The 57,671-nt window shown below is 66.3% G+C and carries 50 protein-coding genes and 1 tRNA gene (2 of these 51 only partly in view); 27 read left to right on the forward strand and 24 right to left on the reverse strand.

Annotation, left to right across the window (positions count from 1 at the left end):
• Together ACE37B_RS08245 and rpmE are read right to left on the reverse strand one after the other, a co-directional pair.
• On the reverse strand, positions 1–911 hold the 5' portion of the coding sequence (locus ACE37B_RS08245; RefSeq protein WP_409922797.1) for a DUF1800 family protein. 643 nt of this gene lie to the left of the window's left edge; 911 of the gene's 1,554 nt are visible here — the first part of the coding sequence; the start codon lies at positions 909–911; its stop codon lies beyond the left edge, outside the window.
• Between the two features lie 263 nt (positions 912–1,174).
• Entirely contained in the window at positions 1,175–1,405 is a 231-nt protein-coding gene (rpmE, locus tag ACE37B_RS08250) for a 50S ribosomal protein L31 (protein WP_409922798.1), read from the reverse strand.
• A 225-nt stretch (positions 1,406–1,630) separates the two neighbouring features.
• Here rpmE and ACE37B_RS08255 point away from each other — a divergent pair, with 225 nt between their 5' ends.
• The gene (locus ACE37B_RS08255) at positions 1,631–4,093 is read left to right on the forward strand and encodes a hypothetical protein (RefSeq protein ID WP_409922799.1); all 2,463 of its coding nucleotides are present in this window, start codon (positions 1,631–1,633) and stop codon (positions 4,091–4,093) included.
• Positions 4,094–4,294: 201 nt separating this feature from the next.
• Here ACE37B_RS08255 and rho read toward each other — a convergent pair whose 3' ends face one another.
• The 6 genes from rho to argS all read right to left on the reverse strand — a co-directional run bounded on the left by rho (position 4,295) and on the right by argS (position 13,409).
• Complete coding sequence (gene rho, locus ACE37B_RS08260; RefSeq protein ID WP_409922800.1) at positions 4,295–6,286, reverse strand: transcription termination factor Rho; 1,992 nt, start codon at positions 6,284–6,286, stop codon at positions 4,295–4,297.
• A gap of 306 nt (positions 6,287–6,592) precedes the next feature.
• Positions 6,593–7,969, reverse strand: a complete 1,377-nt coding sequence (gene thrC, locus ACE37B_RS08265; RefSeq protein WP_409922801.1) for a threonine synthase — start codon at positions 7,967–7,969, stop codon at positions 6,593–6,595.
• A 13-nt stretch (positions 7,970–7,982) separates the two neighbouring features.
• Entirely contained in the window at positions 7,983–9,311 is a 1,329-nt protein-coding gene (locus ACE37B_RS08270; protein WP_409922802.1) for a homoserine dehydrogenase, read from the reverse strand.
• Between the two features lie 153 nt (positions 9,312–9,464).
• A complete protein-coding gene (locus ACE37B_RS08275) occupies positions 9,465–9,968 on the reverse strand; it encodes a type II toxin-antitoxin system PemK/MazF family toxin (RefSeq protein WP_409922803.1) in 504 nt (167 codons plus the stop codon).
• A 182-nt stretch (positions 9,969–10,150) separates the two neighbouring features.
• Positions 10,151–11,434 carry a diaminopimelate decarboxylase gene (lysA, locus tag ACE37B_RS08280; RefSeq protein WP_409922804.1) on the reverse strand — a complete coding sequence of 428 codons (1,284 nt, stop codon included), beginning with the start codon at positions 11,432–11,434 and terminating at the stop codon, positions 10,151–10,153.
• A 244-nt stretch (positions 11,435–11,678) separates the two neighbouring features.
• Positions 11,679–13,409 carry an arginine--tRNA ligase gene (gene argS, locus ACE37B_RS08285; protein WP_409922805.1) on the reverse strand — a complete coding sequence of 577 codons (1,731 nt, stop codon included), beginning with the start codon at positions 13,407–13,409 and terminating at the stop codon, positions 11,679–11,681.
• Positions 13,410–13,528: 119 nt separating this feature from the next.
• On the opposite strand from argS, the gene ACE37B_RS08290 reads away from it, so the two are divergent.
• The 8 genes from ACE37B_RS08290 (at position 13,529) to ACE37B_RS08325 (ending at position 22,676) form a co-directional block, all read left to right on the forward strand.
• Positions 13,529–13,604: transfer RNA gene (locus tag ACE37B_RS08290), tRNA-Arg, on the forward strand.
• 247 nt (positions 13,605–13,851) lie between these two features.
• Entirely contained in the window at positions 13,852–14,985 is a 1,134-nt protein-coding gene (locus tag ACE37B_RS08295) for a LacI family DNA-binding transcriptional regulator (protein ID WP_409922806.1), read from the forward strand.
• Positions 14,986–15,178: 193 nt separating this feature from the next.
• On the forward strand, positions 15,179–16,567 hold the full coding sequence (locus ACE37B_RS08300; protein WP_409922807.1) for an ABC transporter substrate-binding protein: 1,389 nt from the start codon (positions 15,179–15,181) through the stop codon (positions 16,565–16,567).
• Positions 16,568–16,701: 134 nt separating this feature from the next.
• Complete coding sequence (locus ACE37B_RS08305) at positions 16,702–18,774, forward strand: ABC transporter permease subunit (RefSeq protein WP_409922808.1); 2,073 nt, start codon at positions 16,702–16,704, stop codon at positions 18,772–18,774.
• 3 nt (positions 18,775–18,777) lie between these two features.
• Complete coding sequence (locus tag ACE37B_RS08310; RefSeq protein WP_409922809.1) at positions 18,778–19,755, forward strand: carbohydrate ABC transporter permease; 978 nt, start codon at positions 18,778–18,780, stop codon at positions 19,753–19,755.
• 57 nt (positions 19,756–19,812) lie between these two features.
• A complete protein-coding gene (locus tag ACE37B_RS08315) occupies positions 19,813–20,712 on the forward strand; it encodes an aldo/keto reductase family oxidoreductase (protein WP_409922810.1) in 900 nt (299 codons plus the stop codon).
• Complete coding sequence (locus ACE37B_RS08320; RefSeq protein ID WP_409922811.1) at positions 20,709–21,809, forward strand: LLM class flavin-dependent oxidoreductase; 1,101 nt, start codon at positions 20,709–20,711, stop codon at positions 21,807–21,809. The genes ACE37B_RS08315 and ACE37B_RS08320 overlap by 4 nt, the downstream gene beginning before the upstream one ends.
• A 75-nt stretch (positions 21,810–21,884) precedes the next feature.
• Positions 21,885–22,676, forward strand: a complete 792-nt coding sequence (locus tag ACE37B_RS08325; RefSeq protein ID WP_409922812.1) for a hypothetical protein — start codon at positions 21,885–21,887, stop codon at positions 22,674–22,676.
• A gap of 116 nt (positions 22,677–22,792) precedes the next feature.
• Here ACE37B_RS08325 and ACE37B_RS08330 read toward each other — a convergent pair whose 3' ends face one another.
• Positions 22,793–23,956 (reverse strand): ABC transporter ATP-binding protein, encoded by a 1,164-nt coding sequence (locus ACE37B_RS08330; RefSeq protein WP_409922813.1) that lies wholly within the window; start codon positions 23,954–23,956, stop codon positions 22,793–22,795.
• A 250-nt stretch (positions 23,957–24,206) separates the two neighbouring features.
• Between ACE37B_RS08330 and ACE37B_RS08335 the strand changes: the two genes are divergently transcribed.
• A complete protein-coding gene (locus ACE37B_RS08335) occupies positions 24,207–24,803 on the forward strand; it encodes a hypothetical protein (RefSeq protein WP_409922814.1) in 597 nt (198 codons plus the stop codon).
• A gap of 17 nt (positions 24,804–24,820) precedes the next feature.
• Here ACE37B_RS08335 and ACE37B_RS08340 read toward each other — a convergent pair whose 3' ends face one another.
• Together ACE37B_RS08340 and ACE37B_RS08345 are read right to left on the reverse strand one after the other, a co-directional pair.
• Positions 24,821–25,702, reverse strand: coding sequence for an alpha/beta fold hydrolase (locus ACE37B_RS08340; protein WP_409922815.1), 882 nt, complete (start codon positions 25,700–25,702; stop codon positions 24,821–24,823).
• Between the two features lie 142 nt (positions 25,703–25,844).
• Positions 25,845–26,816: a haloalkane dehalogenase gene (locus ACE37B_RS08345; RefSeq protein WP_409922908.1), complete on the reverse strand. Its 972-nt coding sequence runs from the start codon at positions 26,814–26,816 to the stop codon at positions 25,845–25,847.
• A gap of 94 nt (positions 26,817–26,910) precedes the next feature.
• Between ACE37B_RS08345 and ACE37B_RS08350 the strand changes: the two genes are divergently transcribed.
• Positions 26,911–27,447, forward strand: a complete 537-nt coding sequence (locus ACE37B_RS08350; protein ID WP_409922816.1) for a TetR/AcrR family transcriptional regulator — start codon at positions 26,911–26,913, stop codon at positions 27,445–27,447.
• 31 nt (positions 27,448–27,478) lie between these two features.
• On the opposite strand, the gene ACE37B_RS08355 is transcribed toward ACE37B_RS08350, so the two are convergent.
• The 3 genes from ACE37B_RS08355 to ACE37B_RS08365 all read right to left on the reverse strand — a co-directional run bounded on the left by ACE37B_RS08355 (position 27,479) and on the right by ACE37B_RS08365 (position 31,031).
• Entirely contained in the window at positions 27,479–28,093 is a 615-nt protein-coding gene (locus ACE37B_RS08355; RefSeq protein WP_409922817.1) for a methylated-DNA--[protein]-cysteine S-methyltransferase, read from the reverse strand.
• On the reverse strand, positions 28,090–29,646 hold the full coding sequence (locus ACE37B_RS08360; protein WP_409922818.1) for an AlkA N-terminal domain-containing protein: 1,557 nt from the start codon (positions 29,644–29,646) through the stop codon (positions 28,090–28,092). The genes ACE37B_RS08355 and ACE37B_RS08360 overlap by 4 nt, the downstream gene beginning before the upstream one ends.
• Before the next feature lie 116 nt (positions 29,647–29,762).
• The gene (locus ACE37B_RS08365) at positions 29,763–31,031 is read right to left on the reverse strand and encodes an MFS transporter (protein WP_409922819.1); all 1,269 of its coding nucleotides are present in this window, start codon (positions 31,029–31,031) and stop codon (positions 29,763–29,765) included.
• Between the two features lie 193 nt (positions 31,032–31,224).
• Between ACE37B_RS08365 and ACE37B_RS08370 the strand changes: the two genes are divergently transcribed.
• Positions 31,225–31,872: a hypothetical protein gene (locus ACE37B_RS08370; protein ID WP_409922820.1), complete on the forward strand. Its 648-nt coding sequence runs from the start codon at positions 31,225–31,227 to the stop codon at positions 31,870–31,872.
• Positions 31,873–31,882: 10 nt separating this feature from the next.
• Here the strand turns inward: ACE37B_RS08370 and ACE37B_RS08375 are convergent, their stop codons facing one another.
• Positions 31,883–33,112, reverse strand: coding sequence for an acyl-CoA dehydrogenase family protein (locus ACE37B_RS08375; protein ID WP_409922821.1), 1,230 nt, complete (start codon positions 33,110–33,112; stop codon positions 31,883–31,885).
• A gap of 810 nt (positions 33,113–33,922) precedes the next feature.
• Between ACE37B_RS08375 and ACE37B_RS08380 the strand changes: the two genes are divergently transcribed.
• From ACE37B_RS08380 to ACE37B_RS08400, 5 genes are all read left to right on the forward strand, one after another.
• Complete coding sequence (locus ACE37B_RS08380; RefSeq protein ID WP_409922909.1) at positions 33,923–35,209, forward strand: ammonium transporter; 1,287 nt, start codon at positions 33,923–33,925, stop codon at positions 35,207–35,209.
• 56 nt (positions 35,210–35,265) lie between these two features.
• Entirely contained in the window at positions 35,266–35,604 is a 339-nt protein-coding gene (locus ACE37B_RS08385) for a P-II family nitrogen regulator (protein ID WP_409922822.1), read from the forward strand.
• Positions 35,605–35,883: 279 nt separating this feature from the next.
• Positions 35,884–36,222: a P-II family nitrogen regulator gene (locus tag ACE37B_RS08390; RefSeq protein ID WP_409922823.1), complete on the forward strand. Its 339-nt coding sequence runs from the start codon at positions 35,884–35,886 to the stop codon at positions 36,220–36,222.
• Between the two features lie 73 nt (positions 36,223–36,295).
• Positions 36,296–39,433: a glycosyltransferase gene (locus tag ACE37B_RS08395; RefSeq protein WP_409922824.1), complete on the forward strand. Its 3,138-nt coding sequence runs from the start codon at positions 36,296–36,298 to the stop codon at positions 39,431–39,433.
• A 20-nt stretch (positions 39,434–39,453) separates the two neighbouring features.
• Positions 39,454–40,758, forward strand: a complete 1,305-nt coding sequence (locus ACE37B_RS08400; RefSeq protein WP_409922825.1) for a Coenzyme F420 hydrogenase/dehydrogenase, beta subunit C-terminal domain — start codon at positions 39,454–39,456, stop codon at positions 40,756–40,758.
• An 80-nt stretch (positions 40,759–40,838) separates the two neighbouring features.
• Here ACE37B_RS08400 and ACE37B_RS08405 read toward each other — a convergent pair whose 3' ends face one another.
• Positions 40,839–41,162, reverse strand: a complete 324-nt coding sequence (locus tag ACE37B_RS08405) for a hypothetical protein (RefSeq protein WP_409922826.1) — start codon at positions 41,160–41,162, stop codon at positions 40,839–40,841.
• A 31-nt stretch (positions 41,163–41,193) separates the two neighbouring features.
• Here ACE37B_RS08405 and ACE37B_RS08410 point away from each other — a divergent pair, with 31 nt between their 5' ends.
• Positions 41,194–42,114 (forward strand): alpha/beta hydrolase, encoded by a 921-nt coding sequence (locus tag ACE37B_RS08410; RefSeq protein WP_409922827.1) that lies wholly within the window; start codon positions 41,194–41,196, stop codon positions 42,112–42,114.
• Between the two features lie 58 nt (positions 42,115–42,172).
• Here the strand turns inward: ACE37B_RS08410 and ACE37B_RS08415 are convergent, their stop codons facing one another.
• Complete coding sequence (locus ACE37B_RS08415; RefSeq protein ID WP_409922828.1) at positions 42,173–42,913, reverse strand: uracil-DNA glycosylase; 741 nt, start codon at positions 42,911–42,913, stop codon at positions 42,173–42,175.
• On the opposite strand from ACE37B_RS08415, the gene ACE37B_RS08420 reads away from it, so the two are divergent.
• From ACE37B_RS08420 to ACE37B_RS08440, 5 genes are all read left to right on the forward strand, one after another.
• Complete coding sequence (locus ACE37B_RS08420) at positions 42,892–43,620, forward strand: MSMEG_4193 family putative phosphomutase (RefSeq protein WP_409922829.1); 729 nt, start codon at positions 42,892–42,894, stop codon at positions 43,618–43,620. The two genes, ACE37B_RS08415 and ACE37B_RS08420, sit on opposite strands and share 22 nt — an antisense overlap.
• Positions 43,621–43,630: 10 nt before the next feature.
• Positions 43,631–44,137 carry a DUF3090 family protein gene (locus ACE37B_RS08425; protein ID WP_409922830.1) on the forward strand — a complete coding sequence of 169 codons (507 nt, stop codon included), beginning with the start codon at positions 43,631–43,633 and terminating at the stop codon, positions 44,135–44,137.
• A gap of 5 nt (positions 44,138–44,142) precedes the next feature.
• A complete protein-coding gene (locus ACE37B_RS08430) occupies positions 44,143–44,994 on the forward strand; it encodes an SCO1664 family protein (protein WP_409922831.1) in 852 nt (283 codons plus the stop codon).
• Between the two features lie 44 nt (positions 44,995–45,038).
• Positions 45,039–45,938: a 50S ribosomal protein L11 methyltransferase gene (locus tag ACE37B_RS08435; RefSeq protein ID WP_409922832.1), complete on the forward strand. Its 900-nt coding sequence runs from the start codon at positions 45,039–45,041 to the stop codon at positions 45,936–45,938.
• 95 nt (positions 45,939–46,033) lie between these two features.
• A complete protein-coding gene (locus ACE37B_RS08440) occupies positions 46,034–47,035 on the forward strand; it encodes a DUF6183 family protein (protein ID WP_409922833.1) in 1,002 nt (333 codons plus the stop codon).
• A gap of 129 nt (positions 47,036–47,164) precedes the next feature.
• On the opposite strand, the gene ACE37B_RS08445 is transcribed toward ACE37B_RS08440, so the two are convergent.
• Together ACE37B_RS08445 and ACE37B_RS08450 are read right to left on the reverse strand one after the other, a co-directional pair.
• A complete protein-coding gene (locus ACE37B_RS08445; protein ID WP_409922834.1) occupies positions 47,165–48,133 on the reverse strand; it encodes an electron transfer flavoprotein subunit alpha/FixB family protein in 969 nt (322 codons plus the stop codon).
• 15 nt (positions 48,134–48,148) lie between these two features.
• Positions 48,149–48,898: an electron transfer flavoprotein subunit beta/FixA family protein gene (locus tag ACE37B_RS08450; protein ID WP_409922835.1), complete on the reverse strand. Its 750-nt coding sequence runs from the start codon at positions 48,896–48,898 to the stop codon at positions 48,149–48,151.
• A gap of 255 nt (positions 48,899–49,153) precedes the next feature.
• On the opposite strand from ACE37B_RS08450, the gene ACE37B_RS08455 reads away from it, so the two are divergent.
• Positions 49,154–50,155 carry a diacylglycerol/lipid kinase family protein gene (locus tag ACE37B_RS08455; protein WP_409922910.1) on the forward strand — a complete coding sequence of 334 codons (1,002 nt, stop codon included), beginning with the start codon at positions 49,154–49,156 and terminating at the stop codon, positions 50,153–50,155.
• A gap of 95 nt (positions 50,156–50,250) precedes the next feature.
• On the opposite strand, the gene ACE37B_RS08460 is transcribed toward ACE37B_RS08455, so the two are convergent.
• On the reverse strand, positions 50,251–50,964 hold the full coding sequence (locus ACE37B_RS08460; protein WP_409922836.1) for a glycerophosphodiester phosphodiesterase: 714 nt from the start codon (positions 50,962–50,964) through the stop codon (positions 50,251–50,253).
• Between the two features lie 289 nt (positions 50,965–51,253).
• Here ACE37B_RS08460 and ACE37B_RS08465 point away from each other — a divergent pair, with 289 nt between their 5' ends.
• The gene (locus ACE37B_RS08465) at positions 51,254–51,562 is read left to right on the forward strand and encodes a WhiB family transcriptional regulator (protein WP_409922837.1); all 309 of its coding nucleotides are present in this window, start codon (positions 51,254–51,256) and stop codon (positions 51,560–51,562) included.
• A gap of 111 nt (positions 51,563–51,673) precedes the next feature.
• Here ACE37B_RS08465 and ACE37B_RS08470 read toward each other — a convergent pair whose 3' ends face one another.
• From ACE37B_RS08470 to ACE37B_RS08485, 4 genes are read right to left on the reverse strand one after another with little or no spacing between them, the layout of a single operon-like run.
• Positions 51,674–53,188, reverse strand: coding sequence for a sensor histidine kinase (locus ACE37B_RS08470; RefSeq protein ID WP_409922838.1), 1,515 nt, complete (start codon positions 53,186–53,188; stop codon positions 51,674–51,676).
• Positions 53,185–54,417: an ArsA family ATPase gene (locus ACE37B_RS08475; protein WP_409922839.1), complete on the reverse strand. Its 1,233-nt coding sequence runs from the start codon at positions 54,415–54,417 to the stop codon at positions 53,185–53,187. The genes ACE37B_RS08470 and ACE37B_RS08475 overlap by 4 nt, the downstream gene beginning before the upstream one ends.
• A complete protein-coding gene (locus tag ACE37B_RS08480) occupies positions 54,414–55,406 on the reverse strand; it encodes an ArsA family ATPase (RefSeq protein WP_409922840.1) in 993 nt (330 codons plus the stop codon). The genes ACE37B_RS08475 and ACE37B_RS08480 overlap by 4 nt, the downstream gene beginning before the upstream one ends.
• A gap of 34 nt (positions 55,407–55,440) precedes the next feature.
• On the reverse strand, positions 55,441–55,674 hold the full coding sequence (locus ACE37B_RS08485) for a DUF3107 domain-containing protein (protein ID WP_409922841.1): 234 nt from the start codon (positions 55,672–55,674) through the stop codon (positions 55,441–55,443).
• Positions 55,675–55,868: 194 nt separating this feature from the next.
• On the opposite strand from ACE37B_RS08485, the gene ACE37B_RS08490 reads away from it, so the two are divergent.
• Both ACE37B_RS08490 and ACE37B_RS08495 read left to right on the forward strand, forming a co-directional pair.
• Positions 55,869–56,513, forward strand: a complete 645-nt coding sequence (locus ACE37B_RS08490) for a DJ-1/PfpI family protein (RefSeq protein ID WP_409922842.1) — start codon at positions 55,869–55,871, stop codon at positions 56,511–56,513.
• Between the two features lie 114 nt (positions 56,514–56,627).
• Positions 56,628–57,671: the 5' portion of an Mrp/NBP35 family ATP-binding protein gene (locus tag ACE37B_RS08495; protein ID WP_409922843.1), read on the forward strand. Its footprint extends 108 nt past the window's final position; the window shows 1,044 of its 1,152 coding nt (coding positions 1–1,044); the start codon lies at positions 56,628–56,630; the stop codon falls past the right edge of the window.

Below are 57,671 nucleotides of genomic sequence, written 5' to 3' on the forward strand. Positions count from 1 at the left end.
GTCATCGCGCCCAGCACACCGGGCGGGACGGTGCCCGAATTGGCTTCGCCGAACTCCTGCCAGAGCTTCTTCGACAAGAACTCGGCGGCGACCTCCTTGGTCGGCCGCCCGCGGTTGGCGACGTTGTCGGCACCGTTCGGCACGATTCCGCCCTGGCTCGCGTAGCTGGTCGAGCCGCCCGTTCCGCTGGCGTAGGTCGCGTTCAACCACAGCATGACGTCGATGGTCTCGAAGCCGGCGTAGCGAAACTGGATCTGGTTGATCGTCCGCCCGAAGAACGGGAGTGCGCCGCGGGTGTGCTGTTCCTGGTTGAACGTGCGCACGGCATCGGAATTGCCGCCGGGGGCGTTCCAGACCGCGGTGTGTCCGGTCCAGGCCGAGGTCGCCGATTCGACCTCGGTCTCGGTGTAGTTGCCGACACCGATGACGAACAGTTCCATCATCTCGCGGGCGAAGTTCTGATTCGGCGAGGTGGCCACGTTGCGGTCGTTGTCGAGGTAGCGAAGCATCGCGACCTGCAGCGACATGTCCTTCATCAACTGGCCGATGGTGCCGTTCACGCCGTCCTCGCGGAACAGGTCGATCTGTTCGCGCATGAACGGCGCCGAGTTGACCTTGCCGAGTTCGCTGCAGATGTGACCGTGCCAGAAGAACGCCATGCGCTCGCGGAACGGGCTGCCGCCGCTGCGCCCCGCCATCCGGTTCAACCAGTCGCGGGTGATGTTCTGTCCCTGCTGCCAGTTCTCGCCGGAGCCGAGCGACAGACTCGAGTACCCAGCGGACGCCGTGTTCAAGATGTTGTCGACCGCGGCGTCGACATCCATTGCCTGGAGCGCGGCGACTCGATCCGGCTTGTCGACGAACTCGGTTCGTCGGAGGAGATGTCGAGCGTTGGCTTCACCGAGGGGCACGGCGGGTCTTCTCCTGAAGGCGGAACGTCGAGGGGACGGTCGTGGGTCTGATCATGAACATCGGACCACCACCGAGGGAGGTTGAGTGACTTCCCACCGATGTATCGTAACTGAATTGCAATGTCGTGTCGAGGCACTTCCGCGCCCGTTGCGCACCGTCTCGACAACGACGAACGCCGCCTCCCACAGGAGACGGCGTTCGCATCGTAGATCTGAGGTTCAGTATGCGGTGAGTGTTCGGAGCTCGCGCTGCGAGCGACCGATCACTCCTCCATGTTGGTGGGCTTGCCTTCGCGGCGGCCGTAGCGCTTGTTGAAGCGCTCGACGCGGCCACCCGAGTCGACCAGCTTCTGCTTACCGGTGAAGAACGGATGGCACTCGTTGCAGAGTTCGACGGTGAGGTCGCCATCGACCGTCGACTTGGTGGTGAACGTGTTGCCGCACGAGCACTTGACGGTCGTGTCGGAGTACGCGGGATGGATATCGGTCTTCATGGTTCCTCGTTTCGATCCGGTCGGTGACGGCTGAACTGCAGATCTCGTGCTGGATGCACGAGCCGCGATCGTCGTCGAAGATCAACGCCGTTCAACGCTATCGAAGTCCCCCACCAAAACGACAGAGTGGGTCAGACCCACTCTGTCGTTCGGATGCCTCGCCGGTCGGGCCGACCGACACCGTTGTTACCCAGCTGTTGTCAGCGCGAGCGTACTTTCAGACGCATGGACACAACTTCCCCCCGCCGGACCAGACGACTGTTGACGTCGTGCGCGACGGCCCTGGTCACACTCACCTTGACAGCGGGGGCAGCCGATGCCCGGGTCGACACCGAGCCGATCACGGTGATCGACGATCAAGTGAGCCTGCGCCAGTTCTCGATCGCGCACAACTCGGAAAAGAACGAGTACTTCGCCGTCTGGCGAGAGTTCGACGGTTTCGTCGAGACCGACGTCGTCGGGGCGCTCCTCGACGCAGAGGGCAAGATCATCAGTGGTCCCACCATCGTCGCCGAACAGCGCAGCAACGATTCGGGCACGTCGCTGTCGGGCGCAGGCTTCTGGAACACCAAGGTCGTCTACAACGCGGCCAGCAACCAGTACCTCGCGCTCGTGCAGCGATCGGACACCTCGAGCCTCACGCCGGTCGAGAACAGACGATCGTCGGCGATCTTCGGTCGCCTCGTCAACGACACCGGCGCGCCGGTCGGTGCCGAGGTGCGATTGAACCCGACGCACGGCCAGATGTTGTTCTGTCTCGTCCGCAACCCCGATGTGATCACCAACCCGACGACGGGTGGCTACACGCTCGTCTACACCAAGTGGTACGGCACCACGTCGACCGGGGGCATCTGCGATGGCCTCACGGCTTCACAGTCGGTCACGATGGTCCAACCGCTCGACGCATCGCTCGGGCGAGGTGCCGCCGCGCAGTTCCCGATCGTCAACGAAGAAGGTGCGCCCTCGCCACGAGTCGGGTACAACCCGACGAACGGTGAACTGCTGGTGACCCAGCCCTACACCGGGCGTTTCCAGATCGCCGACAACAACGGAGGACTGTCGTTCCCCGTCCAGCGCTACTCGTCCTCGCTGACTCCACTCGGTGGTCCCGTCACTGTCGACGCAAGTCCCAACCTCGGTGGCACCGGCGTCGTGACCGAGTCGGTCCCGGTCGCGGACCCGTCCACGGGCAACTGGTTCATCACCTCGACGGCGAGGTTCGGCGGCGTGGCATGGACCAACCTGCTCAGCCCGAATGGCGCCAACCAGCGCGAGGGCAATCGGATCGTCAAAGGCTTTCCGGTTGCGATCGACGCGGTCGGTGACGGCACGTTCGTGTTCTCCACGCAGTCCGGAACGCTGGTCCACGTGCACTCCGATGGAACAGAAATCCACTCCACGACGCCGTTCGCTGCGTCGATCTACGAGAACACGTCGTCCGTTGCGCTCTCCTCGACAGGTGGCGTGGCGATCGGGGTCGCTCCCGGCAACGCCGGTATCGCCACCGCCGTCGTCGACGTGGTCGCGCCAGGGGCACTTCCGCTCCCGCCGGCCCGATTGTTGGAAACACGTGACGGTCCCGACCTGACGACCATCGACGGCGACTTCGAAGGAGACGGCAAGGTCGCGGCCGGCAGCTTCGTGGCGCTCCAGGTCGCTGGACGTGGCGGTGTGCCCGCCGACGCGGAGGCCGTGCTGTTGAACATCGCTGCGGCCGGCGCGCCGACCGGCGGCTTCGTCACCGCCTACCCCTGCGACGCCGCATCACGACCCACGACCTCCAACCTCAACTACGCCGCAGGAGCCGCCGCGTCCGCTGCCGCCATCGCCAAGGTGGCCGCCAACGGCACCGTCTGCATCTTCACGTCCGCCGAAGCGCACCTCATCGTCGACGTCAACGGCTACGTCCCCGGCGGCGGGTCGGTGTCGCCGGTCGTGCCGGCGCGTCTCCTCGAGACGCGAGCAGGCCAGATCACGACCGATGGCGCTTCGCAAGCCATCGGCCGGGTTGCCGCGAACTCCACCACCACGCTGAAGGTCACCGGGCGTGGCGGCGTCGCCGCCGATGCCGACGCCGTACTCGTCAACGTGACCGCCATCAAGCCCGCCACCTCGGCGTTCCTCACGATCTACCCCTGCGGGGACGATCAACCCACCGCAGCGAACCTCAACGCACCGGCGAACGGCGTCGTCAACAACCTCACCCTCGCGAGGGTCGGCACCAATGGAACGATCTGCATCTTCTCCAACACCGAGACCGACCTCGCGGTCGACGTCGCCGCATTCGTTCCATCTGGCGGCGGCCTTCGCTCGGTCGTACCGGGCCGCTTCTACGAGACACGTGCGGGGCTGACCACCGTCGATGGCCAACAGCAGGCGACCGGTCGGATCGGCGCCGACCGCGTCGTTGCGCTCAATGTCGTCGGACGAGGCAGCGTGCCTGCCGATGCAACGGGTGTGATGCTCAACGTCGCGGTGATCCGGCCCGACGCCGGTGGGTTCATGACGCTGTATCCGTGTGACGCCGAGCGGCCCCAGGCTGCGAACCTCAACTTCGCGGCGAACTCGGTCGTGTCGAACGCGGTGTTCGTCAAACTGGCCGACTTCACCAACGGGACGGCCTGCGTCTACTCCTCGACGGGCGCCGATCTCGCCATCGACGTGGTCGGCTTCGTCGTCGACAACTGAGCGACAGACTGAACGACAGAGTGGGTCAGACCCACTCTGTCGCTCAGCGCTGACGACACCGGCGTGGCCAGCCCGAGCGAAGCGAGTTCGGACGAAGTCCGAAACACGATGTGACAGCGACGGAGTCGCTGATGGCGACGAAGTCGCCGATGGCGACGAAGTCGCCGATGGCGACGAAGTCGCCGGCCGGCGGAGCCGGCCTCACATCCCTGGTTGTTTGGCGATCTCGCTGAGGAACTCGCTGTTCGACTTGAACGTCTTCAGACGGTCCATCAGCAATTCGAGGCCGGGCGCCGCGTTGCCGTCGGCGGCGAGGCCGCTGAGCACTCGGCGCAGCTTCCAGACCATCTGTAGTTCCTTGCGGTCGAAGAGCAGTTCTTCGTGTCGGGTCGACGACGCATCGACGTCGATCGCCGGGTAGATCCGACGTTCGGCGACCTTGCGGTCGAGGCGCAACTCCATGTTGCCGGTGCCCTTGAACTCCTCGAAGATCGCCTCGTCCATTCGGCTGTTCGTGTCGACGAGCGCCGTCGCCAGGATCGTGAGCGATCCACCTTCTTCGACGTTGCGGGCCGCACCGAAGAACTTCTTCGGCGGGTACAGCGCGCCAGCATCGATACCACCCGACAGGATGCGACCGCTCGCCGGTGCTGCGAGGTTGTAGGCACGGCTGAGGCGGGTGATGCCGTCGAGCATGATGACGACGTCCTTGCCGTCTTCGACCATCCGCTTCGCCTTGGCGATCGTCATCTCCGCGATGGCGGTGTGCTCGTCGCTCGGGCGGTCGAACGTCGACGAGATGACCTCGCCCTTGACGGTGCGCTTGATGTCGGTGACCTCTTCGGGCCGTTCGTCGATGAGCAGCATGATGAGGCTCACCTCCGGGTTGTTCTTCTCGATCATCTTGGCGATCGTCTTCATGATCGTCGTCTTGCCGGCCTTCGGTGGCGACACGAGGATGCCACGCTGGCCCTTGCCGATCGGCGAGATCAGGTCGATGATGCGCGCCGTCATGTTCGTCGGATCGCTCGGATCCTCGAGGCGCAGTTTCTCGTCGGGGAACAGCGCGGTGAGGTCTTCGAAGCGCGGCCGCTTTTTCGCCGCCTCGGGATCGCCCCCGTTGACGGTGAAGACCTCGAGCAGCGCCGGGTTCTTCTCGTTGCGCCCGGGCGGGCGCATCTTGCCGGTCAACTGATCGCCCTTGCGGAGGCCGTACTGGCGAGCCAGCTTCACCGGGATGTAGGCATCGTCCTTGCTCGGCAGGTAGCCGTTGATGCGCAAGAAGCCGTAGCCCTCGTCGCGCATGTCGAGGTACCCCGACACGTCGATGGGCTCGTTCGACTGCGGCTGGCCGTCGTCGTCGAGCAACTCGACGTCTTCGCCCTGCGGGCCCTCCTGCCCCCGTCCGCCCTTGCGGCGACGACGCCGACGCTTGTTGTTTCCCTCGCCGTCGCTCTGGTTGCGAGCGCCGCGATCACCATCGTTCTGCGTTCGAGCGCCCTGCCCGCGATCGTTGCGCTGGCCGCCATCGTTGCGGTTCCCGCCGTCGTTGCGGTTCCCGCCGTCGTTGCGGTTCCCGCCGTCGTTGCGCTGGCCGCCATCGTTGCGGTTCCCGCCATCGTTGCGGTTGCGAGCGCCATCACGTTGGTTGTCACGCTGGCCGCGGGACGAGCCTTTCGATGCATCGTCGCCGTTGCGATCGTTGCGCGGACCGGTCGCAGCGGATGCTCCGCCACTGGACGCCGTGGCGGCGGTCGTCTCGGCGGAGATTCCCTGCTGTCGCAACTCGATCTCCCAGTCGGCGAGGGGCTCGCCGTCGGGGCCGAGCTCGACGGCGGCATCTGGCGCACTCGACGAGCCGTTTCCAGACGAGCCGTTTCCAGACGAGCCGTTGCTCTCGGAGCCGTTGTCGGCCGAAGGCTGTTCCCCCGAGCTGTTGGAGCGGCGAGGAGCGTCGCTGCGCAGCGCGTTCGAACGGCCGACATCACTCGACGTTGCTGTCGACGTGGCATCGGAGTCGGAGGTGTCGGCCGGCGCGGACGCGCCGCCGCCAGCGGTGTCGATGATCTTGTCGACCAGCTCCGCCTTCTTGAGCTTGGAGATTCCCTTGATGCCCAGCGCCTTGGCGATCTGGGTGAGTTGGTCTTTGTCCTTGCCATCCAGCGCGGACTTTTCGAGTGCCTGTGCGGCCATCGGTGCCTCTCTTTCACCGCCGTGGAGACGTGGCGGTGAGGTGAAGTTCAGAGGAAGGGGTCGGGAAGCGCCACGCAAACGCGGCATCAGCCGTCGGGTCCCCTGAGGAAATTCGCACGCATCGGAGACTCCGGGAGTGCGGTTCGGTGAGAACCGAACGACAACGACGTTAGTTGGTGGAACCAGGTAATTGCAACGCACACGCCAACTCAGCCCACCGCCGACCTGGCCAACAGGCTCGCGAACTGCTCACGAGCACCGCCCGAACAGGTCGGCACCGTGTACCGAGTCGACGGCGCCGGCCCCTCAGCGAGTGAGCGACTCGACGAGACGCTGCACGGCAGCGAGGTCGTTGGCGACGGTCTGGGTGCGCTCCTCGCGCGCGAACAGATCGGCGAGGTGGGCAGGCAAGGGCGGGCGAATCCCCGTGGCACGTTCGACCGCATCGGGAAACTTGGCCGGATGTGCCGTACCGAGCGTGATCATCGGACCGCCGCTGCCGCCGGGGCCCGCGAACAGCCTCGCTGCGGCGGTGCCGGTCGCCGTGTGTGGATCGAGCAGCATTCCCGCTTCCCGGTGCACGCGCTCGATCTCGGTGAGCGTGGCGTCATCGTCGAACGCCGCTGCTCGAAAGGTCCCGTCGATCCACTGCGAGCGCTGGTCAGCCTCGATGTCGAGACGGCCAGCTTGTCGGAATCCGGACAGCTGCTCGTCGGTCATCCCTCCGTCGCGGCCGTTCATCTCGAAAAGAAGCCGCTCGAAGTTCGACGACACCTGGATGTCCATCGACGGGCTGATCGTCGGCACGACGGGTCGTGCGGTCATGTCGGCGTCGTTGACGAAACGGGTCAGGATGTCGTTGGTGTTCGACGCCAGCACGAAGTCCCGGATCGGGGCACCCATCTCTCGCGCGATCCAGCCGGCCAGCACGTTGCCGAAGTTGCCCGTCGGCACGCTGAACGTCGCCGGCCGAGCGAACGTCTCCGCGGCAACCACGTAGTAGACGGTCTGCGCCATCACCCGCGCCCAGTTGATCGAGTTGACCGCCGACAGCTGGTTGCGCTGACGGAAATCCACGTCGTTGAACATCGCCTTCACGAGGTCTTGGCAGTCGTCGAAGGTTCCCTCGACCGCAACGGCGTGCGCGTTGGGCGCGTCGACCGTGGTCATCTGACGTCGCTGCACCTCGCTGGTCCGACCGAGCGGGTACAGGATGACGATGTCGACGTTGTCGCATCCCGCCACGCCGTCGATCGCGGCCGAGCCGGTGTCGCCCGAAGTGGCGCCGACGATCGTCACCCGCTCGCCGCGCTGCTTGAGCACGTGGTCGAACATGCGGCCGACCAGTTGCAGCGCGACGTCTTTGAAGGCGAGCGTCGGGCCGTGGAACAGCTCCTGAACCCACTGGTCGTTGCCGATCTGCACCAGCGGGACGACGGCCGCATGGCGAAACGACGAGTACGCCTCGGTGCAGAGGTGCGTCAGCGTGATCTCGTCGATGTCGGGTTCGACGAACGGGAGCATCACCTCGACCGCACGCGACACGTAGTCACCCCCGGACGACGGCGTCAGCGTCGGCCAACGCTCCGGCACGTAGAGGCCACCATCGGTGGCGAGCCCGGCGAGCAGGACGTCGGCAAATCCGAGTTCGTCGGCGCGACCGCGAGTCGAGAGGTACTTCATCGGCTGGTCGACCTCAGTCGCCGATCACACGGATCAGGCCACCGACGTTGCGGACCACGTCGAGCGTGCCGAGCTCTCGAACAGTCGCCTGGACCGCGGCCTCCTGCGCTGAATGCGTGATGAACACCAGGCGAGCATCGGGGCCGTTGCCTTCTTGTTCGGCGGCACGGATCGACACGTTGTGCGACGCGAACACCCCGGTGACGGCGTGCAACACCCCGGGCTGGTCAGCGACGTCGAGACTGAGCAGATACTCGGCGCTGGTCTCGTCGATCGCGAGCACACGCGCCTCGTGGAGATCGCCGAGTGATCCGTGCGTGCCGCGTCGCAGGTTGATCGCTGCGTCGACGACGTCGCCGAACACGGCACTCGCGGTGGGTGCACCGCCGGCGCCGCGCCCGAAGAACATGAGCGAACCGACGAAGCCACCTTCCACGAACACGGCGTTGTAGCTGTCGCGAACGCTGGCGAGCGGATGCTGCTTGGGGACCATCGTCGGATGCACTCGGACGCTCACGTCGCCGGATTCCGGCTCGCGCTCGATGATTCCCAGCAACTTGATGCAGTAGCCGAGGCGGTCGGCGATCGAGATCTCTGCGCCGCTCACCCGACTGATGCCCTCGTGGTAGACGTCGCCGGCGACGACCTTCACCCCGAACGCCACGGTCGCGATGATCGCGGCCTTCGCCCCCGCGTCGTATCCCTCGACGTCGGCGGTCGGGTCGCGCTCCGCGTAGCCCAGTGCCTGCGCCTCGGCCAGGGTGGCGGCGTAGTCGCCTGCTCCCCCGGCGAGCACCGCATCGGTCATCTTCGTCAGGATGAAGTTGGTGGTGCCGTTGATGATGCCGATCACCCGCGTGATCGGCTCGCCGTGCAGCGACTCCCGCAGGGCCCGCATGATCGGGATGCCGCCGGCGACAGCCGCCTCGAACAGCAGGTCGCGCTCGGCGAGTTCGGCTGCCGCGTAGAGTTCGGCGCCGCAGTTCGCGAGCAACTCCTTGTTCGCCGTGATGACCGGCTTGCCGTTCTTCAATGCGTCGAGGATGAGCCCCCGGGCCGGCTCGATGCCACCGATCGCCTCCACGACGAGATCGATCGATGCGTCGTTGACGACGGCGGAGGCATCACGGGTGAGGATGCCGTCGTCGATTTCGACGTCGCGCGGTGCCGACATGTTTCGCACCGCGACGCGAGCGACCTCGAGGCGGATCCCGGTTCGCTGCTCGACGGTGTCGGCTTGGGTTCGGACGAGGTCGACGAGCGCAGCGCCTACGTTGCCGCAGCCGAGCACACCGATCCGCATCACGCTCGGTTCGGACGAGTTGCCTTGCACGTCGTTCACCGTCCCGAGGCTACGGCATCACACCCGAATCAACGGTGAACGATGAGCGAACCACCGCCACGGCTGCGGTCGTCTCATCGCGCAGCGAACGCCCGCCTCCAACGATGCGCGGAGCTCCGCGACGGCTGTGGTCGGCGTCTCGTCTGGTGGCGGTCAGGAGCGGAGGAGGTCGTGGTACTTCGCGAGATTGCCGACGACGTCGTCGAAGCGGTCTTTCGCCAGCACGGAGCCTTCGCGCCGCACGTCCGACGCGTCGATCGTCAACAAGCGGTCGACCTTGGCGTAGCTGTCGCGGCGCTTCGGATCCCAGGCTCCGGTTCCCACCGGAACGCCGTCCGATCGACCTGTGTCCTTCGACGTGAGCGGCACACCCGCGAGCAACCCCGACGCTGCGCCGACGACACGACCGATGATCACCACCGGGCGATCCTTGCCCTTCGTCGCATCTTCCTCGTAGGGCACCCACGCCCAGACGACTTCACCGGGGTCGGCCTCACCGTCCATCTCTGGCGAGTACTCGACCTTGACCCCACGCTCGACGCGCCGAGCCGGCGGCGTCGCCTTCTTCTTGGTCTTGCCAGCCAGCGGGTCGCGCTCTCGTTGTGCTGCCTGCCACTGCTTGACGAGCTTGAGCAGGGTGTCGATCCATTTCGCCATGCGACGGATCGTAGGCGCGCCACCCCGATCTCGACCCCACAGCGCGCCACCGCCGTTCTCGACCCCACAGCGCGCCACCCCGATCTCGACCCCGAATCGCGCCAGGTGCTGGCACAGATCCGGGTCGAGAACGGATTTCGCTGGCACAGATCCGGGTCGAGCACGGGGTGGGGGCGTGCGAGTCAGTCGTCGAAGAGATCCGTGGCGAGCAGGTCGTCGAAGGTCTCGCGCCGGACAACGAGACGAGCGTCGCCGTCGGCACAGAACACGACGGGCGGACGCGTGATCTTGTTGTAGTTGGATCCCATCGAGTGGCCGTAGGCGCCGGTCACCGGCATCGCCAACAGGTCGCCGACAACCAGATCGTCGGGGAGCTTCGCTTCGAACGACAACACATCGCCCGACTCGCAGTGCTTGCCCACGAGACGAACGGTGAGCTCGCGTTCGACGTCGACGGCACGTGGCAGGAACGATTCGTAGCCGGATCCGTAGAGGACCGGCCGGGGGTTGTCGCTCATGCCGCCGTCGACGGAAACGTACGTGCGAACGCCCGGGATGTGTTTCACGGTGCCGACGGTGTAGATCGTCATCGCCGCCGCCGCGACGATCGCCCGACCCGGCTCGACGCTGACCCGAGAACGGACGCCCAACGCGTCGCATGCGTCGAGCAGCACGTTGCCCCACTGCTGGATCGTCGGCGCTTCTTCGCCCTCCACGTAGGCCACACCGAGCCCACCGCCGAGCACGAGTTCGGGGAGGTCGAGCGGGACGGCGAAATCGGCCATGACCTCGGCGGCCTTGGCGAACGACGACGCTTCGAAGACGTTGGAGCCGATGTGACAGTGCACGCCGACCAGATTCACCGAGTTCGAACGGCGGGCTCGGTCGACCGCTCGCATCGCGTCGCCGTTGCCGAGGTTGAAGCCGAACTTGGAGTCGTCCTGGCCGGTTGCGATGAATTCGTGGGTGTGCGCGTGCACGCCCGGTGTGATCCGCAACACGACGTCGGGAGTGGGCCCGACCGACTCGGCCGCCAAGACCTCGAGGCGATCGAGTTCGTCGAAGGAGTCGACGATGATGTGGCGGACCCCCGCGACGATCGCCTGTCGGAGCTCGGCCATCGACTTGTTGTTGCCGTGCAAAGTGCACGCCGACGCCGGCACACCGGCGGACATAGCGACGTGGAGTTCGCCTCCGGAAGCGACATCGAGCAAGAGCCCCTCGTCGTAGGCGAGCCGCGCCATCGCACGACACAGGAATGCCTTCGTCGCATAGATCACGCGCTCGTGCCCGAACGCCGCCACGGCCTCGCGGCACCGCGCTCGCAGGTGCGCCTCGTCGTACACGAACACCGGCGTGCCGTACTCGGCAGCGACATCGGCGACCGAACATCCCCCGACGGTCAACATCCCGTCGGGGCCGACGCCCGTCGTATCGGACAGCAATCGACGAGGAATCGCGCTCACGCCACACCCCCGTCGCAACGCTGGCCGGAAGCCACGTCAACGGCACCATCGGCGACACCGACCCCACCCCCCGAGCGAAGCGACCACGGGCGCCAGCCCGTCGACTGAGCACTGTCGACGAAGTCGACGGCGACACCAGCTCCGCCCCCCGAGCGAAGCGAGCACGGGCGCCAGCCCGTGGACTGAGCGCTGTCGACGAAGTCGACGGCGGCGCCAGCCGCCCATCGCCGAAGGCGATGAGCGCTCACATCTGCTCCGGTGCGCGGATGCCGAGCAGGTCGAGCGCACGGGCCAGCGTGCGACCGGCAAGATCCGCGAGCGCCAGGCGACTCGTGCGCACGGGCTCATCGGAAGTGAGGATCGGACACTTGTCGTAGAACGAACTGAACGCCACAGCGAGTTCGTACACGTAGGTGCACAGCTTGTGCGGACTGTACGACTCCATCGTCACGTCGACGGCGGTCGGGAACGCCAGGATCTGCAGTGCCAGCGAGCGTTCCTCCGGCTCGCCGATCGAAATGGTCGCGCCACGAACCGAGGCTCGTTCGACGCCGGCGCGATCGAAGATGCGGTTGATCCGAGCGTGGGCGTACTGGCAGTACGGACCCGTGTTGCCTTCGAAGGCGAGCATCCGATCGAAGTCGAACACGTAGTCCTTCACCCGGTCGGTCGACAGGTCGGCGTACTTGACGGCACCGATGCCGACCATGTTGGCCACCTCGCGACGCGTCGCTGCGGGCATGTCGGGGTTCTTCTCCTGAATCGCCGCGTCGGCACGCGCGATTGCCTCGTCGAGCAGGTCGACGAGCTTGACCGAATCACCCGACCGGCTCCGCAGGATCTTGCGGTCGTCGCCCAACACGTTGCCGAACCCGACGTGCACCGCTTCGACCGGTTCGGCCAACCAGCCAGCCATCTTGCACACGGCGAAGACCATCTGCAGGTGTTGCGACTGCGGCGTGCCGATGACGTACAACATCAGGTCGGCGCCGAGACGCTCGACGCGATCCACGACGCACGCGAGGTCACTCGTGGCGTACATGAATGCACCGGTTCGCGACTGCGCGATCAGCGGGAGCGGGTCGCCGTCTCGGTTGACGAAGCCTGGCACGGTGACGACCATCGCGCCGTCGTCCTCGTGCAGGAGGCCGGCGTCGTCGAGTCGCTGGTAGGCGCCTTCCATCAGCGGCTGATACCGGCTCTCGCCGGCGAGGTCGTCGTCGGTGAGGAGCACCCCGAGCTTGGTGTACACCTGATTGAAGTAGGCGTTCGACATCTCGACGAGGCGACGCCACAACACCAACGTCTCCTCGTCCCCGGACTGCAGCAGCACGACGCGCTCGCGCGAACGCGCCTGGAACTCCTCGTCGTCGGAGAATTTCGCGTTGGCCTGCTTGTAGAACCCGTCGAGATCGCCTTGGCTCAGCCCTTCGGCGGCGACGTCTTCGCCGAGGTCGAGCAGGTGCTCGATCAACATCCCGAACGGTCGTCCCCAGTCGCCGATGTGGTTCTCGCGGATGACGTCGTGACCCAGAAAGTCGAGGATCCGAACGAGGCAGTCGCCGATGACCGTCGAACGCAGGTGCCCGACGTGCATCTCTTTCGCGACATTCGGCGCCGAGTAGTCGACCACGACCGTGAGCGCAGGATCGACAGCGGCCACTCCGAGACGTTCGTCACCGGCGACCCGAGCCAACTCGCCAGCGAGGAAGTCCGGGGCGAAGGTGACGTTGACGAAGCCCGGTCCGGCGATCTCGCTGTCGGACGCGATCCCGTCGAGGATCCCGGTGTCGAGCATCCGCTGGGCGAGCTCGCGTGGGTTCGAGCCGACTCGCTTCGCGAGCGCGAGCGCGCCGTTGATCTGTGCGTCGGCGCGGTCAGACGGTCGTACGGTCGGATCGGCGGGTTCTCCCCCGGCGAGTTCGGCGAAGACGGGATGGAGGCGTTCGTTCAAGACGGAGATGGGGTCGGACATGCGACGTCAAGTCTGCCGGAACACACCCCGCCTCACCGTGTTCATTCGCAGTCGCCCACAGCGCGGCGACGGCGCCGCGTGTTGCCCGACGCCTCGGTGGCAGTAGATTGCACGAGCACGCCTTCGTAGCTCAGGGGATAGAGCACTGGTTTCCGGAACCAGGTGTCGCAGGTTCGAATCCTGCCGAGGGCGCCACGCGATCGCCGACCTTCGGGTCGACCGAAGGCGTACGATCACTGCGAGACCGCTGCACGGCACCTGCCAGACCGCCGCGAGCACTTCTCGTTGCGACCGGCCCCGGGGCCTGTTCGCCCAGACCGATTCGTTCTCGTGCCGACAAAATGGCAATCTGTCTGTCGCTTCGAGCCCACCGAGCGCACCGATGCAACGCCATCATCGGACGCATCTGCGGCGCGACTCGACCAACGCTCCTCAACACATCATGAACGCAGACGACACCTTCGCCTCCGGCCGAACGGGTCATCGCCATGCCTCGATGCTCGAACGTCGAGCCACGATCGAGGACGTCGCGTCGGCGGCCAAGGTCTCGGTCGCAACGGTCAGCCGCGCGCTGCGCGGCCTTCCCAACGTCGCCGTCTCCACCCGTCAGCGGGTCATGTCGGTGGCCACGTCGTTGAACTACGAGCCCGATCCCGCGGCATCCCGGCTCGCTGCCGGCAAGACGAAGACCGTCACCGTCGGCGTCCCGCTCATCAGCGGCTGGTACTTCTCCACCGTCGTCGCATCGGCCGAGGCGGTCTGCAACGGTGCCGGCTACGACTTCCAGGTGATCTGCGTGAGCGGGCCAGCTGACCGCGATCGCCTCCTCGATGACCGCCACCACCTCGAGCGCCGGACCGACGGATTGATCCTCGTCGACGTCGAGCCGAGCGCCGAACAAGCCGCACGCCTCCGGTCGCGCCGCATCGCCCTCACGACGATCGGCAACGCGGTCGACGGACATCCGTCCGTCATGATCGACGATGAACTGGTGGGCGAGATGGCCTGCGAGCATCTCGTCGAACTCGGCCATCGCCGCATCGCGATGATCGGCGGGCTCCACGACGACCCGATGAACTTCACGGTTCCGAAGAGGCGACGACAAGGCTTCGAACGGACACTCGTGCGACACGGACTCGCACTCCTGCCGGAGTTCGTCGCGGTCGGCAACTTCGGCATCCAAGGTGGGCGCGAAGCGATGGCCGAACTCCTCGATCTCGCCGATCCGCCCACCGCGGTGTTCGCCATGTCCGACGACATGGCGTTCGGGGCGCTGATGGAACTCGACCGCCACGGCCTCGTCGCCGGTCGCGACATCTCGATCGTCGGCGTCGACGACCACGAGTTCGCGCAGGTCGTCAACCTCACCACGATCCGTCAGCCGGTCGCCGACCACGGCGCCGTCGCAGCACAACTCCTCATCTCCGAGATGGAAGCCGCTGCCGTCGGCGCGACCGGCCGGCCGCTGACGGGCACGCCGACTCGCTCGCAGACCGGCGAATCTGCCGGCACCCCCGCCGTACGGGGCCAACTGGCACTCGTCGTGCGCTCGACCACCGGCCCCGCACCCGTCTGACGAGCCCCGCCACGCTGCTGGCGAACTGTCGGCCCGTTGCCAACCGGGTGCCGGACCCGTTGCGCGCCACGCGCCAAGAGCGTGTTTCCAGCACGTGAACGTTGACGCGCCTTGACGTGAACGCTTCGGTATGTAAGCGTTTACAGCGCTGGTACGTTCCAGCGACCAATCCATATCACTGGGGGAGGACCCAATGAAGAAGCGCAGCGTGAAGCTGATCGCTGTCCCCGTCGCCTTGACGCTCGTTGCCGCTGCATGCGGCAGCGACGACGAGCCGGCGGAGGAGAGCACCGAAGACACCGAGGCAGAAGCTCCGGCCGAAGACACCGAGGACGAGGCTCCGGCCGACGCTGCAGGCGACTTTGGTGGCGCCACGGTGACGATCACCGGCCCCGAGCGTGACGACCCGTCGATCGCGTCGCTCAACGACACGCTCCAGGCATTCGGTGAGACCGTGAACCTGAACATCGAGTACACCGGCGATGCCGACTGGGAAGCCAACATCAACACCCAGGTCGAAGGCGGCAACCCGCCCGACATCTCGTTCTTCCCCCAGCCCGGCAAGCTCGCCGACTTCGCTCGTGACGGCTTCATCGTTCCCGTCTCCGCCGAAGTCGACGCCACGATCGACGCCAACTGGGCCGAAGGCTTCCAGATCTACGGCAACGTCGACGGCACGCAGTACGGCGTTCCCGCCAAGACCGACCTGAAGTCGCTCGTCTGGTACCAGCCGGCCGCCTTCGAAGAGGCTGGCTACACGGTGCCCGAGACCTTCGACGAGTTCACCGCGCTCGTCGACGAGATGGCAGCTGCCGGTGGCGCCAAGCCGCTGTGCGTGGGCATCGAGTCGGGCCAGGCCACGGGCTGGACCTACACCGACTGGGTCGAGGAAATGGTGCTGCGTCTGCACGGCGGCGACGTCTACGACCAGTGGGTCGCCAACGAGATCCCGTTCGACGATCCGCAGATCGTGGAGGCCATGGACGCCGTCGTCAGCCTCTGGACCGAAGACAACGTCTTCGCCGCCGGCGGTTCGATCGCTGCGACCAACTTCGCCGACAACGGCCAGCCGCTGGTCGACGGGCAGTGCTTCATGCACCGTCAGGCGAACTTCTTCGCCGGTCTGTTCCCCGAGGGCACCGTCTTCGCCGACGGCTCCCCCGAGGCAGTCGACGTGTTCTACTTCCCGGACATCAACGGTGACCGCCCCGTCCTGACCGCCGGCATCTACGCCGCTGCGTTCAACGACGAGGCCGCCACGATGGCCGTGATGAACTACATCGCCACCTCCGACTACGCCGCGGCTCGCCAGGCGAACCAGAAGGAATTCCTCGGCGGCGGCGACGTGCTCTCCGGCTACCTGTCGGCAGCCAACGGCCAGGACCCGAGCGTCTACGGTCCGCTGGAGCAGGGCTTCCTCGAGATCCTCAACAACTCGGATCTCGCCCGCTTCGACGGCTCCGACCTCATGCCCGCCGATGTCGGCGCTGGCACGTTCTGGAGCGAGGGCACCTCACTGGTGAACGGTGACATCGACGCGGCGACCGCCGCGGCGAACATCCAGGCCTCGTGGCCGAGCTGATCCAGACCGTCACGACCCGCGCAGCGGGTCACTGACAACGCAATGGGGCACCGACACTATGGTGTCGGTGCCCCGTCGCTTTTTCGAGCATGCCGGGGAAACCGGGGAAGACAAGGACTTGGGGGTCATTCGAGGTGGACACACTGACGAGTAAGGAGATCGCAGGCGATCATCCTGACAAGGAGGGAGCCGAGGTCGTACAACGACTGACTCGCCCACGAGCCCCCGGAGAGATCGTCAAACTGGCGCTCGGGGTCGTCGCCTTCATCGGTCTCATCTACTGGGCGGTCGTCGAGGAGAAGATCCGCAGCACGCTGATCACGGTCGTCATCGCCGTGGCGGCGAGTGCCGGACTCTGGATCGGCGCCAACCTGCTGTTCAACAACGTCCGCGACAAATGGGAGCGGTTCAGCGCGATCGCGTTCGGCGCCATCGGCGCGGTGTTCGGGATCGTGCTGCACGGCAACCTCGTCACCCTCGGGTCCGGTGAAGGGTTCTTCACCTGGGTGCTCGGCCCCCTCGTCGGAGCGGCCGCCTTCGGAGCCATCGGCATCGGACTCGCTCTCAGTGACGATCCGAATCGGCGGCTGGCGATCGCTGTCGGCGGTAGCGCCGTCATCGGTGTCGCCATCGGCGTGCTGATCCGGGAAGAATTCCAACCCGGTCTCGACCCCGTAGCCATCGCCGTCTACACGGCGATCGGCGTCGCCATCGGTGGTGGACTCGGAGCGCTCCGTAAGCGCAACCCGCTCCATGGCGCCCTGATCGTTGGTGCGCTCGGCTGGATTTTCGGCGCGTGGGGAGGCGCAGACTTCGGCGACGGCAGTCTGGCCACGTCGATCATCGCTGCCCTCGTACCAGCATTGGCACTCGGCTATCGGCTCGGGCTCACGGCCAACCCCGGATACCGCGAGCGCGTGCAGATCGACACTCGCTCCAGGGCGACCATCTTCGTCGGACCTGCACTGCTCTTCATCTTCATCATGCTGGTCGTTCCGACGATCCGCACCGCATACCTGTCGCTCCTGGACCGCGACTCCGAAGCGTTCGTCGAACTCGAGAACTACGGCGCCGTCTTCACCGACAAGAACTCGCTCGACATCTCGAACTGGACGAACATGTTCACCAGCGTCCCGTTCGTCATCGGAGCAGTCCTCCTGCTGATCGCTGTCGGTGTCGGCTACGTCATGCGGCAGCGAACGGGACGCGCCGTCGAGCTCGGCAACGCGACCTCCGGGCCACTCGTGGTCGGTGCGCTCCTCGTCTCGTTCGGTATCTTCACTGCGCTTCGCGGCACGCTGATCAACAACCTCTGGTGGGTCGTCGTCGTGACCTTCACCTCCACGGCGATGGGCCTGGCGATCGCCGTACTCGCCGACAATCGAGGCGGTGAACGCATCGCCAAGTCGATCATCTTCATGCCGATGGCGATCTCGCTCGTCGGCGCTTCGATCATCTGGCGATTCGTCTACACCGCCCGCGACGTCTCGACCGAGCAGACCGGCGTCCTCAACGCACTCTGGGTCGGACTCGGTCGATTGTCGACCGGGTCGGGCCTCCCGACCCTGATCTCGACGATCGTGCTCGGGCTGGCCGTCCTCGGTCTGATCGTGTGGCTTGCTCGAGCACTCGTGGCCCGCGCCTATGCGAGAGCAGTCGTTCCTGCGGTGCTGACGTTGCTGGTGGGCTGGTTCTTCATCCGTTTCGCCGGCATCATCGGCGGTGGGGTCGGCGGCTTCCGCATCAACGACGACGGCTCGATCAGCGCCCAGACGGTGTTCTTCGTCCAGGAGACGCCGTACAACAACTTCTGGTTGATGATCATCTTCATCTGGATCCAGACCGGCTTCTCCATGGTGATCCTGTCGGCGGCGATCAAGGCGGTCCCGACCGAGTTGATCGAAGCGGCCAAGATCGACGGCGCGACCGACAGTCAGGTGTTCTGGAGAGTCACACTCCCCCAGATCGCCACCACGATCGGCGTGGTCGTCACGACCCTCATCGTCGGCGTCATGAAGGTCTTCGACATCGTCAAGGTCACGACCAACGGTCAGTTCGGCACGCAGGTGCTCGCCAACCAGATGTTCCAGGAAGCCTTCAGCTTCGGCGACACCGGTAAGGGAGCGGCACTCGCCATGCTGATCTTCCTCGCCGTCCTCCCCGTGATGATCTACAACATCCGCAACATGCAGAAGGAAGAGGGCTGACCGATGTCGACCACGACTCCACTCGCAAGCGATTCCGGCGACGCGACCACCAGTTCGTCGTCGGCCAAGAAGTCGTCCGGCCCGATCGCTCGGGTCTACGACTTCCTCCGGTCGATCCCGACGATCGTCGTCTGGTTGATCGTCGTCGTCTGGAGCATCCCGACACTCGGGCTGTTCGTCAACTCGTTCCGCAGCCGTGACGGGCAGCGCAACACCGGTTGGTGGAAGGTCCGGCCGAGCGAACTGACCCTCGACAACTACGACCAGATCTTCGGTGCCCGGCAGGGCCTCGGACAGTCTCTGTTGAACTCGGCGGCCATCGCGATCCCGGCGACGATCATCCCGATCGCCATCGCCGCCTTCGCTGCCTACGGGTTCGCCTGGGTCGACTTCAAGGGCCGCAAGCCGCTGTTCATCGCAACGGTGGCGCTACTGGCGATCCCGCTGCAGGTCGCCTTGATCCCGTTGTTGCAGATGTTCGTCGGCGGTGCCCGGCTCACCCTGCCGTTCCTCGACAAGACGATCACGTTGATCCCCGACTTCGACCTCGCCGGGACCACGACGGCGGTCTGGTTGACCCACACCGGGTTCGCGATGCCGTTCGCGATCTTCTTGTTGCACAACTACATCAGCCAGCTGCCCAAAGATCTGTTCGAAGCAGCTCGCATCGACGGCGCGGCGCACTTCACCATCTTCTGGCGACTCGTGCTGCCACTGTCGGTGCCGGTGCTCGCCGCCTTTGCGATCTTCCAGTTCCTCTGGACGTGGAACGACTACCTGGTCGCCAACACGATGATCGGTGCCAACGCGAGTCAGCAGCCGACGACGATCCTCATCGCCAACCTGGCTGGCGACTTCGGTCGCAACGAGAACATCCTTCCCGCTGGAGCGTTCGTCCAGGCGTTCGTTCCGATCGTCGTGTTCTTCGCGCTCCAGAAGTACTTCGTCCGAGGCATTCTCGCCGGCGCCGTCAAGGGCTGATCGAGGGTTTGTACCGGCCCTACCGCGCGGCGGGTGCCGCGCGGTAGGTTCGCAATCATGTCGTTGGTACTCACGCAATCTCGCGTCCTCGGGACGCTGCCGCCGGTCGGACCGATCTCCTACGGGCAGTGGCGCTTCACCGATGACGACCCCGCAAGCGGGCAGATGCTCCTCGAGACCGCGCTCGATTCGGGGATGAACCTGATCGACACGGCCGACGTCTACGGCTTCGATTGGGGTGGCACCGGTTTCGGTCAGGTCGAGGAGAACCTCGGGCGGATCCTCGCCGGTGCTCCCGGTCTGCGCGACCGGATCGTGCTCGCCACCAAGGGGGGTATCAACCCTCCGACGCCGTACGACTCCTCGCCGAAGTACCTCCGCGCCGCGGTGGAGGCCTCGCTGCGTCGCCTGCAGACCGATCGGATCGACCTCTATCAGATCCACCGGCCCGACATGTACACGCATCCTGCCGACGTGGCGATCACGCTGACCGCCTTACGCGACGATGGCAAGATTCGAGAAGTCGGCGTGTCCAACCACACGCCGGCGCAGGTGGCGGCGCTGCAGGCCCACCTCGAGTTCGCAATCGCATCGAACCAGCCCGAGTTCTCCGCCGCCCATCTCACGCCACTGCGCGATGGCACGCTCGACCAGTGCATGGAAATGCGGATCACGCCGATGGCCTGGAGCCCGCTGGCCGGCGGTCGTCTCGCCACCGGTGAGGGCATCCGGCCAGAGTTGCTCGCCGAACTCGATCGGCTCGCCCAGCGCGAAGGCGTCGATCGCACGCAGATCGCACTCGCGTTCGTCCTCGCCCACCCCTCGGCGCCGATCGCGATCATCGGCACGCAGAATCCCGATCGGATCCGTTCGTCGGCCGCCACGCTCGCCGTGTCGCTCGATCGCTCCGACGTCTACGCCATCATCCAAGCTTCCGAAGGAGTACCGCTTCCGTGAGTTCGATCACCTCGCCCGACGTCCCCGAGATCTCCTGGTTCAGCGCGCTCTGCGACGATGATTACGAGTTCCTCGGGGTTCCCGATCCTGCGTTGGCGTCGTCGTGGGAGCACTGCCGTGACATCGTCCAGACCGCCGATCGCGGTGGGTTCGACAACGTGCTCCTTCCGTCCGGGTACCAGCTCGGGATCGATTCGACCGCGTTCGCTGCGGCGATCGCCACGCACACCGAGCACATCAATCTGCTGCTCGCCGTTCGCATGGGCGAGATGTGGTTGCCGCAACTCGCCCGTCAACTGGCATCGATCGATCAGTTCGCCGGCGGTCGGTTGTGTATCAACATCATCTCCTCCGACATGCCGGGTGAGGCGCTCGACTCCGCCCCGCGTTACCAGCGCACACGCGAGTGGATGCAGACCCTTCGCAAGCTCCTGAACCGCGAGGCGGTCGACCTCCACGGTGACTTCGTCGACCTGACGGTCGAGCCGCCGCGTGCCGCGACGGTCGACGGCTCGTGCCCACCGATGTATTTCGGCGGATTCTCCCCCGCCGCCAAGGACGTCGCAGCGGCAGAGGCCGACGTGTTCCTCACCTGGCCCGACACGGTGAGTTCGGTCGCCGACACCGTGACCGAGATGAACACGCTCGCCCGGGAGCGATACGACCGCGAGGTGTTGTGCGGGTTGCGCGCGCACGTCATCGTGCGCGAGACCGAAGCGGAAGCACGTGCGGCGGCCGAACGCCTCGTGTCTCGGCTCGATCCGGAGACCGGCGATGCGATCCGCAACAAGTCGCTCGACGCCGCCTCGGTCGGAGTCTCACGCCAGGCCGACCTGCGCGCATCCTCAGCCGACGACGGCTTCGTGGAGGAGGCGCTGTGGACCGGCGTCGGGCGCGCCCGGAGCGGCGCCGGTGCGGCGATCGTCGGCGACCCCGACCAGGTCGTCGCCAAGCTCCGGGCCTACCAGGACGCAGGCGTCAGCGCGTTCATCCTGTCTGGCTACACCCACCAGGCCGAATGCGACCTCGTTGCGCGACATGTGCTTCCGGCGATCGAGCACGCGCCGATCAAGCCGCGTTTCACCTCCGACCTCTGACCACATCGAGCGTCATGAGGAGCCGGCGACGCAGTGTTCCGCCGACGGCTGCGTCGAATCGGCAATGATGGTGAGATGAGCAACGACGACAGCGGATTCCCCACGGCTCCGAACGACGGGGGCACCGCTCCGGGTTACAGCCAGCAACCGCCGCCGATGCCCGACTACGGGCAGGCGCCACCACCACCGGGATACGACCAAGCTCCACCGACCCCTGACTACGGTCAGACACCGCCGCCTCCCCCGGGGTACGACCCGGCACCGCCAACTGCTGACTACGGCCAGGCGCCGCCACCACCCGGATACGGGCAACAACCTGCCTATGGGCAACAGCAGCCGGGAGCCGTCGCACCTCCGGGCTATGTGCCTGCCGGAGCTTCCGGGATGATGGTGAGGGCCCCCCGACCCAAGGTCAAGGTGGGCGCCATCTTGATCCTCGTCGGCTCGGCCATCTCGATCCTCGGCGTGTTTCTCCCGTGGGCGAGCGCCAACGGCGCGTCGGCCAACGGCATGGACGACTACTTCTGGATCGATGACTTCACGCTGTACGACGTGAGCGCCCCCGGCACGGTGCCGATCGTCATGGCCGTGATCATGGCGGGCTTCGGCATCACGTTGCTGCTGGCCGGGCGCGTGCTCGCCGTCGCGATTCTGGCCATCATCGGTGCGGTCATCGCTGCGATCGTCGGGGTCGTCATGTGGGGCCTGATGCTGGCCTTTTCCGAGGCACAGGGCCCATCGGTCGGCATCGGAGCCATCGTGCAGCCGATCGCTCCGCTGCTCAGCCTCGCCGGTGCGATCGTGGCGACGTCCAAGCGTCGCAAGATGGTCATGGCCGAGCCCGGAGAAGCTCCGCGCTTCGCTTGAGACGCGACGGTGGGCGACCCGATCGGATCGCCCACCGTCATGTTCGACTGCTCGCCGTGCTGCTCGTGGCCCCCGCGACGTTGCAGATCAGGGCTGCGGTACCCGCGAGTCGCTGATCAGCGAATCGCCTGGTGATCACCGAAGTCGAAGAAGTGCATGTTCTCCGTCGACACGGCGATCGTCACGTCGTCACGCATCCGCACCCGTGACCGTGGATGGAAGCGGCCCACCGAGTTCGCTGCCTTGTCCTGTTCCTCGATCGCGTCGGGGTCACCAGAATCGACGCGTCGAGCGTCGAGGTCGAAGTGCACCATGATCTCCGAGCCGAGCGCTTCGATCAGTGACACCGTCGACGTGAGCTGCTTCCCCGTCGTGTCGTGGTCGATCATCGCCGCATCTTCGAAGTCTTCGGGGCGGATGCCGACGATCACCGGCTTGCCATCATGGGCCTTGAGACCCGGCCGGGAGGCGACCGACGACGCATCGAGGCGCAGTGACTGGCTGCCGAGCTGCACCGAGGCACCCTCCCCGTCGAACGCGACGACGCCCTCGTAGAGGTTCATCGACGGCGAACCGATGAACGCGCCGACGAAAACGTTGTCGGGCCTGTCGTACAAGTTCTGTGGCGTGTCGACCTGCTGCAGGTAGCCGTCTTTCAGTACTGCGACGCGGTCACCCATCGTCATCGCCTCGACCTGGTCATGGGTGACGTACACGGTGGTGACACCGAGTTCACGCTGGAGCCCCGCGATTTCGGCACGCATCTGCACGCGCAGCTTCGCATCGAGGTTGGACAGCGGCTCGTCCATGAGGAACGCAGCCGGCTGACGCACGATCGCGCGGCCCATCGCGACCCGCTGACGTTGGCCACCGGACAGTTGTCCTGGCTTGCGGTCGAGGTTGGCATCGAGCTCCAAGATCTTCGACGCCTGGCGGACCCGACGATCGATCTCTTCTTTGGGAACCTTCGCGAGCTTCAAGGCGAAGCCGATGTTGTCGTACACCGACATGTGTGGGTACAGCGCGTAGTTCTGGAACACCATCGCGATGTCGCGGTCTTTGGGTTCGACGTCGTTGACGACCTTGTCACCGATTCTCATCTCGCCGCCGGTGACCGTTTCGAGTCCGGCGATCATGCGCAGCGCGGTCGATTTGCCGCAGCCGGACGGGCCGACGAGCACCAAGAACTCCTTGTCGGCGATGTTGAGATCGAGGTCGTGAATGGCATGAAAGCCGTTCTCGTAGACCTTGTTCACCTTGTCGAGCGTGACGGTTGCCATCAGTTCCTCCAACCATGAATGTAAGCGATTACAGAGTAGCCCAGGTTCGTGTGCCGTCGGGCACGAAACCGTCGACACCGAGCTCGAGGCGTGCTGGCCCGGTCGTGCGCTGTGCTCGTCCGCGCTCGAACATGGGGCTCGTCACGGGGGCTCGCCACGGGTCCATCGACCGCAGCGACGACGCTCGAATCGTCTCGGACGAGACCTCCTTCGTCGTGTTGCTCAGCGGCACCAGGTAGCGTCGCTGCCCATGGCCGTGAACCAGATGAAGAACCGAATGCAAGCGCTTGGCCTGCTCGACCGCGCCTTCAAGGCTGCCAGCGACGACGAGTTGACCGCAGCCGTCGACGCGCTCGACGACGACCATCGCGAAGGGCTCGAGTCGTTCGTGGCGGAGATGACGGCCGAGGGCATCCGCGCCGGCGTCAAGGCCGGTCGAATCGACGGCGGGATGGAAGCGATCGCCGCGATCACGACCGACGCCTGTCTCGCCGACTGCATCGAGCAACTCGGCGATCACGCGGAGAATCCCTCGACCGACCAGCTCAAGGAGGTGCTGCCCGGCATCGTCGAGCGGCACGGTGTGGGCATCACCCAGATCATGCTGGCCGGCACGGTCGCCGGTGAGGCGCCGGCGTCGGCGATCATCCGCGACCTGCTCAAGAACGATGAACTGGTTGCGCTCCCCAAAGCCGAGGTCACCGAGATCGCGCCGCTGATCGACACCGCTCGGCGCTCGGCCGAGGAGCAAGCCGAACTGCGCGCCAAGCGCAAAGAAGCGAAGAAGGCCAAGCAGGAAGCCGAACGCGCTCGCCGCGAACAGGCTGCCGCCGCCCGCCGCCGCTGACCTCGCCGAAACCGGGCTCAGCGTGACCCGGTGAGCGTGGCCAGCAGGGCCGCTGCGACCTCGGCCGGCCGTTCCTCGTGGGAGAACAGCCCCGCGTTCGAGATGACGTCGATCCGAGCATCGGGAAACTCGCCGACCATGCGCCTCGCGTGCCCGACGGGAAAGAAGACGTCCTCCTCGCCCCAGACGAGCTGTACCGGAACGTCGATGCGCGGATGGATCGCGGCGAGCTCGCGCACGTAGCGATAGTCGAACGAACGCAAGATGCGCAGACCGGCTTCGAGATGCTTCGACGACGTGTACAGCGGCCGCAGGAAGAACTCGTCGAACTCTCCGTCCAGCCGGCTCGCATCGACGAACGCATCACCGAGGACGAACCCGTTGCGGCGGAGCCGGGGTTTGCTCGCGACCCAGCCCAGCATGCGCCCGAAGCCCGGAAGTCGTCGCTGCGCGAGGAACGCTTTGAACCGCCAGCTCACGCCGTCGGCGGGTTCGGTGTCGATCAATCCCATCGCTCGAACGCGCGGGTCGCCCACGACGGCGTGGCGCGCGATCATCCCACCGCTGTCGTGGCCGACGACGGCGACATCGTCGAGTTCGAGCACATCGATGGCCAGGCGAACACTCTCGATGTGATGATCGATCGACAGCGGCGTGGCAGCGTCGAAACGGCTCGAACCCGTGCCGGGCAGGTCGATGAGGTGACAGGTCACGTGATCGACCAGGTACGGCAGCAGCGTCCGGAACGTCGCTCCCGACACCGGCCAGCCGTGCACGAAGAGCACGTCGGGTCCGGCGCCGACGCGCCGGTAGGCGATGCCGCTCGATCCGGTGTCGAGGAACCGCGTGGGCGGCGCCCTGAACAGTTCGTTGGCGTCTGCGGACGTGAACGTCGACATGTTGGTCTCCTTGGCGGTTCGTGGGACCGACCCGAGGGCCGATGCACCGGATGGTTGATGGCGATGGTTGATGGCGATGGTTGATGGCGATGGTTGATGGCGATGGTTGATGGCGATGGTGGATGGCGGTGAACGGACGAACTCACGCGCGCTGATCGGCGTCATCGTCGGGCACTCGACCTCCCGACGTGACGGCGCCAGCCGATGGCGGGAGCCACTCGATGAGCGCCGCGGCGATGTCCTCACCGCGATCGTCTTGGACGAAGTGGCCACCAGGTCGCAGTGAGCGATGCGGCTGATCGGCAGCGCCCGGGATCCGATCGATGAACTCCTCGGCGAGGTGCCCCAGGACGGGGTCGTCCGGACACCACAGGGTGAGAAATGGCGCTCGACGTGCTTCGAGCGCTGCCCAGGCCGCCCGATTCGCTTCGACCGACTCGTGCGCGGGCGTGATCGGGACGAGCGCCGGAAACGCGATCGCTCCCGCAAGGTACGTTCGATCGGGGAACGGCGCGTCGTAGCCACGGATCTCGTCGCCGGTCAGCGAACGAGCGACCACCGCTCGACCGAACAAGGCCCCGACATCGTCGAACGCGTCGCTCTGCGAGAACGCGAGCCAGGCGTCGAAGCCCGGGCCGGCGGACGCGCCCGTCGGCAGCGCGGTGTTCCCGACGGCGACGTACTCGAATCGACCCGGCCGCTCGGCGACCACGCGCAGACCCAGGAGCCCACCCCAGTCCTGCGCGAACAGGCTCGCCCCGTCGTCGAGATCGATCGTGTCGAGGAACTCCTGCAGCCAGGCGACGTGGCGGTCGTAGGTGTACGAGGCTCGATCGACCGGCTTGTCCGAACGCCCGAAACCGATGAGGTCGGGTGCGATGCAACGAAACCCTGCCGCCAGCAACGGCGGGAGCATCCGCCGGTACAGGTAGCTCCACGCCGGCTCTCCGTGCAGCAGCACGATCGGGTGCGCATCCGGCGGACCTTCGTCGATGTAGGCCACACGAAACCCGTCGACCTCGACGTATCGAGGGGCGTAAGGGAAGTCGACGAGCGACTCGAAGCGCTCGTCGGGCGTGCGAACGAAACGCTCACCTGCCGCCGTGGTCAGCATCTCGGTCACGACGACCTCGCTGGCGGGCGTGTCGAATGGAGTGTAGTGATCACTTCACCAACTCTAGATGAAGCGATCACTACAATCAACGCCGATGGCCAGGAAGCACACGAGGGACGAGATCCTCCAGGGGGCACTCGAGGTCGCATTCGACGATGGCCTCAGTCGGCTCAGCTTCGGCCGAGTCGCCACGCGACTGGGCATCAACGATCGAACGGTCGTGTACTACTTCCCGACGATGGACGACCTCGTCGCCCAGGTGCTGGTCTCGATGGGCGCCCAGCTACAGACCACACTCGCGCCTGCGTTCGTCGCCACGGCGAGTGATCACACCGAACTCCTGCGGACAGCGTGGCCGGTGCTGGCGACCGACGACGCCGATCCGGTGTTCGCGCTGTTCTTCGAGGCGAACGGTCTCGCGGCGACCGGCCGGGAGCCGTACCGATCGATCGTGCCCCAGCTCGTCGAGATGTGGATCGAGTGGGTCGCGACCTTCATCGACGGGTCGGCCGATCACCGACGAGTCGAGGCGGAAACAGCGATCGCCATCGTCGATGGACTCTTGCTCCTTCGTCAGCTCGCCGGCCCGGATGCCGCCGACCGCGCCGCGGCACGACTCGGGTTGTGCTGAGCGCCGCTGGCGCGCTCGACCGTCGAGCCGGTCAACAGAGCGTTCGGCCGGATACCCGGCGCTCGTGGTCGAGCAGCCAACGCTTCGCCTCGACACCGCCGGCGAAGCCGGTCAGCGAACCGTTCGAGCCGACCACGCGGTGGCAGGGAACGATGATCGAAATCGGATTCCGCCCGTTCGCTGCGCCGACCGCCCGTGCTTTGTTGACGTCGCCCAACTGCCTGGCCTGCTCGCCGTAGGACATCGTGGCCCCGTAGGGGATGGAGCGCAGCACGTTCCAGACCTCGCACTGGAACGGCGTGCCCACCGGATCGAGCGGGAGGTCGAACACGAGTCGCGTGCCGGCGAAATACTCCTCGATCTGGTCGCGAGCGTCATCGATGAGTGGACGATGACGAGGATCGACGATGTCGCGATCGCGTTGCTCGGTGGCCAGGCCCGCCGACGGCACTCGCCCGACCGGCTCATCGGGCCAGAGCAATGCCCGCAGCCCGACATCCGACACGATCAGCGTGAGCCCACCGAGCGGACCGGTGATCACTGCGCGCGAGAGCCGCTCGCCGGACGCGGGGTTCGCGGCGGCGTTCGCAGGCGCTGGTGTCGTCGCTCCAGCCGGAGATGGTGTGGTTCGGTCGTCGGATGTCATCGCAGCTCTCTTCTCGTCGTCGTTCGCGGAGACCGTGTCGCCGGGCTCGACGGCCCGCTCGCGGTGCTGGTGGGCGCCGTGGGCAGACTCGCCCAGAGATGGTGGACGGCGTAGGAACGCCATGGCGCAGCTGCCGAGAACAGTTCGTCGCCTCGATTCGCCATCCCCGCCGAACGCAGCGAGTGAACCACGCCCAAGTCACTACCCAGATCGATGTCGGGATGGCCGAGGCCACGCATCAGCACGTAATCGGCCGTCCAGGGCCCGATGCCCTTGAGTTCGATCAACCGAGCCCGGACCTCGATCGGATCGACACCCACGTCGAGGCGGATCGTGCCGTCGGCCACCGCGGCGGCGACTCGGCGGACCGCATCGCGGCGAGCGGTCGGCATCGCCAGCGCCGCGTCGGGCGCGGTTGCCACCGCATCAGGACCCGGGAACGCACACGTGAGCGTGGGGTCGTCGATCGTCAGCCTCGGCCCGATCGCTGCCACCAATCGGTTGGTTACGGTGCGGGCGCCAGCCACCGAGACCTGCTGGCCGATGATCGCTCGGACGACGGTCTCGAACGCGTCGACACTCGCCGGCGATCGACGCCCCGGATGCGTGGCGACGAGCGGCGCGAGCGCGGCCACGCGACGCAGGTGACGATCGATCGTCTGCGGGTCAGCGTCGAGATCCAGCATCCGCCGAACTCGCTGCACTGCGGTACCCAGGTCGCCCCAATCAGTGAGCGAGATGGTTGCCATGACGTGGTCTGCGTCGGCATCGGGCCCGGCGACGACGCTCACGATGCCGTGCCGTCCGTCGATGTCGAGCACTCGCCGGTACGTCGGTCGGGGGCCGGCGCAGTACTCCTCGACGCCGTCGAGCGCGCGGGCACCGATGAACTCGAGGACGGTGGCGGCCGGGAAGGGGCGCCGAGTCGGGAGTCGGATCGTGACACTGGTCGTCGATCCCGACACGCCGGTTCGTTCGCTCCCCCGCCGAGTGACTGCATCGCGCAGTTCCGACGGCGACGACGCGAACACCTGCTGGATCGTGTCGTTGAACTGGCGGACGCTTCCGAAGCCGGCGGCGAACGCGACATCAGTCAGTCGGAGCGCGGTCGTCTCGATCAACACACGCGCGGTCTGGGCCCGTTGCGCACGAGCGAGCGCCAGCGGGCCGGCGCCGACTTCCTCGGCGAGCAGTCGGTGGAGATGTCGTTCGCTGTAGCCGAGCGCGCTGGCGAGACCCGGCACGCCGACTCGTTCGACCGTGCCGTCCGCGATCAGTCGCATCGCCCGCCCGACCACGTCGTGGCGGACGTTCCACTCGGACGAGCCAGGCGTCGCGTCGGGTCGACACCGTTTGCAGGCTCGAAATCCGCGCTGCTGCGCGGCGGCAGCGGTCCGGTGGAACTCGACGTTGGCACGCTTGGGCGTGATCGCCGGACAGCTGGGACGGCAGTAGATCCCCGTCGTCCGTACGGCGATCACGAAGGTGCCGTCGAACCGAGCGTCGCGACTCGCCGACGCGGCGTAACAGACGTCGGGATCGAGTGGGGGCACGACTGCATCATGCCTCGCTCGCTCGGACGATCCCAGCGGAAATCGGACATCGCCGTCGCGCTGCCCCACCCGCGCGCCAGGCGTATCGGTTTGTCTCTGAGACAAACCGATACGGGTCAGGCGGTGGCGTTGGCCGTCAGCGGAGCGACGAGCGGGACGACCTTGGTGCGCAACACGATGATGCCGATGACGCACATCACGGCGCCGGCAACGAACCCGAGACGCTCGTCGGCGAGTTGGGCGATCGCCCCGACGAACAGGCCGCTGAACGCTGACCCGATCTCGAAGAACATCGTGAACGAACTGATCGCACTCGCTCGGTCGGCATCCGACACTCGGTTGACCGTGAGCGCCATGAGCGACGGATAGTTGAACGCAGCACCGAGTCCGACGAGCGCGGCACCGACCCACAGCGCGGCTGGCGTCGGGACGGCGGCGACGAGGACGAGACCGACCGCGAAGAACGACAACGCCATCGTGACGGCTCGCCGAGGGCCGAGTCGCTCCGGCAGCGTCGCACCGAACACACGGATGAGCGCCGAGACGACCGAGTACACGAAGAACAAGCCACCCGACGAGCCCAACCCCACCTCGCGCGAGTAGTCGGGCACGAAGAGGAAGAACGACGTCAGACCGCCGATTCCGAGTGCGAGGACGATGCCCGGCAACACGGCCGACGGATGCACGTACCGGCGCCAACCCGAGCGGTCGACGTCGCCCGTGACGGCGTTCGGATCGTCGGTCTGAGAATCCGGAGAGACGACGCGTGCGGGGGCGAGCAGCGCGATCGCACCGGCGATGAGGGCAAAGCAGCCGGCCGCGACGAACGTTCGCTCGAACTCGACGTCGTCGAGCAGCCACTCACCGAACACCGGACCGACACCGAGCCCGGTGAACACCGCGACGGAGAAGTAGCTCGCACCTTCCGCGCGCCGCTCGCGGGGCGACAGGTCGGCGATCAGCGTGGCAGCGCCGACGAACATCGCAGCCTCCCCGATGCCGGTGAAGACACGGAACGCGAGCAACGGACCGAGCGCGTCGACCTGGCTCATACCGAAACCGCCGGCCGCCGCGATCAACGCGCCACCGATCATGATGCTGCGTCGCCCGTACCGGTCGGCCAAGCGTCCGAGGACCGGACGAGCAGCGATCGCAGCGATCGCAAACACCGCTGCGTTCACGCCGACGCCGAACTCGCCGCCCCCGAGCGGCCCTTCGATGTACAGCGGGACGAGTGGCAGCAGTGTCCCGATGTACATGAAGAAGGCGAACGCGCTCAGGGTCACCACCACGAACGGACGCGTGATCAGTCGATCCGTCGGCGCGACGTAGACGCGGGCGCGTCGCGGCGCGCGAGGCACTGCCGAATCGGGCTCGTCGATCACGGCCGACATCTTGGCGAACGCGTCCCCGTACGAGACTCGACCAACTGCTGCACGCCAGATGTCACATCGCGACCTCCTGGATAGCCTGTGCGGCTGGCGACGTCATCACCAGCCATTCGGCCTGACCCGGTCTACTCGAACCCGACGGATGCCGTCGACGAGGTTCCTCCCGCACCGACCCTGGGAGCACCCGATGTACGCACACTTCACGCCAGCGATGACGCTGACGATCCGCCGACAGCACGGCATCGTCTCCGGCCGAGCCCTTCGCGCCGAACTCGCTGAACCCGACGGCCTCGATCGACTCCACGCTCGCGGCGGGGTCATCTCGCTCGGCGCCGACCTGTACCGAGTCGAAGGCCATCCCGACTCGTTCGCCGGACGCTGCGTCGCGGCCTGCCTTCATGATCGACGCGTGGTGATCGCTGGCGCCGCAGCAGCATCGCTGTGGGGGATCGATCTCGTCTACCGCCCGAGCTGCCCCGACATGACCTCGATCGATGGCACTGCAGATGTCGACCGGCTCCCGAGGTCGACGGTGCGAGCGGCACGCGCCCTGCACCGTGACGACATCGTCGAGCGGCCCGACACGATTCGCCTCACGACCGTTGCGCGCACGTGGTACGACTGCGTCGGCCAGACGAGCATGGAACGCGGCATCGAACTCACCGAACTCTTGCTCGCCGACCACGGCGACGTGGCTGACCTCTGGGCAGTCGTCGATCGCGTCGAGGCGACCCGACGCGGACCGAAGGGACGCGGCTACGTCCTCCTCGACCGCGTCGCGCCGCGTCGTCAGGCCGTTTCCCGCGCCGGTGCCAGCAGGGCCTCGGCGGCGTGACGAGTCGGGTCTACTTCGGTTCCTTGGGCAGACCCAGCACGCGCTCACCGACGATGTTGCGCTGAATCTGACTCGTACCGCCCCAGATGGTCTCCGAACGAGAGAAGAAGAACGACGACATCATCGGACTCACCGGGTAGCCCTCACGGCGCTTGTCGCGCGTGGCGCCAGGCCAGCCACCTGCTTCGGGTCCGCAGTCGACCAACATCGCCTCGGCACCGAAGATGTCGAGCGCGAGCTCCATCGCTGCCTTGTGCATCTCCGACCAGAACATCTTGTTGGTCGCGCCGAGCGCGATCGTCCCCATGTCCTTCGACTTGTTCAGGGTGGCGGTCAGATTTCGCAAGCCGTTGATGCGGAGAATCTGGATCTTGCTGTAGAAGACCATGAGTCGCTGACGGATCATCGGATCGTCGATGGCCCCGTTGGCCTCGGCGGTCTCTTTCAGGATTCGGAACTCCTCGGCGAAACGCCGGAACCCGGTCGTCGCGGACTGACCACGCTCGAAAGCGAGCGTGGAGTTCGCGACCTTCCATCCGTTGTTCACGCCGCCGACGACTGCGTCCTTGGACGCACGTGCGTTGGAGAAGAACACCTCGCAGAACTCGGCGGTGCCGTCGGGCTGCGTGATGCCGCGCACTTCCACGCCGTCCTGGCGCATCGGCACGAGAAGGTACGAGATGCCAGCGTGCTTCGACGCGTCCGGGTCGGTGCGGGTCAGCAAGAAGCAGTAGTCGGCGTGATGACCCTGCGTGGTCCACACCTTTTGTCCGTTGATCACCCACTCGTCGCCGTCGAGCACGGCGGTCGTCTTCAGCGATGCGAGATCGGATCCCGAATCGGGCTCGGAGAACCCCTGGCACCAACGCGTCTCACCCTTGAGAATCCCCGGAAGGAACTCGCGCTTCTGCTCCTCGGTGCCCCACTGCAAGATGGTCGGGCCGACGAGCGTGTCACCGAAGAAGTCGCCACGCATCGGCGCTTTCGCCCGAGCGAACTCCTCGGCGAGGGCGACGCCCTGCATGGTGGTCAAGCCCTTGCCGCCGTATTCGGTCGGCCACGTCGCGCAGATCCAACCACCCTGGAACAGCTTCTTGGGCCACTCGGCATTGAACTCCTTGCGCTCCTCGTCGGTCATTTCGAAACCGTCTTCGAACCAGCCGTCAGGGAGGTTGTCCTCGAGCCAGCCACGAATCTCTGCGCGGAACTCCTCGGCTTCAGCGGGATACGTCAAGTCCATTGGAACAGTGTGCCAGGTCACCCCGTCCGCGAACCAAGCCCCGCTCGGAGATTCCCCGTTGCGACACCGAACCGTTTCACGAGCCGTTCACATCGCGCTCACATCGCTGCAAGAGTCGACACGTATCGTCCTCCTCACGGTCGATTCGCTTCTGCTTGCAATCCTCCTTCAGCGTTCAATCCCCCTCGAGTGTTGGAACCCCCCGGCAGAAGCGAATCGACCGTACGAAGGTCGAGCTGGCACGAGTTGTCGGATCCCTTCTCACTAGCTCTCCGGTTTCGGTCCACGCTTCCGCTTCCGGCCCCGATGTCTTTCCCCATTTTCTTTCCCCATTTTCTTTCCCCATGGCCGCGTTCGGCCGCGTTCGCCGATGTCGGAGCCGTTCGAGCCGGTGCCAGTTCGGGTCCCCCGACCGTTGCGCACCTCGCGGATGGCGGCCGCCGTATCGCTGCGCGTGAGATGTGGGCGGCGTGCCACCACCGCAGGGCGCAGTCGCTCCTCACCTGCGGTGACCTCCCACTAGCTCGATCAGGAGGCGGTGAGCTGGCGATTCACAGAGCCGAAACATCGAGAACACGACGACGACACGCACGTTCACCAACACGAAACCCGACGGCGATGATCGAGAAATCGGCGACACCTAGCTTGCGCACCTGATCCGGGCGGCAACGGCGCACCTGGCATCTCCTTTATCAACGAACACCACTGGAGGACACAGTGCGCAACAGAGCGCTTCGAATCATTTCCGGCCTGGGCGGCGTTGTCGCCTTCTTGGCCATCAGCCCATCCATCGGCTTCGCCCAGGACGACATGCCGTCGGAGGCCTCGATGGTCCTCGACAACATCTGGGTCTTCCTGGCTGGCTGTCTGGTCTTCTTCATGCAGGCGGGCTTCGCGCTCGTCGAAGCAGGCCTCACCCGAGCCAAGAACGTCGTCAACATCTTCGCCAAGAACATGGCGGACGCGATCATCGGCATCCTGGCCTTCTTCGCCAGCGGCTACGCCATCGCCTTCGGCGGCGGCAACGACTTCTTCGGCGACACCGGCTTCTTCCTCAACGGACTCGGTGACATCGAGGCACTCGGCAGCAGCGGCGTCGGCAACTTGTCGCACACGACCTTCTTCTTCTTCCAGGCGGTGTTCGCTGCAACAGCGGTCACCATCACCTCCGGGGCCATGGCAGAACGCACGAAGTTCGTCTCGTACCTCATCTTCGGTGCGATCATGTGTGCGGTGATCTACCCGGTGGTCGTCCACTTCACGTGGGGCGGCGGCCTGATCGCCGGCATCTCCATCGGTGACGCGGTCTACTCCGACTTCGCAGGCTCCGGCGTCGTGCACATGACCGGCGGTATCGCTGCCTTGGTCGGTGCGTTCCTCGTCGGGCCTCGAAAGGGCAAGTTCGCCGAAGACGGTTCGGTGCGGGCCATTCCAGGTCACAACATCCCGTTCGCCATCCTCGGTGTGTTCATCCTGTGGCTCGGCTGGTTCGGCTTCAACCCTGGCTCGGAGCTCTTCGCCGACAACCTCGTCAGCGGCATCGCCGTCAACACGATGCTCGCCGCCGCAGCAGGTGGCCTCGCCACGACCGTCGTGATCTGGTTGAAGACCGGTAAGCCCGACATCGCCTTCATCGGCAATGGCGTGCTCGCCGGACTCGTGGCGATCACCGGCCCGTGTGGCGCAGTCACCCCCGTCATGTCGGTCATCATCGGCGCAATCGGCGGCGTGATCGTCGTGTTCTCGGTGATCATGTTCGACAAGATCAAGATCGACGATCCCGTCGGCGCGATCAGCGTCCACGGTGTGGTCGGCGCCTGGGGCGTGCTCTCGATCGGTCTGTTCGCCAGCAAGGACGACGCCTTCCTCGGCCGTGCCGACGCCGGACTGTTCTACGGCGGCGGGATCGAGCAGCTGCTCGTCCAGTTGATCATGGTGCTGATCATCATCGCCTGGGTCGGCATCATGTCGTTCATCGTCTTCTCCGCTCTGAAGGCCACCATCGGCCTGCGTGTCAGCGAGGAAGAGGAGATGGAAGGCCTCGACGTGTTCGAGCACGGCATGGCCGGCTACTCCAACGATCCGTCGTACGCCTGAGCACGACGTCAGACCAACGAACGAACGACTGAAGAGTCAGAAAGAGAACCATCATCATGAAACTCGTGACTGCAGTCATCAAGCCGTTCAAGCTCGATGACGTCAAGGATGCGTTGAAGGAGGCCGGGATCACCGGCATCACCGTCAGCGAGGTCCGCGGCTTCGGCCGCCAAGGTGGACACACCGAGACCTACCGAGGAGCGGAGTACAAGATCGACTTCGTGCCCAAGGTCAGCGTCGAGGTGCTGATCGACGACAGCGGTGTCGACACCGCTATCGAGGCCATCAAGGCGGGCGCCGCAACCGGCAAGATCGGCGACGGAAAGATCTGGGTCAGCGACGTCGACCGCATCGTGCGAATCCGCACGGGCGAAGAAGGCGTCGACGCGATCTAGCTCCCGGAACCCTCGATCGAGGACACGCGTCGCTCGGCCCGGCACCATCGTGCCAGGCGACGCACACACCCCCATTCGAGGCGCAGTGCTGCGCCTCTCGAACCCCGAACCCTGTCACTGTCCTCTGACGAAGGGTTCGGGGTTCATCGTTTTCGGCCGCGTCCCCAACGAACCGACGACATCTGCAAGAGTGAGTCGCATCGCTGAGGCGTATCGGTTTGTGTCTGACACAAACCGATACGCCTCGTTCGAATCGAGACGACCCAGGGGAGACGACTCATGAAACTCATCACCGCGGTCATCAAGCCGTTCAAGCTCGACGAAGTGAAGGACGCCTTGAAAGACGCCGGGATCACCGGCATCACCGTCAGCGAGGTCCGCGGCTTCGGCCGCCAGGGTGGACACACCGAGACCTACCGAGGAGCGGAGTACACGATCGACTTCGTCCCCAAGGTCAGCTTGTCGGTCGTCGTCGACGACGACCGGGTCGACCTCGTCGTCGAGCGGATCGCCAGCGCCGCGCGCAGCGAGAAGATCGGTGACGGCAAGATCTGGGTCACCGACGTCGAGCGGGTCGTCCGCATCCGCACCGGCGAAGAAGGCATCGACGCCATCTGACGGGCTGGTGTTGCGCCGATGAACGTCGACGCAGTCTCAAGATCTCGTCAATCTCTGTCGATGCATGGAGGTGATGTCTTGGCCACCTCCGTCACCCGATGCTGCGACCCTCGGGGCCGATGTCGACGTGACGGGCCTCGACGGCCGAGACACACCACCCTCGACGCACGCACGAGCTACGTCGTGGAGTTCGATCTTCGTTCCTGAAGTCGCGTCATCGACCTCGCGATTCGACGCTCGCCGGCTGCGCAAGCAGGCCGACCAGACCCTCCGCTGGGCAGCCGCGACATCAGGCGACATCGTGGTGTTCCACGCCGGGCCGCGACCGGATCCCGAGCGCTCGCGGGTGTTGATCGCTGCGCTGGTCGACGGGGGCCACGACGTCTGTCTTGCCGACGACGGAACGAACGAATTGCTCTCCCGGTGTTGGCGAACTCTGACACGGCACGGTGCCTCGACGGTGACCGTTCGCACCCACGACGACCCACTCGACCCTGGTCAGGACCCTGCCGAACCCGACCGCTGCGCACCCGACTTCGGCGGCACGACTCGAGCTCAGATGTTCGCCGTGCGCCGGTCGGCGCTCACGATCCCACCGCCAGCGCCGCCTCGACCTGCGTGGCAGCGGCCGTCGTGGTGGATGGCAGCGGTCGCCGTGGCCGCCTACGCCGTGCTCGGCCTCATTCGGTCTCTCGGGTCGACGACGCAGCTCGAAACGGATGAGCGAGCCTGGCTGACCGCAGCGCAGGCCGGATCGGCGTCCGCCTACCCCGACGGCTGGCCGGGTGGGTCCAGTGCATGGCCGGCGATGATGCGACAGGTCGTCGATCGGTTCGGCGTCGAGGGCGTGCGAGCCGCATCGCTGGCATTCGCGGTGGTCGCGATCTGTTGCTCGGCCAGCGCAGCGTCTCGCTTCTTCGGGCGATGGGCCGCCCGCTCGACCGCCGTGCTGGTCAGCGCGGTGCTGGCGGTCACCGACGCGGCAACGGCAGCGTCCCCGACGATGCTCGCCGCGGCCGCCTGCAGCGTCGCCCTGCTCGGGTTCGCTCTGGCGGAGTCGTCGGGTCGAGCCTCGTGGCTCCTGATGTCGGGGGCAGCCGCGGCCTTCGCTGTCGTCGTGGAGTACCAGATGATCGTCGTCGCGCTCGCGATGAGCCCGTTCTTCCTGATCGTGCGACCGCCGAGCGCCTGGAAGGGCACCGTCGCTTTCGTCGTGATGTGGATCGCCGCAACCGGGTGGTGGCTCGCTCCGCAACGCTGGGCGGTGGGCGGCTACGTGGCCGCTGCTCGAACCCACCTCGAATCGACGGTGGCCAACAGCGGCACCAGTACCAACATGTCGACGCTCGCGCTCATCGCGCTCGTCGCCGTGGTACTCGCCGCATTGCTCCATCGCGTCACCGACCTTCTCGTTCGCCGACGCATCCTCGCCGTGACGCTCGCCGGCGCGGCGTTGCTGCTCACTCGATCATTCGTGGGCGCCACCGTCGACGGTGGCGACATCGCGACAGCGACACTGCTCCTCGCGCCCGCGCTGACCGGCGTCGTCATCCATCAGATCACGTCACTCGCCCGAGGCGAGGAGGTCGTGCCCATCCCTCGTCGCTCCCCCGATCTGCTCACTGCGGATCCAGCACGCGGCCGTCTCGTCGGCAACCAGGTGCGCTACACCAACCGGCAGATGGCGCTCGCCGGTGTACTGCTCGTCGTCATGACCGCGTGGTTCGTCCCCTGGGCTGTACGGCACCTGACATGGGGCGACTGGTGGTTGTCCGTGCCATTCCTCGTGGCCAACGGTCTCGTCGCCACAACGGCGCTGCTGCTGTCGTTCAACAACTCGAAGCGCTCGGTCCCGCTGCGAGTCGGCGTCGCTGCCGGACACGAACCGCTCGTCGGCGTGATCATCCCGACCGCCTCCGAACCCGCCGCCATGGTGGCCGCGACGATGGAGTCGGTGCTCGACCAGAACTGGCCCCTCGATCGCCTCTGCGTGGTGATCTCCGACGACGGCTACTCCGAACAGCTCCGGCGCCACGTCGAACAACGCGCCCGAGAGCTGCCCGCAGGCGTGCTCACGTACTTCCGGCCGCCTCGACGCGGCACCAAGGGCCGCATCGGCGACTCGAAGGCCGGCAATCTCAACGCTGCGATGCGTGTCGTCAACGACGCCGGCTGTGAGTTCGTCGAGACACGCGACGCCGACGATCTCGTCGGCGACCCCGACTTCCTTCGCCTCACGGTGTCGCAGTTGATGCTCGACGAGCGGATCGGATTCGTCCAGACGATCAAGGAATCCACGACCAGTCACGGCGATCCGTTCAACAACAACGAGCTGCTCTTCTACCGCGGCATGATGCTCTCGCGAAACGCCGACTACAGCGCCTTCCCGTGTGGATCCGGGTTGGTCTGGCGGCGAGCGGCACTCCGCGAGATCGGCAACTTTCCGGTGTGGAACCTCGTCGAAGACATCCACTCCGGGGTACTCGCACTCCGGCTCGGCTGGCGAGGGCTGTACGTCCCCATCGTCGGAGCGTTCGCTCAGCACGCACCCGAAGACATCGCGAACTACTTCAAGCAGCGCGGTACCTGGGCCATCGATTCGATCCGACTGTTCGCCTTCGACCGCTTCCGAGGGCTGCCGTGGCGGACGCGGCTCCACTTCGTCGAACAGACCGCGTTCTACCTGCTCAGCCTCCCGATCATGGTGTTACTGACGATCCCGATGGTCGGACTCGCCGTAGGCCGATTTCCCATCGATGCCACGCCGGTCGACTATGCCGTGCACTTCACCGGGTTCGCGGTCGCAATGGAGTTGATCATGCTCGCCTTTGCCGCCGACAAACCTCTCGGTGCGTGCGTGCGAACGCGAATGTTCCTGATCGGCATGGCACCGCTCTACGCGACCGCTGCGCTCCGGGCGCTCTGGTACGGAGCGAGGCGCAAGCCGATCTACGTCGTCACACGCAAGACCGACGAGCACCGCGTCTACATCGCGATGGTGAAGGCGCACTGGATCCTGCTCGGGTTCATCGTGCTCGCGCTCGCACTGTCGGCTCGTCGCGGCGAGTTCCTCCTCGATCTCGACCCCGGAGCGATCTACTGGGCGCTGGTCGGCCTCACGGGTCTCGGCACGTTCGTCCGACTCAGCTGGTTCGGTGTCGACCTCCGCGCGACGATTCGGCGTCGGCTGCGGTTACCCGAAGCAGGCTGAGCTCACGTACAGTCGGGGGCATGACGACGGTCGAGTCCGACACCCCCACCGGTACCGAACCGGTGCCCCCCGCCCAGGCTGGTCGCTGGACTGCGCAGTGGAAGGAGTTGTACGCCGAGGTCATCACGACCGGGCTGTGCACGGGCTGTGCCGGCTGCGTGGTGACGTGCCCGCACGACGTGATCGGCTACGAGCACGAGGAAGGCAAGTACCTGCCGTTCCATCTCGAAGACGAACTGGGCCTCGACAACTGTGTCCACGGATTCGGCGAAGGCGGCGGCTGCACCACCTGCACACGGGCATGTCCGCGCTTCCGGGCGTGGGAACCCGCTGCCGACATGCACCTGTTCGGGCGAGTGCGCGAACCCGACGAGATGGCCGGCATCTGGCAGCAGCTCTACCTCACCCGCGCCTCCGACGACATGGTCCACAAGATGGGCCAGGACGGCGGGCTCGTCTCGGCGATGCTGATCTGGCTCCGCGAGAACGACTACATCGACGGCGCGCTCGTGTCCGGCGTCGAAGACGACGACAAGTGGAAAGCCAAACCCGTCGTGGTCGAGTCGAAAGAGGAGATCCTCGCCACCGCCGGGTCTCGCTACACGTACTGCGCCAATCCGCTCGCCCTCCCCGAGGCCAAAGCACGCGGCATGGAACGCCTCGCGCTCGTGGGTATGGGCTGCCAGACCTCGTCGCCTCCCACGATGTGGGACCGCAAGGCGGGCAAGGTCTCCAAGCCGTTCTTGTTCAACATCGGGCTGCTGTGCTCCAAGACCTTCGACGACGCGATCTTCACCGAACTGTTCGAGGCCAAGTACGGCCTGAAGAAGCAAGACATGGTGAAGATGAACATCAAAGGCGTGTTCCAGATCTGGATGAAGGACGGCTCGTATCACGAGATCGACCTCAAGGAATGCCACCAGTGGACGCGTGAAGGCTGCAAGAGCTGCCCCGACTTCGCCGCCGAGCACTCCGACGTCGCGACGGGCGGCATCGGCGAAGACAACGACTGGACCCTCACCATCGCCCGCACCGAACTCGGTCACGAAGTGATCGAGCGCATGATCGCGGACGGTTCGATCATCGCCCGGCCGGCGCAGACCGACGAAACTGCGATGCGACTGCTCCGGCTCCTGTCGATCGTCAGCCGCCGCCGCTGGCCCAAAGCTGCCGATCCCGCCCCAGCGATCGGCGTGCCGCCTCCCAAGAAGAAAGCCGCCGCTGCGACCACCACCACTCCGGCCGCCGGGACTCCGACATCCGAGACGCCCCCGGCGTCGACCGAGCCTCCTGCGGGCGGCGACGGGCCGACCACGACGTCCTGACCGCGACGTCCTGACCGCGACGTCGTCACTGCGACGCGTGGAACGAGGAGCGTCGACCAGCTGACGTCAGGAGTTCGCGTTCAGAGGCAGCGCGAGAGCGAGAGTTCGTAGGTCCTGAGCGCGGTTTCGCCGCGGGCGTTGCGTTCGCTGTTCTCGGCGGCGAGGTCCTGCGCGATCTGTTCGAGATCGCTGCTGCTGTAGCGGTCGAGTTCGGCGAGCAGACACGCTTCGTCGAGCTCGGGGTTCAAGATGGCCTCGCGCTTGATGATGTCTTCGGCCACCCGCTTCGGCCCCGGATCGGAAGTACACGCCGACAGACCGAGCACAGCGACCACCGCGACCGATGCGATCGCACGAGCGCGACGGGCACGAGGCCGGACTTCGAGGGTGCGGTTCGCCTTCACAACGTCGAAAGGCTACTGCCAGTATTCCGGGATGCCGCTGAACGCCGAAGCTCGAACCTTGCTCGATCTCCTGGAACAGCTCGGTGCACCGCCGTTCGAGACGCTCGATCCAGTCGAGGCGCGCGCGGCCCGGGCCGACATGGCGCCACCGATCCTCGACTCGTGCTTCGAGACGCTCGACCTGAACGCCGGCGGCGTGCCCGCACGGCTGTATCGGCCCGAGCCGTCCGATGAGATTCCTGGTCTCCTCGTGTACTTCCACGGCGGCGGTTGGGTGATCGGCGATCTGCAAAGCCACGACAACGTGTGCCATGCGCTCTGCGTCGGTTCGGGTCACGCTGTGTTGAGCGTCGACTACCGACTCGCGCCCGAGGCTCCGTTTCCGGCCGGCCTCGACGATTGCATCGAGGCGACGACGTGGGCGCACGCACACGCCCAAGAGTTGAGGATCGATCCCGACCGCATCGCCGTCGGCGGGGATTCCGCAGGCGCCAACCTCGCCGCGGCACTCTGCCATGGAGCGCCGGTTCCGATCCGCTTTCAACTGCTGGTGTACCCCGTCACCGATGCGCACACCGACAGCGCGTCGTACGAGGAGAACCGTGAGGGGTACTTCCTGACCAAGGCGGCGATGGAATGGTTCATCGACCACTACCTGGCGGGGAACCACGCCAGCCGCGACGATCCTCGAGTGTCGCCGTTGCTGGCGAGTGACGAGGCGTTCGCGGCGTGCCCTCCCGCGCTCGTGATCACGGCCGGGTTCGATCCGCTGCGCGACGAAGGAATCGCCTACGCCGAACGCCTCGCTGCCGCCGGGGTGACGACCTCCCACGTCCACTTCCCGGGAGAGATCCACGGCTTCTTCTCCCTCCCCCACATGTTGGGCGAGGCCCGTAGCGCGCACGCGCTCGCCGCCAGAGCCCTCGCCGACGCCCTCGCTCCAGCTTCGTAACCCCGCTGCTCGGCACGCTGGTCGGACGCGTTCGTGACTCGACGTTCGTCGAGCGTCATCAGGTGGGCGTCAGGCCGGCGAGCATGCGGGCTCGGCGGAAGACGTCGTCGAGCATCGATTCGGTGAGACGACCCGTGAAGGTGTTCTGTTGACTGACGTGATACGAGCCGAGCAGCGTGAGAGCGCCATGGCCGTCGCCTGCAGGCACCTCGACCTCGACGCCGTGTCCGAACTTCGGACGCGGGCGAATGCCGATCTGCCGACACGCAGCGTCGAACCCGAACGTGCCGAGGCCGATCACGACGCGCAACCCGGTCAGGGAGCGCAACTCTCGCCCGAGGAAACCACCGCACGCATCGCGCTCGCTCGTCGACGGCGTGTTCCCCGGTGGCGCGCACTTCACCGCCGACGTGACCCAGGCATCGGTCAGCTCGAGACCGTCGTCGGCCGTCACCGAGGTCGCCTGGTTGGCGAATCCAGCCCGATGCATCGCCCGAAAAAGCCAATCGCCGCTGCGATCACCGGTGAACATCCGGCCGGTGCGATTCGCCCCGTGGGCCGCGGGAGCGAGTCCGAGCACGACGACGCGCGCTGCAGGATCACCGAAACCTGGCACCGGTCGACCCCAATAGGTCTCGTCGCGGAACGCCGCCCGTTTGTCGACCGCCACCTGCTCTCGCCACTGGACGAGACGTGGACATGCACGACACGACACGATCTCGGCTTCGAGGACGACGAGCGGACCCACGCCAGTCGACAGTAGATTCGAAGGTGCCCATGACCAAAGCAACCGCTTCATCGACCGCCTCGACACGACGCAAGACGCCCGCGTCCTCGTCCAAGGCCTCGTCCAAGGCCACGGCCACGGCCACGGCCACGGCCACGGCCACGACGATCCTGCTCGTCCGACACGGACAGACGCCGACGACGGGGAAAGTGCTGCCCGGCCGAGCGAAGGGTCTCCATCTCGCCGATGAAGGGCGCCGGCAGGCGGACATCGCCGCACACCGCATCTCGGAGTTGTCGAAGGTCGACGCCGTGTACTCCTCGCCGCTGGAACGGGCCAAGGAGACCGCTGCACCGATCGCGAAGGCGCTCGGGCTCCGGACACAGATCGAGCGCGGCCTGTTCGAATGCGACTTCGGCGACTGGACCGGTGAGGAACTCAAGAAGCTGATGAAGCTGCCGGAATGGCAGACCGTCCAGCGAGCCCCGTCGACGTTCCGTTTTCCGAACGGCGAGAGCTTCACCGAGATGCAGACCCGAATGGTGTCTGCGCTCGACCGCCTTCGCGCCAAGCACCCCGGCGGCACCATCGTGTGCGTCTCACACGCCGACACGATCAAGGCCGCTGTAGCGCACGCACTCGGCACGCACATCGACCTGTTTCAACGCATCGTCATCAGCCCCGCGTCGGTCAGTGCGATCTCCTGGCATTCGGGTGGGCCTGTCGTGCTCGCCGTCAACTCCACCGGCCGCCCTCTGACCGAACTCAGGCCCGCCTGATCTCCCCTCGATGACCGTCTTCTACGAATTCGACGACGTCGACATGTTCACGGTCGGCACCGTTGGCCGTCCCGGCTCGCGAACCTTCTTCCTCCACGTCCGAGCGGACGGCCTTCGGCTCGGGATCAAGTGCGAGAAACAGCAGGCTGCAGCGATCGCGCAGTACCTCGACAAGGCGCTGAGCGACCTGCCGCCCGCCGAAGACCGCCCGATCGCCGGGGCGATGGAGATCTCCGAACCGGGCGAGATCGCTTTCGTGCTGGGCCCGATCGGGCTCGGCTACGACCGCTCGAACGACCGGGTGCTGCTGCAACTCGAAGAGGTCGCAGCCCTCGACGAGGAGGGCGAACCGGTCGACGACGACGATCGCAGCCACGTCCGGATCTACATCACCCGCGGGCAGGCGGCGGCGTTCGCGGTGCACGCCGGCAACGTCATCGAATCGGGTCGGCCCGAGTGCAAGTGGTGCGGGTTTCCGATCGACCCCGACGGCCACCCGTGCCCCCGGATGAACTGAACGTCGTGTCCGACTCTGCCAACGACGACGTCGACGACATGCTCGGAGACGAGTTCGACGACGAAGAGTTCGACGCAGACGAGTTCGACGACACCCTCGACGAGGCTGACGACGAGCCACGCGGGGTGGAGTTGCGCGTCGACGAGGTCGAGGACCAACTCGAACACTTGCTCTGCGGCGAGGTCGAGGTCGAAGGGCGCATGCCGTACAGCTCCAACGGGACGTTCCTCGTGCACGTCATCCACGACGGACGCTCGCACCCGGCGATCTACAAGCCGATGCGAGGTGAGCGGCCGCTGTGGGATTTCGAGCCCGGCCTGCATCGTCGCGAAGTCGCCGCCTATCGGTTGAGCGAAGCCCTCGGCCTGCACCTCGTGCCGACGACGGTGCTCCGCGACGGGCCGATGGGCGAAGGGTCGTTCCAGTGGTTCGCGGTGGCCGACCATTCGGAGCACTACTTCACCATCTACGAGCATCACCCCGAACTGCATGATCGGCTTCGCGACTTTGCAGCGTTCGACGTGCTGGCGAACAACACCGACCGAAAGAGCGGCCATTGCCTGCTCATTCCGGAACGCAACGGCGCCCCTGCGTCCGTGTGGGGCATCGATCACGGACTCTGTTTCGCCGCCGACTACAAACTCCGGACCGTGATCTGGGAGTTCGGCGACGAGGTGCTGCCCGATCACGTCATCGACGGCGCCAATCGCCTCGTCGACCGCGTCCCACTCGAGGTTGCGACGCTGCTCGCCGATGACGAGGTCACCGCGCTCCAGGGCCGAGCGGCGTGGCTCGTGAAGGAGCGTCGCTTCCCGACCGACCCGACGGGCCGCCGATACCCATGGCCGCTGGTCTGAACGATCCTGGCACACCGCCCGACGAACGCGACCCGAGGTCAGTCGTGCCCGACGACGGGCTCGACTTCACGGACGTCGGCGGCGACACCGAACGGATGATCCGGGTGACCGTGTCGTCACCCGTTGCCGAACTCGTGAGCGACCGCTTCTGGCAACTCGGCGTGCGCGCGGTCAGCGAGATCGACCTCGACGACGGGCGCGTCGAGGTGTCGTCCTCGGTCGGCAACGATTCCGACTCGATCACTCGCGCCGTCGCGACGTTCGACCCGACCTGGAGTTGGCGCGTCGATGAGGTCTCCACCGAGCTCGGCGACGACTGGAAGGCCTTTGCTGCGCCTGTCTGGTACGCCGACGATCTCGTGGTCGTTCCGGCGTGGCGAGCCGACGAGTTGCCGGCGAGCAGCGCAATGTCCACAGCGAAGCGCGAGCCCTCCATCGTGACCGTGATCGAGCCGGGAAGTGCGTTCGGACTCGGCGACCATCCCACCACTCGCTCCACGCTGGCGATGCTCGCGAACCTCATCAGAACGGGCGATCATCGTTTCGACGCCGTGCTCGATGTCGGGTGCGGAACCGGCGCGGTCGCCATCTTGGCCGCGCAGCTCGGATCGCCGTTGGTCCGGGCGGTCGACGTGGCCGTCGCCGCGGTCGATGCCACCCGACACAACGCACAGCTGAACGGCGTCGAGACCGTGGTCGACGTCGACGACACCGCGATCGCCGATCTCGACGGCCGCTACGACATCGTCGTCGCCAACATCTTGGGGCCGGTGCTGATCGCGCTGGCGCCCGACCTCGTGCGACTGGTCGCCGACGACGGCTCGCTGATCATCAGCGGGATCCTCGCCGAGCGACACCAGCACGTCCTCGAGGCCCTCACACCGCTGCGCGTCGCCGATCGTCTGATCGCCGACGGATGGATCACGATCCGACTCACCCGCTGATCGATGCGAAATGCATTGCGATGCAGTGCATTTCGTTGCGGAGCGCCCCGACACCCGAGCGTCGCGTGCGACGTCGAAGGTGGCACACTCGGTCGATGAACGACGATCGCGCTGGCGACGATGCTCTCGACGCGCTGATCCATCGCGCCGACCTCGACGGGCTCGTACGGATGATCGACGATCGGTGCGACGCAGCCGATTGGGCGGGACTGCTTCGTGTCCGTGATCGTTCGCGTTCGGCGATCGACACCGGCCGTCAACTCTGGCCGGCCGCCACGCTCGCCGAGTATCGGCTGGCGCTGCTCGGAACCGCCGAATACGTGGCGACCGTGCTCGACGAGACCGACGGCCTGTCGGGCCGTTTCACGATCGGTCCGCTCACCGAAGTCGCCGCCCAGCATCACACGTGGGGCGATCTCGGGTCGCTGCTCGATCGTGGACCCCGCGCCGCGTTCGTCGCGCACGAACGTGCGATTCGCGGCGAGCCGGTCGACGCCGACGACCTTCCCGACGTGCTCGACCTGCCGCTCGCTGTGCAGCCGTGGGAGCCGACCTACGAAGTCGCCGAGTACGGCCTCGACGGCGCGGAGTTCCCGATGCCGGATCTCCCCGACGAGTGGGAGGCGCTCGAGGTCTCGGTCGGTGCGGAAGAACTCGATGACGATGTCGAACTCGCGTTGCGTCAACTCGTCGAACCCTGGACCGCGTCGTCGAACGGCCGAACGGAGTCGGTCTGCGTGGTCGGAGACATCTCCCACGCGCTCGCCGCGCTGGGGTTGCGTCGCGTGCGAGTCTGCGAGATCGAACCCTCCGACGCACTCGCGTGGATGGCGTGGGCGGGCGCATCAGGCGGGGCGCACGGTCGACGGCGGGGAGCGGCAGGTGGCCGCTTCGGCGCATGGTGGCTGCTCGGCGCACTCGGCGACTACCTCGACGAGTGGCCACCACCGGCCGACGAGCTCGGCGCATTCGCCGACAGCCTGAACTGGTACCGCTGGAACGCGTATGAGCCGGAGGTGGGCTGGTCGATGCAGCTCGCCGTCGAAGACGCCGACAGCGAAGTCGCGTGGGCCCTCACCGCGCAGGACGCGTCCTGACACGACAGCGCTGGGAAAAACGACGAGACCGGATCTGCCTGGGCAGATCCGGTCTCTCGATTCGTGAAGTCAACGCCTGGGGTCTGACCCCAGGTGTTGAACGCCTGGGGTCTGACCCCAGGTGTTGGGTCAGCTGCGGGCGGCCAGTGCCTCCATCAGCTGCGGGAGGACCTTGTGGACGTCACCGACGATGCCGAGGTCGGCAACACCGAAGATCGGTGCTTCCTTGTCCTTGTTGATCGCGATGATGTTCTTCGAGCCCTTCATGCCCACCATGTGCTGTGTCGCACCAGAGATTCCGGCGGCGACGTACACGGTCGGCTTGACGACCTTGCCCGTCTGGCCGACCTGGTAGCTGTACGGCACCCAGCCGGCGTCGACGATCGCACGCGACGCACCCGGAGCGCCTTTGAGCTGCTTGGCGAGCTGTTCGATCATCTCGAACTTGTCCGACTCCCCGAGGCCACGACCACCGGCGACGACGACCGCTGCCTCGTCGAGCTTGGGACCAGAGGTCTCCTCGACGTGAACGGCCGTGACGGAGGCACCACCGGTCGCACCGAGATCAGGAACCGGAGCGCTGACGACCTCGCCGGCACCACCGGCTCCACCCGCGAGCTCGAAGCTCTTCGGGCGGAACGCCGCGAGGAACGGGCCCTCACCCGTGAACGTCGACGTGACGATCTTGGCGCCACCGAAGATCGGCGTCTGCACGCTCACCGAGTCGCCGTCGACCATGACATCGGTCGAGTTGGTGAGCACCGTCCGGTCGAGCTTCACCGAGAGACGCGCCATCACGTCGCGGCCTTCGTAGTTCTGCGGGAACATGATGAGCTGCGGTGCGTCGCCGCCGTCGATGACGGCCTTCATCGCAGCCGAAACCGCTGCGCCCGGCAGGGCACCAGCAAGGTCACCGGTCTCGTAGATCTTCGCCGCGCCGTGATCGGCGAAGGCCGCAGCAGCGTCGCCGGCGACGCCTGCGACGAAGGCGGTGACGTCGCCGCCGAGCGCGGACGCCTTGCTCAGCAGTTCGAGCGTGCCGGTCGAGGCCGCCCCGTCGGTGGTCTGTGCGAACACCCAGATGTTGTCGATTGCCATGTCAGTCTCCGATCCTCAGATGACCTTCAGATTGTCGAGGAACTCGACGATCTTGTTGAACGTTTCGCCGTCGTCTTCGATGATCTCGCCGGCTTCGCGAGCCGGGGCGTCTTCGACGTTGGTGATGGACTGAGCCCAGCTGGCCGATTCGATGCCGAGGTCGGCGGCGGTGACCGTGTCGACCGGCTTCGACTTGGCCGCCATGATGCCCTTGAAGCTCGGGTAGCGAGGCTCGACGACGCCAGCGGTGACCGACACCACGGCGGGAAGCGAGCACGTGACTTCGTCGTAGCCGGCTTCGGTCTGACGATCGACCTTGACGGTGGTGCCATCGACGGCGATCGTCTTGGCGAAGGTCACCGAGGGAAGCCCGAGGACTTCGGCGATCTGCTCCGGCACGGTCCCGGTGTAGCCGTCGGACGACTCGGTTCCGGCGATGACCAGGTCGTAGTCGCCGGCTCGGCCGACTGCGCCGGCGAGCACCTTCGCAGTCGTCAGGGCATCAGCGCCGGAAAGCGAAGGATCAGAGACGAGCACGGCCTTCTCGGCACCCATGGCGAGCGCGGTGCGCAGGCCCGACGTTTCGTCATTGGGGGCCATCGAGACCAGGGTCACGGAGCCGTCGCCCGCAGCACCGACGAGCTGCAGCGCCATTTCGACGCCATAGCTGTCGGACTCATCGAGGATGAGCTTGCCGTCGCGCTTCAGCGTGTTGGTCGAGGGATCCAGCTCACCCGGGAGCGCCGGGTCAGGGATCTGTTTCACACACACGATCACGTTCATAAGGCTCACAAGTTACCGCTCGGTCAACCTGGTCCCCCAATTCGAGCGCCTGTGACGTCCGGAACGCCAGGGTCGCCGATCGGATCGTCAGGCGTGGAACGGATCGTCAGGCGTGGAACGGATCGTCCGCACCATCCGCATCATGCGACCCAGGGCGATCGCGCTCCCGTGTTCCGCACGGCGGCCTGTCACGTCGAAGCTCGGCCCTCACGGTACGGTTGCCGCGCTGTGAGGATCATGCTCATCGTCAACTCGTTCGCGTCGTCGGTGACCGCGCGCAACACGGTGGTGGTGCATCGTCGACTCAGCGAAGGCGACACGATCGGGCGCCCCCGACCCGGAGACGAGTCGACATCGCTCGCCGATCCCGACGTGCCCCGACGACGGAGTCGGCGCCAGCACGACGTCGAGATCGTCGAGACGAACCGTCGCGGCCACGCGACACGCTTCGCACACGATGCGGCACGACGCGGGTTCGACGTCGTCATCGGTTACGGCGGCGACGGAACGCTCAACGAAGTCGCCACGGGCATCGCCGGAAGCGACACCGCCCTCGGCGTGCTGCCGGGCGGGTCGACCAACGTCTTCGCCCGAACGCTCGGGATGCCCAACGATCCCGTGCTCGCCGTCGAGCACCTCGTTGCCGGCATCGAAGCCAACGACATCCGCCCCATCGGCCTCGGACAGGTCAACGGCAGGTACTTCTGTTTCCACACCGGCGTCGGATACGACGCCGCGGTCGTCCAGGCCGTCGAGCGGCGAGGGGCGCTCAAGCGATGGCTCGGTCATCCGTTGTTCATCTCGGCCGGACTCTCGACGTGGTTGACGGGCTACGACCGCAAACAGCCGCACTTCACCATCAGCGGCGGCGATCAACCGGACGAGCCGAACGGATTCTTCACGATCGTGCTCAACACGAACCCGTACACGTATCTGGGGAACCGGCCTCTCGACCTGTCGCCGGAGGCGGGGCTCGATCGAGACGGTCTCGTCGCGATCACCTTCACCACCATGCGAGCCAGTGCGATCCTGCGCTCGCTCGCCGGCGCCCTGCGCGGTGGCGGGGTGGCCGCAGCTGAGCATCTCGACATTCGAACCGAGCTCTCCGAGCTGGTGATTCACCATCCCGATCCGTTCCCCTATCAACTCGACGGCGACGCCCTCGGCGAAACCCCGCGACTCGAGTTCCAGCACGTGCCCGACGCGGTGAAGCTCGTGTTCCCGACGACGCCGAACTGATCTGCGGTCACCGGCCTCCAGTCAGCCACGATCTGCCGTGCGGGCCGGTGCGGGCCGGTGCGGGCCGGTGCCGCCACGGAAAACCTACGAGGCCATCAGTGTGCGGGACGCAGCGCCCACCGGGGCGACGCAGCGTCTCCTGCGACTCGACCCAATGCCGTCCGCGCCACGTCGGGCACGTCGGTGCACACACCGTCGACGCCCATCGCGGCCAGCTCGACCAGTCGCTGCGGATCGTTGCAGGTCCAGGCGTTGACGGCGAGACCGGCATCGTGGGCCGCAGCAACGGAGGCGGCGGTCAGCTCGACGACGGACGGGTGGATCGCGCGATGGCCACCCTGCAGCGCCCGCCGAATCGCCCGTTCATCGAGCGCCTCGCAGAGCAACGCTGTCGCGATGCTCGGCTCGATCAGCCGGCAGTGGTCGACCGTCTTGGCAGAGAACGAGGAGATCACGAAACGATCCGGCGACGCATCGAAGCGACGCATCGCGTCGATGACCGGCGCTGCGACCGCCATGGTGGGATCGAAACCACCGTCATCGACACTGTTCTTGATCTCGACGTTGATCAACATCCGGTCGCCGCAGGCCTCGAGCACCTCCGCGAAGCCAGGCAGCGCGTCGAGCATCGACTGCTCCCGAGGCAGCGGATCGTGGAAGGCCACGAGTCGATTTCGACCGTCACGCGAAGCGGCCAGACGAACGTCGAGTTCGACCCCATCGGCACCCATCCGATCAGCAGCACGAAAGGCCGCTGGCGTGTTCTCGGGTTCTGCAACTGACGCGCCGCGATGGCCGAGGACGAGCACGACCGAGAGTATTGCCGAACCGACATGAGCGATGCGAGATGCCCTCCGGACCTCACCACGCTCCCCCGATGTGCCGGACAGATGTGCCGGACAGATGTGCCGGACAGATGTGCCGGACAGACGTCACAGAAAGAGCCTCTTGTGCAGCTCGGAGCCCTCGCCTAGTTTCTCGCAGGGCCGAGCGGCCGCCACGGCGCTCGAACCATCGCATCCAGAGTGGGCGAGCTGCCGAATCGACGCATGTCGACGGTTCAGCGGGGCGCCCTGCAACAGAGGGGAACCCCGAAACGTGACGATCCTTGCGTCCAGCCTTGCTCTTGGAGCCGCCGACTACGACTGGCGCAAGGATGCGCTGTGTCGTGATACCGACCCGGCCCTCTTCTTCCCCGTCGGCACGACCGGGAACGCGCTGGTGCAGATCGATCATGCGAAGGCGACCTGTGCGGAGTGCACCGTGGCGAGCGACTGCCTCGACTTCGCGCTCGGCACCAACCAGGACTCGGGAATCTGGGGTGGCCTCACCGAAGAAGAGCGCCGCGTCATCCGCCGCAAGCGCGTCGCTGCCGCTCGTGCGGCACGCCAAGCCGCCAGCGCCTGAACACCGGCCGACGCGCAACGCGTCGCGGCTGCGTCCACGGTACGAGCCGTCACGGCCTGGCTCGAACGGGCTGACCGGCGCTCGGTCGATCGTCGATCAGTCGATCGTCGATCAGTCGTCCAGGGTGGCCACGCGGAGTTCGACGACGGTCCCTCGTGCCGGGCCGACACCGTCGAGTGACACGGCCTCGAGGTCGGCAGCGGCGGCTGGACGCATCTGGATCGTGCCGTTCAGCTCGGTCGTGACCAGCGTTCGAACGATCGACAAGCCGAGTCCCGTCGCCTGATCGAGATCGAAACCCGGCTCCACGCCGCGTCCGTTGTCGACGACGCGCAACTCGAGGTGCTCACCGTCGTGGCCGAGCACCACGGCAACGTCGCCTCCGCCACTGCCTTCCGGGAACCCGTGATCGACCGCGTTCTGCAAGAGTTCGGTGAGCACGACCGACAGTGGCGTCGCCGTGTGCGCCGGGATGCGGCCGCCAGACCCCCGAACGGAGAACCGCACCGGACGGTCAGGAGACTGCAGACCTTCCTCCGCCAGACGCAACAACGGGCGCACGATCTCGATGAAGGCGATGTCATCGCCCGCCTCGCGAGACAGCGACTCGTGCACGAGGGCGATGGTGCGAATTCGACGAACCGATTCTCCGACCGCCTGCTTGGCCTCGTCACTTTCGAGGCGACGTGCCTGCAAACGCAGCAGCGACGAGATCGTCTGCAGGTTGTTCTTCACCCGATGATGGATCTCACGGATCGTCGCGTCTTTCGACAACAGCAGCCGATCGCGCTTGCGTAACTCCGTGACGTCACGCAGCAGCATCAGGCCACCGGTCACGGACGCCTCCCCAGGCGAGCCCGTCAACAGCGGCACACAGCGGGCAAGCAGCGCAACGTCGGCGCCCTGCTCGAACTCCTCGATCACCGGCTCACATCGCTCGAACGCCTGGCGCGCCGGGCCGTCGTGGAATCCGAGCTCGGCGAGTCGCATCCCCACCGGGTTCGCGTGGATACCGACTCGATGCAGCGCCGTCGTCGCGTTGGGTGACACATAGGTCACGGTGGCGTCGGCATCGAGCATCATCACGCCGTCGCCCACACGCGGCGCTGCACTCGAGTCGGCCACGCGACCCGCGAACGGGAACGTGCCACTCTCGATCATCGTCACGAACTTCTCGAAGATCAGCGAGTAGTGGTGCTCCAGCTCGCCCGGCACACGGCCCGCACGAACGATCCATTCCTTCGACAGCACGGCGATGACACGGCCGTTCCGACGGACCGGGATCGCGACGATGCGCGCCACCGCGGACGGGTCCGCGACGAGTCCGTCGGCGGACTCGATCTCGCCCTCGACCCGCAGCCCCGTGTCGAACGCAGCGTTGACCTGCTCGACGCCCCCCGTCGCCCACATGCCGACATGGTCGGTGACATACATCGTCTGGTTCGTCGCCGGCCGAACCTGGTCGACCACCATCCAGCGACCCGACTGCGCTCGGATGTGCAAGAAGAGGTCGGCGAAGCACAGATCGGCGAGAAACGCCCACTCGGCGGACAGGCGATTCAAGTGATCGATGTCGTCACGGTCGAGCAGCGAGTGTTGGCGGGTGAGGTCAGCGAGCGACGTCATCGTGGTGATTCTGCCCCATGTGAGCCGTTTCGCAAGTCATCCGCCAAGATCCCCAGACCGCGGAGATCGTGAATGTCGCCCGAGAGCCATGGGACCGAGACGACCAGCGGCGACAGTTCGGCCAGTTCGGCCAGACGATCGGCTTCTCGGGTCGCCACCATCGCGACGTCGTCGAAGCGCTCGGCGAGCCGGTGCAGGATCCGATCCACCTCGGCGACATCGACGTCGTCCGACGACGGCTCCGCCGAGGCGTCATCGAGCGCTCGCAGCGCCGTCAACACACGCTCGGCGATCGTGAGATCGCCAGCGCCCGTACCGGTCCCCAGCGTCGCGGCCGCCGCCGACGCCGCCGGCGACGCGAGCGCCGATGGCAGCACGCGATTGGCGACGATCGCGCCGAGTGGCATCTGGCGCTCGTCGAGCGCTCGGGCCAGATACCGGGCCTCGTGGGTGGGTGCCGCCTCCAGCGTCGACACGATCACGAACGCCGTACGCGGATCGGTGAGGAGTGACTCGACCTCGCGAGCTCGACGGACGAAGCCCTCCTCCATTGCTTGGAAGAGGACGAAGAAATCCGCGATGTCCTGCAAGAAGCGCGAGCCCAACACGCTGTCGGCGACCTTGTAGAACGGCTTCGACGCCACGGTGAACAACCGCGAGCGGTACGGCACCGTCAGCCAGCGCAACAGACGGCTTCCGAAGAACTCTGCCATCCTGCTGGGCGCGTCGAGAATCGTCAGCGCGTTGCGCGACGGCGGCGTGTCGACGATGACGAGGTCGTACTCGCCGGTTGCGTGCAGATCGTGGAGTTGCTCCATCGCGAGGTAGTCGTGGCTGCGCACGAATCGACTCGTGATGTTGCGGTACAAGGGGTTGGCGAGCACGGCGTCACGAGTCTGCTCGTCGGGCGCATGGCGATGGATGAGTTCGTCCCAGCCAGCTTTCGTGTCGAGCATGGCGATGAAGAGCTTGCCCCGCGCGTCGATCCCGGCACGCTCGAGGGCGTTGCGCGGGATTCGCACCGGCGTGTTGCCGACGGCCTCGAGGCCGAGCGCGTTGGCGAGGCGACGCGCCGGATCGACCGTGAGCACCAGCACGTTGCCGGTTTGGCGCCGAACTGCCGCAACGCCCATCGCCGCTGCGATCGTGGTCTTGCCGACGCCACCCGAGCCGGCGACCAGCACCATCTCACGGCTCGCGAGCAGCGCGTCGAGGTCGCGGCGGGTCATGCGTCGAACTCGTCCTGGAGGCAGTCGGCGACGCGCGACACGACGCGTCGACCGTGTGATCGGCCGAAGAGCTCCGGCACCGTGATGATGGGCAACGCTGCACCGTCCGCCCGCAGCGCAAGGCGATCGATGGCCTCCCGGAGCCGGTCGAGGTGCTCGGCGCCGAGCGCACGGCGAGCCTCGATGATCATGCCCGCCTCGACGACCGACGCGGCGCCCGGGCCGATACAGCGTTCCAACACGTCGACGACGTCGCCGAGTCGGCGCGCGATCGGCTGCTCCCGACGGGTGAACAACGCTGGGAGCACGCGGTTCGCGACGACCGCGGCAGGGTGCGTTCCCGTTTCGCCGGTCAGTCGCTCCAGCAAGTCGATCGATTCGGTGACCGGCATCTCCTCGGGCGTGGTGACGACGGTGACGCCAGTGCGAGTCGGATCTTCGAGGATGTCGAGCATCCACTGGGTCTGATCGCGTACGAGCCCGACGTGGACGAGATCGGCGATCACCTTCGGCGCCCCGATCTGGCTCACCACATGACCGGAGGCTTCGGCGTCGACCACCACGAGGTCGTAGTGACGCTCGCGCACCTCGTAGCACAGCTTGCCGACGGCGAGGATCTCCTTCACCCCGGGGGCAGCGTCGGCGACGAAGTCGAGCGTCGAGGCCAGCGGCCCGATGCGACCGAGCAGTGGAATCTTGACGAACAGGCGGATGTACTCGCGCAAGGAGTCCTCGGTGCTCATCGTCATCGCGAAGAGGCCAGGATCGACCTCGGTCGGATCGAATCGGAGTTCGCCGACTTCGAACGCGGTCGCCAGCGCGCCTTTGGCATCCATCTCGCACACCAGCACGCGGCGGCCGCTGCGAGCGGCGACCTCGGCGAGCGCTGCGGCGATCGTGGTCTTGCCGACGCCGCCTTTGCCGGTGACCCAGAGGAAGTCGAGATCGAGCAGTGACGTCATCGTCGTGTCGGGTCGTGGGTCCGACACCGGTGGAGCGCCGCGGTCCGGGCGCTCACCGGGCTCAGCCGCCGAACCCGATCTTGCGTTCGCCGTCGGGGGAACCGAGCTCGACGTAGGCGATCTTGGCGGAGGGCACGAAGGTCTGGTTGCCCCGCTTGTCGGTGATCGCCAACACGTCGGTCGCTCCGGCCAGCGCGGCTTCGATTCGCGTCTTCAGCTCGTCACGATCTGCGCCGACGGCGAGTTCGATGCCGATCTCACGAGGGGCCTGGGTCACTCCGATGCGTACGTCCACGCTCTCGACGCTATCGCCGACGTGTCGCCAGGCGTTGTGGCAGGAATCGTGAGGTCCGTGTCATTGACGCCCGTCGATCGCGCGTCGATGATGATCGTCAGCATCTGCCGCTCGACCCGAGACGCACCGGCAGCACGTCGCCTCCGCACTCCGTGCGCAATCCCACACCCGCAACCCGCAGAAAGCAGATCCGCATGAGCCTCCAGGTCGTCATCGCGCTCTTTCCTCAGTTCACGGCGCTCGACGGGATCGGCCCGTACGAGGTCTTGCAGCGCATCCCCGACATCGATGTCACGTTCATCGCCGCCGAACGAGGCATCGTTCGCTCCGAAAACGGCATGCTCGGCATCGAAGCCGACGGCACCTTCGCCGACTTCCCGACGCCCGACCTCGTCGTCTTCCCCGGCGGCCACGGCACGCGGGCGCTGATGACCGACGAGGCCACACTCGACTGGGTCAGGGCCGTACATCCGACCACGACGTTCACGACGTCGGTGTGTACCGGCTCGTTGGTCCTCGCCGCCGCAGGCCTCCTCGACGGTCTGACGGCGACCACCCACTGGAGCGCCCGGGACGTGCTCACCCAGCACGGTGCGACACCGGTGCCGGAACGAGTGGTCGAGCACCTCGATCGGCGGATCATCACGGCAGCAGGCGTCTCGTCAGGTATCGACATGGCACTGCGTCTCGTCGAGTTGCTGGTCGATCGGACCGCCGCAGAGGCCGCTCAGTTGATGATCGAGTACGACCCGCAGCCGCCGTTCGACATGGGCGCACTCGAAAAAGCCGACGACGTGACCATCACCCGCGTCATCGAGTACGCGCAACACCGCAACTGACCGGCCCGCCAGGCGTAACGGTTTGTGTCTGACACGAACCGTTACGCCTCCGGTGTCAGGAATTTACACCGGATTGGCGGTGTAAATGCCGATGGTCGTCGCCACACTGGATTCATGGCTTCCACCGTCACCGAAGAGCAGGTCATCGAGGCGTTGCGCCCGGTCGAGGACCCCGAACTCCATCGTTCGATCGTCGACCTCAACATGTTGCGCGCCGTGCAGATCCGCGACAACGGTGTCGTCGGCGTACTGATCGCACTGACCGTTCCCGGCTGCCCGCTCAAGGGCGAGATCACGCGGCGCGTGTCGGAGGCGGCGACCGAACTCGACGGCGTGGAGTCGATCGACCTCGAATTCACGGTCATGACCGACGAGGAACGCGAGACGCTTCGTCGCCAGTTGCACGGCGACGCCGGCTCGTCCGCTGGGTCGAACCAGGCTCACGGTCACGCCGAAGGTCGCGAGATCCCGTTCGCCAAGAACTCCTCCAAGACCCGCCCGCTGCTCATCTCGTCCGGCAAGGGTGGTGTCGGCAAGTCGTCGGTCACCACGAACCTCGCCGTTGCCCTCGCAGCACAGGGGTATTCGGTCGGCGTCGTCGATGCCGACATCTACGGCTACTCGATTCCCAGGATGCTCGGCACCGATCGGGATCCCGTGGTGATCGACGAGATGCTGATCCCCCCGGCGATGTGGGGCGTTCGGTGCATCTCGATCGGCTACTTCGTGCCACAGGGCCAGGCGGTCATCTGGCGCGGCCCGATGCTGCACAAGGCGCTCGAGCAGTTCCTCACCGACGTGTTCTGGGACGAGCCCGACTTCTTGCTGGTCGACATGCCGCCCGGCACCGGCGACATCGCGCTGTCGCTCGCCCAGTACCTCCCGCGCGGTGAGGTCTTCGTCGTCACCACGCCGCAGCCGGCGGCTCAGAAGGTCGCTGCGATGTCGGCGGCGATGGCCGAGAAGGTCAACCTCCCGGTCCGCGGCATCATCGAGAACATGTCGTGGTTCACCGGTGACGACGGCAAGCGCTACGAGATCTTCGGCTCCGGCGGCGGCCAGGAACTCGCCGACGAACTCGGCGTGCCGCTGCTCGGCAAGCTGCCGCTGGTGTCTGCGCTGCGCGAGGGCGGCGACGACGGCAAACCGGTCACGGCC

The sequence above is a fragment of the Ilumatobacter sp. genome (assembly GCF_046290335.1).
Taxonomy (GTDB): Bacteria; Actinomycetota; Acidimicrobiia; order Acidimicrobiales; family Ilumatobacteraceae; genus Ilumatobacter_A.

Bases quoted from the DNA above. Each gene is read 5' to 3' on its own strand.
- ACE37B_RS08475 (WP_409922839.1), bottom strand. From the start codon at position 54,417: ATGACCCGCCGCGACCTCGACGCGCTGCTCGCGAGCCGTGAGATGGTG.
- ACE37B_RS08385 (WP_409922822.1), top strand. From the start codon at position 35,266: ATGAAACTCGTGACTGCAGTCATCAAGCCGTTCAAGCTCGATGACGTC.
- ACE37B_RS08370 (WP_409922820.1), top strand. From the start codon at position 31,225: ATGTACGCACACTTCACGCCAGCGATGACGCTGACGATCCGCCGACAG.
- ACE37B_RS08325 (WP_409922812.1), top strand. From the start codon at position 21,885: ATGAGCAACGACGACAGCGGATTCCCCACGGCTCCGAACGACGGGGGC.
- ACE37B_RS08255 (WP_409922799.1), top strand. From the start codon at position 1,631: ATGGACACAACTTCCCCCCGCCGGACCAGACGACTGTTGACGTCGTGC.
- ACE37B_RS08470 (WP_409922838.1), bottom strand. From the start codon at position 53,188: ATGACGTCGCTCGCTGACCTCACCCGCCAACACTCGCTGCTCGACCGT.
- ACE37B_RS08455 (WP_409922910.1), top strand. From the start codon at position 49,154: ATGCTCATCGTCAACTCGTTCGCGTCGTCGGTGACCGCGCGCAACACG.
- ACE37B_RS08310 (WP_409922809.1), top strand. From the start codon at position 18,778: ATGTCGACCACGACTCCACTCGCAAGCGATTCCGGCGACGCGACCACC.
- ACE37B_RS08440 (WP_409922833.1), top strand. From the start codon at position 46,034: ATGAACGACGATCGCGCTGGCGACGATGCTCTCGACGCGCTGATCCAT.
- ACE37B_RS08355 (WP_409922817.1), bottom strand. From the start codon at position 28,093: ATGACATCCGACGACCGAACCACACCATCTCCGGCTGGAGCGACGACA.
- ACE37B_RS08330 (WP_409922813.1), bottom strand. From the start codon at position 23,956: ATGGCAACCGTCACGCTCGACAAGGTGAACAAGGTCTACGAGAACGGC.
- ACE37B_RS08295 (WP_409922806.1), top strand. From the start codon at position 13,852: ATGAACGCAGACGACACCTTCGCCTCCGGCCGAACGGGTCATCGCCAT.
- ACE37B_RS08445 (WP_409922834.1), bottom strand. From the start codon at position 48,133: ATGGCAATCGACAACATCTGGGTGTTCGCACAGACCACCGACGGGGCG.
- ACE37B_RS08395 (WP_409922824.1), top strand. From the start codon at position 36,296: ATGTCTTGGCCACCTCCGTCACCCGATGCTGCGACCCTCGGGGCCGAT.
- ACE37B_RS08390 (WP_409922823.1), top strand. From the start codon at position 35,884: ATGAAACTCATCACCGCGGTCATCAAGCCGTTCAAGCTCGACGAAGTG.
- ACE37B_RS08490 (WP_409922842.1), top strand. From the start codon at position 55,869: ATGAGCCTCCAGGTCGTCATCGCGCTCTTTCCTCAGTTCACGGCGCTC.
- ACE37B_RS08350 (WP_409922816.1), top strand. From the start codon at position 26,911: ATGGCCAGGAAGCACACGAGGGACGAGATCCTCCAGGGGGCACTCGAG.
- ACE37B_RS08345 (WP_409922908.1), bottom strand. From the start codon at position 26,816: ATGCTGACCACGGCGGCAGGTGAGCGTTTCGTTCGCACGCCCGACGAG.
- ACE37B_RS08315 (WP_409922810.1), top strand. From the start codon at position 19,813: ATGTCGTTGGTACTCACGCAATCTCGCGTCCTCGGGACGCTGCCGCCG.
- rpmE (WP_409922798.1), bottom strand. From the start codon at position 1,405: ATGAAGACCGATATCCATCCCGCGTACTCCGACACGACCGTCAAGTGC.
- ACE37B_RS08400 (WP_409922825.1), top strand. From the start codon at position 39,454: ATGACGACGGTCGAGTCCGACACCCCCACCGGTACCGAACCGGTGCCC.
- ACE37B_RS08375 (WP_409922821.1), bottom strand. From the start codon at position 33,112: ATGGACTTGACGTATCCCGCTGAAGCCGAGGAGTTCCGCGCAGAGATT.
- ACE37B_RS08410 (WP_409922827.1), top strand. From the start codon at position 41,194: ATGCCGCTGAACGCCGAAGCTCGAACCTTGCTCGATCTCCTGGAACAG.
- ACE37B_RS08415 (WP_409922828.1), bottom strand. From the start codon at position 42,913: ATGAAGCGGTTGCTTTGGTCATGGGCACCTTCGAATCTACTGTCGACT.
- ACE37B_RS08340 (WP_409922815.1), bottom strand. From the start codon at position 25,702: ATGTCGACGTTCACGTCCGCAGACGCCAACGAACTGTTCAGGGCGCCG.
- ACE37B_RS08380 (WP_409922909.1), top strand. From the start codon at position 33,923: ATGCCGTCGGAGGCCTCGATGGTCCTCGACAACATCTGGGTCTTCCTG.
- thrC (WP_409922801.1), bottom strand. From the start codon at position 7,969: ATGAAGTACCTCTCGACTCGCGGTCGCGCCGACGAACTCGGATTTGCC.
- ACE37B_RS08425 (WP_409922830.1), top strand. From the start codon at position 43,631: ATGACCGTCTTCTACGAATTCGACGACGTCGACATGTTCACGGTCGGC.
- ACE37B_RS08420 (WP_409922829.1), top strand. From the start codon at position 42,892: ATGACCAAAGCAACCGCTTCATCGACCGCCTCGACACGACGCAAGACG.
- ACE37B_RS08335 (WP_409922814.1), top strand. From the start codon at position 24,207: ATGGCCGTGAACCAGATGAAGAACCGAATGCAAGCGCTTGGCCTGCTC.
- rho (WP_409922800.1), bottom strand. From the start codon at position 6,286: ATGGCCGCACAGGCACTCGAAAAGTCCGCGCTGGATGGCAAGGACAAA.
- ACE37B_RS08275 (WP_409922803.1), bottom strand. From the start codon at position 9,968: ATGGCGAAATGGATCGACACCCTGCTCAAGCTCGTCAAGCAGTGGCAG.
- argS (WP_409922805.1), bottom strand. From the start codon at position 13,409: ATGTCCGACCCCATCTCCGTCTTGAACGAACGCCTCCATCCCGTCTTC.
- ACE37B_RS08300 (WP_409922807.1), top strand. From the start codon at position 15,179: ATGAAGAAGCGCAGCGTGAAGCTGATCGCTGTCCCCGTCGCCTTGACG.